Annotated in this window: 40 protein-coding genes, 1 tRNA gene and 1 pseudogene (1 of these 42 running past the window's edge); 28 read left to right on the top strand and 14 right to left on the bottom strand. The window is 32.0% G+C overall.

Translation table 11 applies throughout. The features are described from left to right. The 11 genes from KLA_RS10680 to KLA_RS10630 form a co-directional block, all read left to right on the top strand. Positions 1-2560 carry the 3' portion of a UvrD-helicase domain-containing protein gene (locus KLA_RS10680; RefSeq protein WP_034645762.1) on the top strand. It extends 560 nt beyond the left edge of the window, so only the last 2560 of its 3120 coding nucleotides appear in the window; the start codon falls outside the window, past its left edge; its stop codon occupies positions 2558-2560. A 4-nt stretch (positions 2561-2564) separates the two neighbouring features. Beyond that, a complete protein-coding gene (gene kbl / locus KLA_RS10675; protein ID WP_034645759.1) occupies positions 2565-3758 on the top strand; it encodes a glycine C-acetyltransferase in 1194 nt (397 codons plus the stop codon). Between the two features lie 114 nt (positions 3759-3872). Further along, on the top strand, positions 3873-5231 hold the full coding sequence (locus KLA_RS10670) for an OmpA family protein (protein WP_034645757.1): 1359 nt from the start codon (positions 3873-3875) through the stop codon (positions 5229-5231). A 68-nt stretch (positions 5232-5299) separates the two neighbouring features. Next, entirely contained in the window at positions 5300-8032 is a 2733-nt protein-coding gene (locus tag KLA_RS10665; RefSeq protein ID WP_034645755.1) for a PD-(D/E)XK nuclease family protein, read from the top strand. Between the two features lie 182 nt (positions 8033-8214). Further along, on the top strand, positions 8215-8616 hold the full coding sequence (locus KLA_RS10660; RefSeq protein ID WP_013620817.1) for a response regulator: 402 nt from the start codon (positions 8215-8217) through the stop codon (positions 8614-8616). A gap of 78 nt (positions 8617-8694) precedes the next feature. Then, the gene (locus KLA_RS10655) at positions 8695-9237 is read left to right on the top strand and encodes a heme NO-binding domain-containing protein (RefSeq protein WP_013620816.1); all 543 of its coding nucleotides are present in this window, start codon (positions 8695-8697) and stop codon (positions 9235-9237) included. Continuing rightward, on the top strand, positions 9215-11212 hold the full coding sequence (locus KLA_RS10650) for a PAS domain-containing sensor histidine kinase (RefSeq protein WP_235183544.1): 1998 nt from the start codon (positions 9215-9217) through the stop codon (positions 11210-11212). The genes KLA_RS10655 and KLA_RS10650 overlap by 23 nt, the downstream gene beginning before the upstream one ends. An 8-nt stretch (positions 11213-11220) precedes the next feature. Then, positions 11221-12354: an FIST signal transduction protein gene (locus KLA_RS10645; RefSeq protein WP_034645750.1), complete on the top strand. Its 1134-nt coding sequence runs from the start codon at positions 11221-11223 to the stop codon at positions 12352-12354. Beyond that, positions 12354-13415, top strand: a complete 1062-nt coding sequence (locus tag KLA_RS10640; protein ID WP_013620813.1) for a sensor histidine kinase — start codon at positions 12354-12356, stop codon at positions 13413-13415. Before KLA_RS10645 ends, KLA_RS10640 begins: the two co-directional genes overlap by 1 nt. A 1-nt stretch (position 13416) precedes the next feature. After that, on the top strand, positions 13417-13734 hold the full coding sequence (locus KLA_RS10635; protein ID WP_013620812.1) for a hypothetical protein: 318 nt from the start codon (positions 13417-13419) through the stop codon (positions 13732-13734). Between the two features lie 3 nt (positions 13735-13737). After that, positions 13738-14460, top strand: coding sequence for a LytR/AlgR family response regulator transcription factor (locus KLA_RS10630; protein ID WP_013620811.1), 723 nt, complete (start codon positions 13738-13740; stop codon positions 14458-14460). A 43-nt stretch (positions 14461-14503) separates the two neighbouring features. Here the strand turns inward: KLA_RS10630 and KLA_RS10625 are convergent, their stop codons facing one another. Further along, the gene (locus tag KLA_RS10625) at positions 14504-16576 is read right to left on the bottom strand and encodes a tetratricopeptide repeat protein (protein ID WP_034645748.1); all 2073 of its coding nucleotides are present in this window, start codon (positions 16574-16576) and stop codon (positions 14504-14506) included. Positions 16577-16802: 226 nt separating this feature from the next. Between KLA_RS10625 and KLA_RS10620 the strand changes: the two genes are divergently transcribed. The 3 genes from KLA_RS10620 to KLA_RS10610 all read left to right on the top strand — a co-directional run bounded on the left by KLA_RS10620 (position 16803) and on the right by KLA_RS10610 (position 19905). Next, entirely contained in the window at positions 16803-17105 is a 303-nt protein-coding gene (locus KLA_RS10620; RefSeq protein WP_013620809.1) for an STAS domain-containing protein, read from the top strand. After that, positions 17092-18327 carry an oligosaccharide flippase family protein gene (locus KLA_RS10615; RefSeq protein ID WP_013620808.1) on the top strand — a complete coding sequence of 412 codons (1236 nt, stop codon included), beginning with the start codon at positions 17092-17094 and terminating at the stop codon, positions 18325-18327. Before KLA_RS10620 ends, KLA_RS10615 begins: the two co-directional genes overlap by 14 nt. A gap of 306 nt (positions 18328-18633) precedes the next feature. Then, entirely contained in the window at positions 18634-19905 is a 1272-nt protein-coding gene (locus KLA_RS10610; protein WP_034645746.1) for a glycosyltransferase, read from the top strand. A 55-nt stretch (positions 19906-19960) separates the two neighbouring features. On the opposite strand, the gene KLA_RS10605 is transcribed toward KLA_RS10610, so the two are convergent. From KLA_RS10605 to KLA_RS10595, 3 genes are read right to left on the bottom strand one after another with little or no spacing between them, the layout of a single operon-like run. Further along, the gene (locus KLA_RS10605; RefSeq protein WP_034645744.1) at positions 19961-21484 is read right to left on the bottom strand and encodes a glycoside hydrolase family 2 TIM barrel-domain containing protein; all 1524 of its coding nucleotides are present in this window, start codon (positions 21482-21484) and stop codon (positions 19961-19963) included. After that, complete coding sequence (locus KLA_RS10600; RefSeq protein WP_034645742.1) at positions 21481-22710, bottom strand: Ig-like domain-containing protein; 1230 nt, start codon at positions 22708-22710, stop codon at positions 21481-21483. Before KLA_RS10600 ends, KLA_RS10605 begins: the two co-directional genes overlap by 4 nt. 3 nt (positions 22711-22713) lie before the next feature. Then, entirely contained in the window at positions 22714-25800 is a 3087-nt protein-coding gene (locus KLA_RS10595) for a membrane protein (RefSeq protein ID WP_034645740.1), read from the bottom strand. 215 nt (positions 25801-26015) lie between these two features. On the opposite strand from KLA_RS10595, the gene KLA_RS10590 reads away from it, so the two are divergent. Continuing rightward, a complete protein-coding gene (locus tag KLA_RS10590; RefSeq protein WP_013620803.1) occupies positions 26016-27167 on the top strand; it encodes a response regulator in 1152 nt (383 codons plus the stop codon). A 77-nt stretch (positions 27168-27244) separates the two neighbouring features. On the opposite strand, the gene KLA_RS10585 is transcribed toward KLA_RS10590, so the two are convergent. The 7 genes from KLA_RS10585 to KLA_RS10555 all read right to left on the bottom strand — a co-directional run bounded on the left by KLA_RS10585 (position 27245) and on the right by KLA_RS10555 (position 39446). Further along, a complete protein-coding gene (locus KLA_RS10585; protein ID WP_013620802.1) occupies positions 27245-28882 on the bottom strand; it encodes a sodium:solute symporter in 1638 nt (545 codons plus the stop codon). A 3-nt stretch (positions 28883-28885) separates the two neighbouring features. Next, entirely contained in the window at positions 28886-30430 is a 1545-nt protein-coding gene (locus tag KLA_RS10580) for a hypothetical protein (protein ID WP_034645818.1), read from the bottom strand. Next, positions 30423-31469 carry a glycosidase gene (locus KLA_RS10575; protein ID WP_034645738.1) on the bottom strand — a complete coding sequence of 349 codons (1047 nt, stop codon included), beginning with the start codon at positions 31467-31469 and terminating at the stop codon, positions 30423-30425. Before KLA_RS10575 ends, KLA_RS10580 begins: the two co-directional genes overlap by 8 nt. A gap of 62 nt (positions 31470-31531) precedes the next feature. Further along, on the bottom strand, positions 31532-33049 hold the full coding sequence (locus tag KLA_RS10570) for a hypothetical protein (protein ID WP_013620799.1): 1518 nt from the start codon (positions 33047-33049) through the stop codon (positions 31532-31534). A 56-nt stretch (positions 33050-33105) separates the two neighbouring features. Next, entirely contained in the window at positions 33106-34803 is a 1698-nt protein-coding gene (locus KLA_RS10565; protein WP_034645736.1) for a hypothetical protein, read from the bottom strand. Between the two features lie 11 nt (positions 34804-34814). After that, complete coding sequence (locus KLA_RS10560) at positions 34815-36350, bottom strand: RagB/SusD family nutrient uptake outer membrane protein (RefSeq protein ID WP_235183540.1); 1536 nt, start codon at positions 36348-36350, stop codon at positions 34815-34817. 12 nt (positions 36351-36362) lie between these two features. Next, positions 36363-39446 (bottom strand): SusC/RagA family TonB-linked outer membrane protein, encoded by a 3084-nt coding sequence (locus KLA_RS10555; protein WP_034645733.1) that lies wholly within the window; start codon positions 39444-39446, stop codon positions 36363-36365. 258 nt (positions 39447-39704) lie between these two features. Between KLA_RS10555 and KLA_RS10550 the strand changes: the two genes are divergently transcribed. Further along, positions 39705-40577, top strand: a complete 873-nt coding sequence (locus tag KLA_RS10550) for an AraC family transcriptional regulator (protein WP_034645732.1) — start codon at positions 39705-39707, stop codon at positions 40575-40577. On the opposite strand, the gene KLA_RS10545 is transcribed toward KLA_RS10550, so the two are convergent. After that, positions 40574-41095 (bottom strand): RNA polymerase sigma factor, encoded by a 522-nt coding sequence (locus tag KLA_RS10545; RefSeq protein ID WP_013620794.1) that lies wholly within the window; start codon positions 41093-41095, stop codon positions 40574-40576. The two genes, KLA_RS10550 and KLA_RS10545, sit on opposite strands and share 4 nt — an antisense overlap. A gap of 126 nt (positions 41096-41221) precedes the next feature. On the opposite strand from KLA_RS10545, the gene KLA_RS17615 reads away from it, so the two are divergent. The 4 genes from KLA_RS17615 (at position 41222) to KLA_RS10525 (ending at position 50242) form a co-directional block, all read left to right on the top strand. Further along, positions 41222-42340 (top strand): FecR family protein, encoded by a 1119-nt coding sequence (locus KLA_RS17615; protein WP_051456090.1) that lies wholly within the window; start codon positions 41222-41224, stop codon positions 42338-42340. Positions 42341-42495: 155 nt separating this feature from the next. After that, positions 42496-45921: a TonB-dependent receptor gene (locus KLA_RS10535; RefSeq protein WP_235183535.1), complete on the top strand. Its 3426-nt coding sequence runs from the start codon at positions 42496-42498 to the stop codon at positions 45919-45921. Positions 45922-45935: 14 nt separating this feature from the next. Further along, on the top strand, positions 45936-47279 hold the full coding sequence (locus KLA_RS10530; protein WP_013620791.1) for a RagB/SusD family nutrient uptake outer membrane protein: 1344 nt from the start codon (positions 45936-45938) through the stop codon (positions 47277-47279). 146 nt (positions 47280-47425) lie between these two features. Then, positions 47426-50242 carry a M16 family metallopeptidase gene (locus KLA_RS10525; protein WP_034645727.1) on the top strand — a complete coding sequence of 939 codons (2817 nt, stop codon included), beginning with the start codon at positions 47426-47428 and terminating at the stop codon, positions 50240-50242. Positions 50243-50310: 68 nt separating this feature from the next. Here the strand turns inward: KLA_RS10525 and KLA_RS10520 are convergent. Continuing rightward, a tRNA-Ala gene (locus KLA_RS10520) sits at positions 50311-50387 on the bottom strand. A gap of 11 nt (positions 50388-50398) precedes the next feature. Beyond that, positions 50399-51202: a universal stress protein gene (locus KLA_RS10515; RefSeq protein WP_013620789.1), complete on the bottom strand. Its 804-nt coding sequence runs from the start codon at positions 51200-51202 to the stop codon at positions 50399-50401. Positions 51203-51336: 134 nt separating this feature from the next. On the opposite strand from KLA_RS10515, the gene KLA_RS10510 reads away from it, so the two are divergent. The 8 genes and pseudogenes from KLA_RS10510 to KLA_RS10475 all read left to right on the top strand — a co-directional run. Then, positions 51337-51837, top strand: a complete 501-nt coding sequence (locus tag KLA_RS10510; protein ID WP_013620788.1) for a GNAT family N-acetyltransferase — start codon at positions 51337-51339, stop codon at positions 51835-51837. Positions 51838-51850: 13 nt separating this feature from the next. Next, complete coding sequence (locus tag KLA_RS10505) at positions 51851-53185, top strand: MATE family efflux transporter (RefSeq protein WP_013620787.1); 1335 nt, start codon at positions 51851-51853, stop codon at positions 53183-53185. Between the two features lie 30 nt (positions 53186-53215). Continuing rightward, complete coding sequence (locus tag KLA_RS10500) at positions 53216-53983, top strand: enoyl-CoA hydratase/isomerase family protein (RefSeq protein ID WP_013620786.1); 768 nt, start codon at positions 53216-53218, stop codon at positions 53981-53983. A gap of 6 nt (positions 53984-53989) precedes the next feature. Beyond that, positions 53990-54472, top strand: a complete 483-nt coding sequence (locus KLA_RS10495) for a DUF4199 domain-containing protein (RefSeq protein ID WP_013620785.1) — start codon at positions 53990-53992, stop codon at positions 54470-54472. A gap of 264 nt (positions 54473-54736) precedes the next feature. Beyond that, positions 54737-55021, top strand: a complete 285-nt coding sequence (locus KLA_RS10490) for a hypothetical protein (RefSeq protein WP_013620783.1) — start codon at positions 54737-54739, stop codon at positions 55019-55021. A gap of 96 nt (positions 55022-55117) precedes the next feature. Then, positions 55118-56710, top strand: coding sequence for a SulP family inorganic anion transporter (locus KLA_RS10485; protein ID WP_034645816.1), 1593 nt, complete (start codon positions 55118-55120; stop codon positions 56708-56710). A 5-nt stretch (positions 56711-56715) separates the two neighbouring features. Beyond that, complete coding sequence (locus KLA_RS10480; RefSeq protein WP_013620781.1) at positions 56716-57489, top strand: universal stress protein; 774 nt, start codon at positions 56716-56718, stop codon at positions 57487-57489. 36 nt (positions 57490-57525) lie between these two features. Further along, positions 57526-57671 (top strand): annotated as a pseudogene (locus KLA_RS10475) (carbonic anhydrase); the annotation flags it as partial.

Here is a 57671-nt window from a genome sequence, read left to right as displayed (position 1 = left end):
AAATAAAGTGGGTAAAATGTTGTTTAATGAAAACAACATAGAACACTTAAAAAGTTTTAAAACTAAAAGCATTACCAATTTTTTAGAACTTAAAAAAACGCTTTCGTCTACCATTAAAAATTTAGAAGATGCAGCTATACAAAAAGCAAAAACTGTAGATGTTTTAATACAAACAGAAAGTATAGATGTTGCAGATTTCCCTAGGCAAACATTGCCAAATCATTTTAAAAAAATAGTAGAAGGTGAGTTTAGTTTACTTAAATTATATAAAAATAAACTAGGTGAAAATTTAGAACAGGGTAAAATATTTAAAGCTACCGTAAAAAATGCACCAGACCACATAGCTCCTATGTTGTTAGAAATTTATAACAGTGTAAAAAATACCATTTACCAAAGGGCAATGTATAAAAATGTGTACGCTAATCTTGTGCCATTAACTGTTTTAAATGAAATACAAAAAGAAATTAATGCTATTTGCAAAGAAAGAGATCAGTTAACTTTAGCATCTTTTAATGCAATAATTTCTAAAGAAATAAAAAACCAGCCAGCACCATTTATTTATGAGAGGCTTGGTGAAAAATACAGACACTATTTTGTAGATGAGTTTCAAGATACCTCAGAGCTTCAGTGGCAAAACTTAATACCATTAATAGGTAATGCTCTAGAAAGTTTAGATGATTATGGTAAAAAAGGATCACTTTTATTGGTTGGTGATGCCAAACAGGCTATTTACAGATGGCGTGGTGGTAAGGCAGAACAATTTATAAAGTTAACTAATAAAGAAGAATTGCCTTATGTTTTAGAACCAAAAACCACAGAACTACCAAGAAACTACAGGAGTTATTCAGAAATTATTAATTTCAACAATAACTTTTTTACCATTACAAGTAACTTGCTAAACAATACTGCTTATGCAGATTTGTATGTGTCTGGAAATAAGCAAGAAATAAACACAAAAACGGGTGGTTTGGTAACGTTGTCTTTTATTCCTAATGAAAAAGAGGAGCAAGATAACGACTTGTACTGTGAGTCGGTTTTAGAAACAATAACAGCGCTAACATCAGAAAAAAAATACAATTATAAAGATATTTGCATTTTAGTACGCTCTAACAACCACAGTTATGTGTTGGCAGATTTTTTAACATCTAAAGAAATTCCTGTAATATCATCAGAATCTCTGTTGCTAAAGAGTAGTGAAAAAGTAAGTTTTTTATTAAACCTTTTAACTTATAGTACGCAGCCTAAAGACAAAGACACAGCTTATGAAATTTTATATTTTTTGGCAGAGAAAGGTGAAGATACGCACCAATTTATACAAAAGCATTTAAACAATTTAGAAGAGTTTTTATTACAGCAATATGGTTTTGCAATAGATAAATTAAAACAATTATCTGTTTTTGATGCTTTTGAAAAGGCTATTCATCAATTTAAACTAGCAGAAACATCAGATGCTTACCTTATTAGTTTAATGGATGAGGTTTTAGATGTAGAACAAAAAGACGGTGTTAGTGCCCAAACCTTTTTAACTTATTGGGACAAGAAAAAAGACAAATTATCATTAAAAGCACCAGACAATATTAATGCTGTGCAAATAATGACCGTGCATAAATCTAAAGGGTTAGAGTTTCCTATTGTAATTTTTCCGTTTGCCAATTCCTTTATATATGGTAAAGATGAAAAAATATGGCTGCCTGTAGATCCAGAGCAGTTTAATGGTTTTTCAGAAGTATTAGTTACCAAAAAGCAAGAAATGGAACAATATGGAGACTTAGCGGCAAAACTATTTTTAGACGAACATAGTAAACAAGAGCTAGATGCCTTTAATGTATTGTATGTGGCATTAACCAGAGCAGTAAAAGCACTATATATAATAAGCAAAAAAGAGCTAAATACTAAAGGAGAACCTAGTGTTAACAAATATTCTGGTTTATTTATTAAATATTTGCAGCAACTGGGCTTGTGGTCAGACACACAATTAACCTATAGCTTTGGTAATTTGCAAATAGCAGAAGAAAGCACTGCTAAAGTAGAAAAGTTAAACCACATAAATTATCAATACTCTACTAAAGATAGGCCTAGTTTTAAAATACTTACCAAATCTGGTATGTTGTGGGAAACTGGCAGAGACGTAGCGTTAGAAAAAGGAAACTTAATACACCTGCTATTAAGTTATGTAAAAACTAAAAAAGATGTAGATAAGGCCATATCAATAGTAATAAGAGACGGACATTTAACTCCTTTAGATGTAGCAGTAACAAAACAAAAAGTACTTACTATAATAGAACACCCAGATTTAGCTAAATATTATAAAGAAGGAAATATTGTTAAGAATGAAAAGGATATAATTACAGCAGAAGGATTACTTTTGCGCCCAGATAGAGTTGTAATTAACACAAATAATGAGTCAACTGTTATAGATTACAAAACAGGTACACCAAATAATAGTTACCATCAACAAGTAAATAGTTATGCTTATGCACTAGAGACTATGAATTATAAAGTAGTATCTAAGATAATAGTATATATAAATGATAATATAACTCCAGAATTTATAATTTAAAATTATGTACGGAAAAATTAAAGAACACTTACAAGAAGAACTAGACGCAATAAAAGAAGCAGGTCTATACAAAACAGAGCGTATTATAACGTCTCCACAAGATGCTGTTATAAAAATATCTACAGGAGAAGAAGTTATAAATTTTTGTGCAAACAACTATTTAGGGTTGTCTTCTCATCCAGATGTTGTGCAAGCAGCAAAAGATGCTATGGATACACACGGTTTTGGAATGTCATCTGTACGTTTTATTTGTGGTACACAAGATATACATAAAGAGTTAGAGCAAAAAGTAGCTAATTTTTATGGTACAGAAGATACCATATTATATGCAGCAGCTTTTGATGCTAATGGAGGTGTTTTTGAACCTTTATTAACTGCAGAAGACGCTATAATATCAGATTCATTAAATCATGCTTCAATTATAGATGGTGTACGTTTATGTAAAGCAAAGCGATATAGATATGCTAATAATGATATGGCAGATTTAGAAAAGCAACTTAAACAAGCTAATGAAGACGGATCTAGATTTAAAATAATAGTTACAGATGGAGTTTTCTCTATGGATGGTTTATTGGCGCCATTAGATAAAATATGTGATTTAGCAGATAAGTATGATGCATTGGTAATGATTGATGAATGCCATTCTGCCGGATTTATAGGAGAAACAGGTCGCGGAACACTAGAAGAAAAAGGAGTTTTAGACCGTATAGATATTATTACAGGTACTTTAGGAAAAGCACTAGGTGGTGCAATGGGGGGCTATACTACGGGTAAAAAAGAAATTATAGAAATTTTAAGACAACGCTCTAGACCATATTTATTTTCTAATTCCTTAGCTCCTGCAATTGTAGGTGCATCTATTAAGGTTTTTGATATGCTAGATAAAGACACCACCTTAAGAGATAAGTTGGCAGAAAATACGGCATATTTTAAAAAAGGAATGAAAGCAGCTGGATTAGATATTATAGACGGAGATTCTGCCATAGTGCCAGTAATGCTGTATGATGCCAAGCTTTCTCAAAAAATGGCTGATATGCTTTTGGATAGAGGTATTTACGTAATAGGATTTTTCTTTCCTGTAGTGCCAAAAGGTAAAGCAAGAATAAGAGTTCAGTTATCTGCAGCGCATAAAAAAGAGCATTTAGACCAAGCAATTGCAGCTTTCACCGAGGTTGGAAAAGAACTTGGAATCATTTAATTAAGTTAATTTTTTTACTAATTGTGTTAAAAAAAAGGGTTGTTTGATTTTGTTAATAAATCCTAACAACTTACATTTGCAGCTTACAAACACTTAAAACTTAAATTTTAAAGCATGAAAAATCTTAGCAAATTAATGCTTGTTGCCTTACTACTAGTAGGGGTAAACAACATACAAGCGCAAGACGAAAATAATCCTTGGCAGATTAGCTTTGGTGTAAACGCAGTTGATATGTGGCCAACTAATGATGAGGATGCCGTTTACCCTACAGGAGAATTGTTTGATGAGTACTTTAACGCTACTGATCACTGGAACATTCTTCCTTCTATCTCTTATATTGGAGTTTCTAGATCTGTAGGTAATGGTTTCTCTGTAGGAGTTAGAGGTTCTTTAAATAGAATTGAAAACTTAGGAGACTGGTCAGCTGATGATCTATCTTACTACGGTTTAGATGGTGCAATTAAATATGCATTCTTAAAAAATACAACAATTGATCCTTTCGTTGAAATCGGTGGTGGTTACACGTGGGTTGATGAAATTGGATCTGGTACTGTAAATGGTGGTATTGGTGTTAACGTATGGTTCTCTGAGAACATAGGTTTAACATTACAAACTGGTTACAAGCACGGATTTGAAGATTACAGCGTTAAACATTTCCAACACTTAGCTGGTCTTGCTATCAAATTTGGTGGTGCTGATACAGATGGTGACGGTGTTTATGACAAAGATGATGCTTGTCCAGAAGTTGCTGGTTTAGAAGCTTTCAACGGTTGTCCTGATGCTGATGGTGATGGTATCGAAGACAGCAAAGATGCTTGTCCTAACGAAGCTGGATCTAAAGAAATGAACGGTTGTCCTGATGCTGACGGTGATGGTATTGCTGATAAAGATGATGCTTGTCCTAATGAAGCAGGTACTGCTGCATTAAACGGTTGTCCTGATGCTGATGGTGACGGTGTTGCTGATAAAGATGACAAATGTCCTTCTGAAGCTGGTCCTGCTGCAAACAACGGATGTCCTTGGGAAGATAAAGATAAAGATGGTGTTTTAGATAAGGATGATAAATGTCCAGAGGTTGCTGGTACTGTTGCTAACAACGGTTGTCCTGAAGTAACTGAAGAAGTTCAGAAAAAATTAAATGATTACGCTAGAACTATCTTATTTGATACAGGTAAATCTTCTATCAAAGCTGAGTCTACTGCTGTTATGGTAGATATCATTACTATCTTAAAAGAGTACCCTAACGCTAAGTTTACTGTTGAAGGTCATACTGATAGTGTAGGTTCTGCTACTTTAAACCAGAAGTTATCTGAGTCTAGAGCTCTTTCTGTAAAAGAATTTTTAGTAGAAAAAGGAATTGGAGAATTTAGATTATCTGCTGTAGGTTACGGTGAAGATAAGCCAATTGCTACTAACAAAACTAGAGCTGGTAGAAAGCAAAACAGAAGAGTTGAAATCAACTTAGTAAAATAATAAGAGTTTAAAACTCTAATTTTATAGAAAAGGCTCCGCAATTGCGGAGCTTTTTTTATTTTTAACCCATGCAAAGCTTTTTAGAAGAAACACTACTTACAATTATTAAAAAAGAAGGTTCATTAGAGAACCTTATTTTTGTTTTACCAAGTAAACGTGCAGGTACGTTTCTTAAAAATGCAATTTCTAAACATACCAGCAGCACAATATTTGCTCCAGAAATACAGAGTATTGAAGATTTTGTAGAAAACATTTCTGGCTTAGCTTATGCGTCTAGTACACAGCAACTTTTTGAGCTTTATAAAGCTTACACAACTACAGTAAAAGGAGAACAAGACACTTTTTATGCGTTTTCTAAATGGGGAACTACGCTACTACAAGATTTTAATGAAATTGATAGGTATTTGGTAGATACCAAAAAAATATTTTCACACTTAAATGCAGTACAAGAAATTAACCACTGGACTGTAGAAAAGGATAAGAGTACCATTATTACCAATTATATGGCTTTTTGGAACTCATTAGAGGAGCTCTATACAGCTTTTAATACATCATTAAAGCAAGATGGTCTGGGCCACCAAGGATTAGTATACAGAGAGGCTTGTGCTAATTTAAATGCTTATATGCAAAGCACCAGTAAACAAAAACATCTTTTTATTGGTTTTAATGCTCTAAATACTGCTGAAGAATTAATTATACAAACCATACTAGAAAATACAAACGCAGAAATTTATTGGGATTTAGACGAGTATTTTTATAGTGACCCTGTACATGATGCTGGCTTTTTTATTCGTCAGTTTAGCAAACAATGGCACTACTTTAAAGACAAGCCCTTACAAGTTACTAATGGCAATTATTTAACACCAAAAAATATAACTATTACAGGTGTTCCTAAAAATGTATCTCAGGCAAAATATATAGGTAGTGTTTTGGATAAATTGTACAATGATAAAAAAAGTATGTTAACCAATACAGCAGTTGTATTAGGAGATGAAACACTTTTAAATCCATTAATTAATGCCATACCAGAAGAAATAAATGGCATTAACATAACAATGGGTTTTCCGTTACATAAATCGCCTTTAGAGAGTTTATTTTCACAGTTGTTTGACCTTTATATACGTAAAGATGAAAAAGGTTGGTACTACCAGCATGTAACAACTGTACTAAACCACCCATATATACAATTATTGTTTGCAACAGAAGACAATACAATAAATGCTGCAGATGCAATATGCAACCAAATTAAGAGTAGAAACTGGATTTATGTAGACGTAGCCAAACTGCAATTAATTAGTAGTACAAGTAATTTAGACTTACTTTTTTATAAGTCAAACTTAACTGTTCCTGTTTTTATTAAAAAATGCTTAGCACTTATTTTAGCTGTAAAAGAAAAAATAAACGCAGAGGGTAACGGATTAGAGTTAGAGAATTTATACAGATTTCATCAATTGTTTAACCAACTAAATAATTTAGTGGTTAAATACCCTTTTTTAAATGATTTGCAGTCGCTCTTTGGTTTATATAAAGAGTTATTATCTAGTGAAACTTTAGACTTTAAAGGAGAGCCTTTAAAAGGTTTGCAAATTATGGGAATGCTAGAAAGTAGAAATCTAGATTTTGAAACCGTATTATTAACATCTGTAAATGAGGGCATTTTGCCTTCAGGTAAATCTAACAATTCTTTTATTCCTTTTGATATTAAAAAGATGTATGGTTTACCTACCTATAAAGAAAAAGATGCCGTTTATACGTATCATTTCTACAGACTTCTTCAACGTGCCAAAAACATACATTTGGTGTACAATACAGAACCAGATGTTTTAGAGGGAGGCGAGGTTAGTAGGCTTATTAGGCAATTGTTAGCTGATAGTAAAATATCAAACTATATTACAGAAACTATTGCTTTTCCTGAAATAAAATCACCCAAAAAGAAAGTTGTTTCTATACAAAAAGATGCTCATTTAATGGAACTAATTAAAGGCATTGCTGCTTATGGTTTTTCTCCAACATCACTATCAAACTATATTAGAAATCCTTTAGATTTTTATAAAAAAAACATTTTAAAAATTAATGAGCTAGAAGAGGTTGAAGAAACAGTTGCTGCTAATACCTTTGGTACAATTGTACATGAAACTTTAGACGAGCTATACCAGCCGTTTGTAAATACTTTTTTAGAAGCTGAACAATTAAAAGCGTTACTGCCAAAAATAAATAGCACAGTACGTAAACATTTTGCTATACATTATAAAAATGTAAGTTTAGAAGAAGGTAAAAATTTAATAGCCTTTAACGTAGTTTTAAAATATGTAGAAAACTTTATTAAATTAGAAATTGAAAGTGCTAAAAAACATAAAATTAAAATTATAGGCTTAGAACTGTCTTTAAAAACAGCTATTAATGTACCTGGAGTAAATTTTCCTGTTCATATAAAAGGTAAATTAGACAGAATTGATGAGATAGATGGTGTTTTGCGTGTTATAGATTATAAAACAGGTAAAGTAGAGCAAAGAAACCTTAATTTAAGCAACTGGGAAGACATTGTAGAAGAGTATGATAAAAGCAAAGCTTTTCAATTATTGTGTTATGCTTATATGTATAATCATTTGGTTCCTGTAGATAAAGTAGAAGCAGGAATTTTTTCTTTTAAAAATATTAAGGCAGGTATATTAAAGTTTTCAGAGAATAAAAATTCTATAATTACACAGGACACTTTACTTAAATTTACAAAAGAATTGCATAAATTAGTAGGTGCAATTTGTGATCCAGACCAGCCATTTGTAGCTAAAGAGATAAAATAAACTAACAGTGCATTTCGTCGGATTTACCTGCATTTTAAAGGGGTTTTAAGACGTTGGTTAAATGTGCAAATTTATCCATCTACAGTAAACTACCATTCGTCTACACTAATTTACTGTTCAACTTTATAGTAAAAATTAATTAGAAATGGGATATTACATTTGCAGATATAAAAATTAGAGCTATGAATATTTTATTTATTGAAGACGACATGATCGAGACAATGAAGCTGAAGAGAACGATCTCTAAACTTCAATTAAAACACAACATTACCGAAGCAAAAAACGGTGAGGAAGCTCTAGATATACTACAATCTGGAAATACATTACCAGATATAATTTTGTTAGATTTAAATATGCCAAGAATGAGTGGCACTGAGTTTTTAAGTGTTTTAAAGGCAGATGAAAAGCTTAAATTTTTACCAACAATAGTATTAACTACATCAGAAAATAGAGCAGATTTATTAGAATGTTATAGAATAGGAATTGCAGGTTATGTAATAAAGCCTCTAAAATATGAGGATTATGAAACCAAATTACAAAGTGTTTTAAACTACTGGGACAACAATGAACTAGTAAAAGGCTAGTAATTTTAACACCTTTCACAACAAAAATTACACCCTAGGTATCCTTTTTCTTACTTTTACAGCTCTAAATGTCTAATTATGAAGGGAGTTGTATTTACAGAGTTTTTAGAAATGGTAGAATCTAAGTTTGGATTAGAAACTGTAGACACCATAATAGAAAACTCTAATTTGCCATCAGAAGGAATTTACACATCTGTTGGAACGTATAATTTTAATGAAATGGTAAGTCTTATTACCAGTTTAAGCTCTGAGGTAAAAACACCAGTAGGAGATTTAATTTATGCTTTTGGTTTATTTTTGTTTGACGGTTTGGCTAAAGCACACCCAGATGTTATTAAAAGCTATAACTCACCGTTAAGCCTCATCTATTCTATTGAAGACCACATACACGTACACGTTAAAAAATTATATCCAGACGCAGAATTACCTACGTTTAAAATTTTAGAAAAGACAGACACATCTATTTCTATGGTATACTCATCTAGCAGAGGATTGTACCAATTAGCGCACGGCTTAATAGAAAAATCTTTTGAGCATTTTAACAGCAGTGCAACTGTAACGTACAAACTTTTAAATGAAAACGGTACCGAAGTAAAATTTGACATTACCCAGAATGGATAGTAACAAAGAAATTTTATTACTTAAAAAGGCGTTAGAAAGACAGAAAAAAGCAAGGCTACAAGCAGAAAAAATTTTAGAAGTAAAATCTAAAGAGCTTTTTGATACTACCTTACACCTTAAACAAGCTAATAATAAATTAGAGAATTTATTAACCGAAACTACCTCTAAATTAGATGGTGGTTTTGTTAATATTATAGACCCATACGTAGTAATGGATCTTAGCTTTAATGTTGTTAATATGAACAGTTCTGCTAGAGAATTTTTAGGGTATGACAACACTAAAGAAACTATTAACCTGCCAAAATTAGTGCACAAAGATTTTATGCAATACACCATAGAATCTTTTAAAACTCTAATGCAAATAGGTACGTTAAAAAACTACAGATCTAAAATTATCACAAAAAATGGCACACATAAATGGGTGCAAATAAATACTAGTGTAATTTATGATAAAGAACAAAAACCAATAGGTGCACAAGGTATTATAAGAGACATTAGTAAAGAAACTGAAATTAAGGAAATGCTAAGCGAGCAAAAAAGACAATTAGACATAATTGTAGAAAACTCTCCGCTTGGTATTGTACTAACAGTTAATGATGAAATAATAAAGAGCAACGCTACATTTGCGGCGCTTTTAGGATACCCAGAAAATGTTGCCAGAAAATTAAAATTATCAGACATATCTGAATCCGAGGATGAAGAAATGACAAAAAAATTAGAGTCTGACTTAAATGCTGGTTTAATAGATAATTTTTCTATTGTAAAAAGATTTTTTAAAAAAAATGGAGCTCAGATTTTAGCAAAAGCTAGTATTAGTGCCGTTAAAAATAACGAAGGCAAAGTAGAGTACCAGGTTTGCGTAATAGAAGACATCACAAAAGAGCGCCAAGCAGAAGAAAAAATAAAAGCAGAAAAAGAAAAGTACAGGGGTATTATTGCTAATATGAATTTAGGTATGGTAGAAGTTACCATGGATAATGAAGTACAGCTTGTTAACCAGAGTTTTTGTAAAATGAGCGGATACTCTAAAGATGAACTTTTAGGGGAAGATGCTGTAAAAATATTGAAGATAGAGAACTCTGAAAGAATAGAGAAAAAGTCTGAAAATAGATTAAAAGGAATCTCTGACTCTTATGAAATAAAAATAAAAAATAAAAAAGGAGAAACAAGACACTGGCTAGTAAGTGGTGCTCCAAATTATAATGAAGAAGGCAAGGTTGTAGGTTCTATAGGTATACATTTAGATATTACAGAGCAAAAAGAATTAGAGTTACAAAAGGAGCAATTATTAAAAGAGCTTAAAATTAGTAATGATGGTTTACAAGAATATGCCCATATAGTTTCTCATGACCTTAAATCTCCATTACGTAGTATTAGTGCTTTAGCTACTTGGACTTATGAAGATTATAAAGACGTTTTAGATGAAGCAGGTGTGCAAAACCTAACGTTAATGCAAGAGAAAGTTGCATTCATGGACAAGCTAATTCACGGAATTTTAGAGTATTCTACAGCTGGTAGCGCACAAATGTCTACCAGTAAAGTAGATTTAAATACTGTAATAACAGACATTACAGAGAGTATTTATATTCCAGATCATGTACAGGTAGTTGTTCCAAAAAAACTACCGCTTTTAAACGCAGATAGTACAAAAATGCATCAACTTTTCCAAAATATTATTGGAAATGCAGTTGTTCATATTGAAGCAGAAAAAGGATTAGTACAAGTACTTTATAAAGAAGAACCACAGCATTGGCAATTTTGTATAGAAGATAATGGTGTTGGTATCCCAGAAAAGTTTCATAAAAAGATATTCGAAATTTTTCAATCAATAGGAGATAATGAGCGCTCTACAGGTATAGGTCTATCAATAGTTAAAAAAATTGTAGACCGTTATGAAGGTAATGTATGGGTAGAGAGTGAGTTAGGTAAAGGGACAAAATTCTTTTTTACTTTAAAAAAAGATCTTAATAATTAATTTTAGTTATGAAAATAGTACAAGCAAAAAAAGAAAAAGGAGCTAATTTTATTTTTATAACAGATAAAATTACTTTAAAAGACCCTTTGGTTTTAGTTTTTGGTAATAGATTTTTATTAGAAGAAGAAAATCTATATCAAGAAATTAAAGAGATGTTTCCTAACGGAAATGTTGTTTTTGGGAGTACTTCAGGAGAAATAATTGGAGATAAAGTATCAGAAAATGCAATTGTTTTAACTGCTATAGAGTTTGAAAAATCTACCTATATAGTAAAAAGTAAAAATGTAAAAGAGTTTGGTTATAACGATTTGGATTTAGGAGCTAAGTTAATTGAAGAGTTTCCTAAAAAAGATCTGAAACACATTTATATAATTTCTGAAGGAAGCACGGTAAATGGTAGTGCTTTAATAGAAGGAATTGAAAAAGAAAAACACATATCTATTGGGTTGTCTGGCGGTTTATGTGGAGATGATGCTAGGTTTGAAAAAACACTAGTGTCTAATAATGCTACACCTAAAGAAGGAGAAATTGTAGCTATAGGTTTTTATGGCAAAACATTAGAAATTACAAGTGCAAATTATGGTGGTTGGACCGGCTTTGGGCCAGAACGTATTATAACAAAGTCTAAAGGTAATGTTTTGTATGAGTTAGATGGGAAACCTGCATTAGACTTGTATAAAAAATACTTGGGAGATAAGGCAAAAGAATTACCAAAGTCAGCATTACTGTACCCACTAAATGTAAAAATTACTGAAGATTCACAACCAATTGTGCGCACCATTATAAATATTGACGAAGATACAAATACGATGACATTAGCCGGTGATGTTCCGCAAGGATCTACTGTACAATTAATGATGTCTACTGTAGATGACATAGCTGAAGGTGCAAGTGTAGCTGCTAAATATGCTATTAAAAACAGAGAAAACCTTCCGCAATTAGCATTACTTGTTAGTTGTGTTGGCCGTAAGTTAGTTATGGATCAAAGAACAGAAGAAGAGGTAGAAGAAGTTTTAGATGTAATTGGCAACCAGTCTAAAATTATGGGGTATTATTCTTACGGAGAAATGGCTCCTTTTGAAGGTAACAATGCGTGTATGTTGCACAACCAAACAATGACATTAACTTTAATAAGCGAGTAATGCATTCACTTTTAAGAAGACAAATACGCAAAAATTTGCCAGAGGAGCTAAAAGGTAATCCAGATTTAGACAAATTTTTTAATGCAATAGAAAAATCTTATGAAGATTACGATGATAAAATTGCAATGATACAACGTGCAACTACTATTAGTGCACAAGAATTAAAAGCAGCAAATATAGAGTTAGCACAAGAGGCGCAAGAACAGAAGAAGACACTGCAAGCCTTAGAGCAAGCAGTTAATAGTCTTAATTTAAATTTAGATAATACAGAAGATATAGTGCACTCTAAACAAAATATAGTTAGTGCGCAAAAACTAGCCAAACATATTAGTAAGCAAGCAGAACATATTGCTTTGGTTACTAAAGAAAAAGATAACTTAGTTAAAGATTTAGAGGAGCAAAATAAATCTTTAAACAACTACGCCCACGTAGTATCTCATGATCTAAAATCTCCTATGCGTAATATTAATACGCTAATGAGTTGGATTGTTGAAGAAGAAAAACACAAGTTTACACAAGATAGTATTAATAATTGCGATTTAATATCTCAAAACTTGGTAAAAATGGACAAGCTAGTTAGTGGTATTTTAAAACACGCTACTATAGGCAATAATGAAGAAGCTAAAAGCAATGTAAATATTTCATTACTTTTAAAAGACATAAAAAGTACTATTTACATACCTAAAAACGTTACAATAAAAGTAGCAGACAATTTACCAACCTTATTTTTAGACAAATATAGGTTAGAGCAACTTTTTATGAACTTATTAACTAATGCTGTAAAAGCAACAGAGCATTTAGAAAATGGTATTGTAAATGTAGATGTTTTAGAAAAGCCTAACTATTGGCAATTTAGTATTAAAGACAATGGCAAGGGAATACCACAAAAATATTTGAATAAAATATTTGAAATGTTTAAAAAGCTAGATAATGATGTAGAATCTAATGGAATAGGGCTAGCATTAGTAGAAAAAATTGTAACTTTCTATGGAGGTAAAATTTGGGTAGATTCTAAGGAAGATGAAGGAACGGTATTTTATTTTACCATTAAAAAAAATTAGTATGGAACAGCCCAACCTAAATTACGTACACAAACTAGCAGATGGTAATACAGAGTTTCTAAATCAATTTATAAGTATTATTAAAAGCGAGTTTCCTGAAGAAAACGAAACATATATTAATGCTGTTAACGCTAAGGATAATAAAGCCTCTGCAGAAATAGTACATAAGCTAAAACACAAATTTAATATTCTAGGGTTAGAAAAAGCATATGGTTTGGCAGTAACGTATGAAGAACAACTGTTAAAGGGAACATATGACTTACATACAGAATTTAAATTAATTTTAGAAAAAATAACAACCTACCTAAAAACCATTTAAACTATGAATTGTATTATAGTAGACGACGAGGCAACAGCTAGGTTAATAGTTGCACAACTTTGCTCTAACGTTGAAGAGTTAGAGGTTATAGATGCCTTTGGAAGCGCAATGGAGGCTATAAAGTTTTTAAATCAGAATACAGTAGATGTTATTTTTTTAGATATACATATGCCTGGTTTTAGTGGTTTTGACTTTGTACAAACATTAAAAAATCCGCCAAAAATTGTTTTAACAACCTCAGATACCAACTTCGCTATTGAGGCTTATGAGTATGAGTCAATTGTAGATTATTTAGTAAAACCAGTTACACAAGATCGTTTTAATAAATCTATACAAAAAGTAAAAGCAGCACTTGCTAAGGCTCCAGAACCAGAAACTGTTTCTGAGGACACTACAAAAAGCAACACAGCATTGGGCCAAGAACTATATATTAATATAGATAGACGTCTTATAAAAATTAACTTTAATGATATACAACTTATTGAAGCTAAAGGAGATTATATAGAGGTTAAAACAACAAAAGAAAACTACAGAGTACGCAATACTCTGAAAAAAATTAAAGACAAGTTACCAGAAAAGTTGTTTTTGCAAATACATAGGTCTTATATAATTAATTTCACAAAAATTATAGATATAGAAGACAATAGTGTACTTATTGAGAAAAATGTAGTGCCTATTAGTAGGTCTAACAGGCCAGAATTAATGAGAAGGTTAAACCTATTATAATTTTTATATCAGTTAAAAAAAGCCCCAAATTGTATTGGGGTTTTTATTTTATTTGATATTTTTTCTTCAGCTTATCTAAAAATAATGGTTTTTTTGTTAAGTAGTATTTTAGTTTAATACCAACTTCTGTAAACTCAAAACCAGCAGCAGTTGCAGAGGCAATGTTACTATATTTGCCATACACATCACCAATAAGTCTTTCAGAAAACTGGTGTGTTAAGCCAGCTTCGGCTCTAAAGAGTGAACTAGCATCTTGCTCCTCTACATATTGTAAGCCTGTAGCTGCACTAGCAAAATAATTTGTTTTTTCGTTTATTTTACCTCTTACATCACCAAAAAGTTCAAAGGCTTTATAGGTTTCTGGACTAAAGTAAATTACTGGTAATTGGTCCTTAAAAGTTATGTATTGGTAGTTTAGTCCAAATTTTAAAGCTGGTTTTCTTAACACATTGTAATACAAAGAGGTAAAAAGTAAATTTCTCTCGTTATCATCTGTCTGTTTAGTATGTATAAGTTGTGTGTACCAACCTAAGTTAAAATTAGTGCTTAAATTGTAAATTAAGCTATAGTGGTTCATTACTATTTCTCTTTCTATAAGTTCTGCATTAAAACTTTGTACTTCTCTTTGGTAGCCTAAATCTAAGTTTAAAAAAGACAAAGGTTTAGTTTGTAACTTGGCTTGTAGTATAGGTTGTGTGTATGACGTGTTAGAAAACCTAGAGTTGTTAAAACCTGCAGAAGCTAATAAATTAGTTTGTGGCATTAACTTATACTCAACATCTGCTTGTACTAAATGTGCTGTTGCTTTATTGTTTGTTGTAGTGTTTTCTGTGGTTCTGTATTGGTATGTTACAGTTGTTTTAAATTTGGTAGATAAAGGTACCATAGCTGCTGTTTTTAAAGAAAGAGCAGTGTTGTCTCCATTATCAAACGTGTAGCTAACTTGTTGTTCTGCAAACGGAGTGTAGTTTTTATTTAATTTTTTTATAAGCCCAGTAGCATCTTTCTGTTTCGGAAAAATTTCTAATGTTTTATATGTTGTAACGTATGCAGGTACAATTTTATCTGAAGCAAATAAAGCATTTGCTTTACCTAAATTACCGTCAAAAGACAAACTATCATTAGCCAATATAGTATTGTAATTACTAATACTGGTTTTAAATTTAGAAGTATACATACCTAAAGTTGCTTTTAAAGACATCACCCAATTACGGTTTGGATATTTTTCTTCTAATACCTCTATTTCTTTTTTTGCAGAAACAAATTTGCGGTTCCAAATTAAAGCCTGTACGTAACGTTCGTTACTTTTTTCAATAAGTTCAAAATCTTCAATTTTTTCTGCCTTTTGTTTGGCATTAATGGCTGTTTCTAAGGCTATTTTGTCTTTTTCTCCAATATGCTCTGCTAGTGCAATTCCAATTAATGCGGTTACAGTATCTTTAGGTGTTTTAGCATATTGGTAATATGTATTTTTAGCTTTGTTTACATCTTTGGTAATTAAATAAATATTGGCCAAATTTAGGAGTGCATCTTTATCGTCCTTAAAATCTTCAAGTATTTCTTTTAATAAACTTTCTCCTTTTTTATAGTTTTGGTTATTAACGTAATAATTAGCGTAACCAAGCTTAATATATTTTTTAGATACTTTGGCACTATTATTATCAGGATCTACCTCTATAGCTTTGTTAACCCACTTTAAAGCCTCTTTATACTCTTTTAAGTTACTTAATGTGTTGGCATAACCTAATATGGCAGCAAAGTTTTTAGGGTTGTTTGCAACTAGGTCTGCGTATAATGGTTTGGCTTCTTTAAATTGATTGGCCCATAAAAAGGACTCGTAATAGTTTATTTGAACCTCAAAATCATTTGGGTGCTTTTCTAATAAACCTTTAAATATGGTATTAGCAATTTTAGGTTCTCCACTTAAGCCTACTGCTCTACCGTAACATATTAATATTGTTTTATTGGTAGGGTAAGCTTGTGCCAATGGTTTAAAAAAAGTTTTAGCCTCTTTAAAATTGCCTTTTTCTAGCATTTTAAAACCAGGAGTTAAATCTTCCTGTGCATAAACTGTTACAGTTGCAATAAGTAATAAATAGAATACAATTTTCTTCATTATAAAAACGGTAGGGTTAGTACTACAGTACTATAACGTACACATTCTGTATTTATTAGGCTTTTATGATTTAATTATGAGTTAGTTAAATTTTTAATTTAAAGATTAAAACTTACCATTCGTCTACAGTAAACGGCCAATCATCTACAGGCGGCAATTTTTCCTTTATTAAAAAAAGATATTTGCTGTAACAAATAATACAAACTTAACCTAAAACACAATTATTATGGCATTACGTATAGATCACATTAACAATTTTATGGAAGTTAAAGGAAACCTTAACTCTCAGAATATGAAAGCACTTAAAAGCCATATAGACTATTACTTAAAAGGTAATGAAAAGCTAATTTTATCTTTAGACAATGTAAATAACATAATGTATTCTAGCGCAAAGCAGTTAGAGCAACTATACATTAAAGTAGCAAAAAACAATAAGGTTTTAGCTATTGTTGGTCAGGAGAATAAACAAATTGCTTCTATTATGGAAATGTCTAACACTTCTTATATCTTTAGCAATGACCGCGTTTAGTTTTGTAAATAAAAAAATAACTCCAGAACAAATATTTATGACAAGTGTACTTGTTGTAAATGGAGGCAACTACCTGTATAACTTAATACTAGGGCGTATGTTAGGGCCTGCTGCCTTTGCAGATGCAGCTTTACTAATAACATTATTGTTGGTGCTTTCTTTTGTAGGAATGACTTTTCAGTTGGTAACCACCAAGTTTAATATTTTGTTTTCTGGTAACCAATGGAAAGCTTTTGAAAACTATATGCACAAATACGCCATTATTTTTGGTGTTGCTATAGGGGCTTTATTATTTTTATTTGCAAACAATTTACAACAGTTATTTAATACAGAATCTGTAACAATGTTTAGAGTCTTTGCTGTAGGTATTCCGCTTTACTTTATAATGTCTATTAAAAGAGGAAAATACCAAGGCAAACAAAATTATACTAACTTATCTGTAACCTACCAATCAGAAATGTGGAGCAGATTGTTAGTAACACTAGCTTTATTGTTATTAGTACCAATGAACTCTGCTTTTTTAGTAGCTGTAGGTATAGTAATATCTTTTGTTTTTGGATTAATGCCAATAAAATTTAAGAAAATATCTTTTGCTGCATCTAATATTTTAACTGTAGAAAATAAAAAGAAAGTTACCACATTTATACTATTAACAGCCGGTTATGAGCTTACGCAAATTATTATAAACAATAGCGATGTACTTTTAGTAAAACATTATTTTAATTCTTTAGATGCCGGGCTTTATGCTTCTTTAGCATTAATAGGTAGAGTAGTTTATTTTGTAGCTTGGATGTTTGTAATGTTATTATTACCAGCAGTAATAGAAAAAAGAAAAGAAGGTAAACGTACAGCACCAATTTTATTTAAGTATGTTGGTTATATAAGTTTACTATCTGTAACTATAGTTGCTGGTTGCTACCTTTTTCCAGAAACAATTATATCATTAATGTTTGGTGATGCTTATTTAGAAATGTCATCTTTATTATGGCAATATGCTTTAGCAACATCGCTTTTTGCTATATCTAACATATTTGCATATTATTTTTTATCTCTAGACTATTATGTTCCGGTAATATTATCTGGTATACTAGGATTATCACAAATAGGATTAATCGTATTTTTTCATAGCAGTTTAGCTATGGTTGTACAACTACAAATTATAGTAATGTTGGCATTACTTTTTGCACAACTACTTTACTTTTCATCAAAACGAAACATATAAACCTACTTTTAATTTGGTTAGCATTCCCCCCAATTAATTGCCTAAAGCTTTTTAAGTTTTAGGCTTTTTTACTTTTATACGTACCTGTAATATTATGTAAGATTTTAACTTCTTTTTTAAACTCATTTTATAACTACTTCTTCATTAAAATTCTGTTTGAGTTTTGTTAAAAAAACGTTAACCGCAGGGTGCTTTCCATTCGTCTACAGTAAATGGTATTTGGTCTCTTAACCCCTATTAAATAAGGCTTTAAGATGGATATTTGTATAACAATTTATCCCAAATAAATTATTAAAACTTAACCTTATGAAATTAGCAATTGTAACAGCGTACCCACCAAGTAAAGTAACTTTAACAGAATACGGATACCACTTGGTAAAACATTTTAGACTACAAAAAGAAGTAACTGAAATAGTCTTAATTACAGACAAAACCAAAGAAGCAAAAGACCTTTCTTTTACAGAAGAAGGCTGTAAAATTACGGTAAAAGAATGCTGGAGTTTTAATAGCTATAAAAACGTTTTTGGTATTATGGGCGCAATTGCAGACACTAAACCAGACGCAGTTTTATTTAACCTTCAGTTTTTAAAATTTGGAGACAAAAAAGTACCTGCTGCGTTAGGTTTAATGTTGCCTTTAATATGTAAATTAAAAGGAATACCAACAATATCTTTACTGCACAATATATTAGAGCAGGTAGATTTAGAAAATGCTGGTATAACTAAAAGTAGTTTTCTTAAAAAAGCATACAATTTTATTGGAGCTTCATTAACTAAAGTAATTTTATCTTCAGATATTTTAGCCGTAACAATAAGCAAATACAAAGGTATTTTAGAAAGCAAATACAAGTCTAGAAACGTTGCTTTAATTCCTCATGGTGCTTTTGAAACTCCGCCAGAACCAACTTATCAATTACCAAAAGGTCCTAAGCAAGTAATGGCTTTTGGAAAGTTTGGAACATACAAAAAAGTAGAAATTTTAATTGATGCTGTAGAAATTATTCGTCAGCGTACAAAACAAGATATAGAAATAGTAATAGCAGGTACAGATAGCCCAAACACACCAGGTTATTTAAATGAAGTGAGCAAAAAGTATAAGCACGTAGACCAACTTAGGTTTACTGGTTATGTTGCAGAAGAGGATGTGCCTGTTATTTTTAATGATAGTGCAGTGGTAGTTTTTCCTTACACATCTACAACAGGTAGCTCTGGAGTTTTACACCAAGCAGGTAGCTACGGAAAAGCAGTTGCGTTACCAGATTTAGGAGATTTAAGCATATTAGTTAAGGAAGAAGGTTATAAAGGTGAATTTTTTGAGCCAGAAAGTGCAGAATCTTTAGCAGATGCAATAGAAAACATTATTACATATGATGATTACCGCGAAGAATTAAGTAAAATAAATTATAAAGCAGCGTGCTCTTTACCAATGTCTGATATTACACAGATGTATGTAGATTATTTTGCAGCAATACAAATGGCTAAAGCCGGAAACATAAGTATTGATACTATTATAGCAGAAAGAGAAAAAGAAAGAGAGATGGAGAAAGAAAGAGAAGCAGTAGAGCTTTTAGTAAAATAAATTATGGTGAGGTTAAGCCACAAAAAGGGAAACAGTATGGTTAGCTGTTTCCCTTTTACTTTTTAGGTTTAATATATTGTAATGCATCCTTTGGCTGTCCGTCTACAGTAAATAAGCCAAAATACTTTTGCTGATTTTTACGCCAAGGTAACCTACCAACAACGGCTGTTGGTATTGTTTCAAAATCATACAATGTCCATAATACAAAAGGAATATTCTCTTGTTCTATATACAATTGCATTTCTTTGTAATAAGCAGCTTGGTCATCTATAGAACCTGTGAATAGGTTCCAAAAGCCACTGTAAGACGAGTAGCCGTACTCTTGTAAAACCAAATCTTTACCCTTTGCTTTGTTTTTTAATACAGCAAAGGATTTTAAAAAATCTTTAGGCTCTTTGTAATAATGAAAAGATACAATATCTACTTCTTCAACTAGGTTTTCTGCAGCTTCTGTACTAGACCATCCAATAGTAATATTGGTTTTAGAATCCCACTTTCTTATATTTTTAATCATTTCTTTAAGCCAAGCAATTACTTTTAGTTTTCCTCTAGACTCAAAGTCTAAATCGGGTTCATTTTTAATATCCCAAGCAACCAAAGCAGGATGATTTTTAAGAGCATTTACAATTTGCTCTGCGTGTCTGTGGTTTAATGTCCAGTCTTGTACATCATAATTACCATAAAAGTCAAAAAGAGTAACTATTACATTAAGTTTGTGCCTTTCTGCAATATCTAAAGTTTGCTTTAATTGCATTAACTTTTTAGGGTCTACATTAGCTTTTCCAAAAGCTTCATAAGGAACAAAAATACGAATTGTATTTAGCTGTAACTCTTGTATTAATGCAAAGTCTTTTTCTATTACACTACTGTTGTATGTTTTGCCAAACATATTCCAAGGAGTGTTTTTTGGGTAATAGTTTATACCAGATGTTATGGTTTTGCTTTGCTGTTTTTTTTGTGGTATTAATGTATTGGCAGTGTTTTTTTTATTTATTTCTACCAGGTGTCTAATACGCCAAAAACCATCTTCTAAAAGCATCATTACCTTATAACTGGGTGTGCTGTAAAAATTGCTTACCAAAGTATTATTGCTGTAAACCTCATTGTATTGTTCTGCATTATTATCTGTAAACACTACAAGTTTACCATCTGCACTGTAAAAGTCTACAGTTGGGTTATGTTGTATAGATGTGGTAACTAACGTAATTCCGTTTTTAGCATTTAGTTTAATAATGCTATCTAATTTAGCTCTGGCACTAGTTGTAAAAAAATCATCTACACCATACATATTGTTACTTGCTAAAGCAATGTTGCGCACATTCCAAGCATTTTTATAATCTTCTTCTATAGATTGTAAAGTTTGATCTTCAATTTCTCTGCCTTCATTAGTAGTGTTATGCCAAACTATTTTAGGAGAATATGTTTCTTCAAAATTTTGCTCAATATGTAAAATAGAAGTTCTTTCTGCTCCCGTATTTAAGTAAGATAGCATAGCACTTATGCCAATTAACACCAAACCATTTAAGGCTACAAAAGACAGTAGTAAAAGTGCACGATATATAATTTTATTTATCTTCATTTTAGCATTATTACTTTGTTTTTAATAATTCCGGCAGCTTCAATTTTAATAGTATAACTTCCTTTTTTATAAAAGTTTTCATCAAAATTAAACCTAGCAACACCTTTTAAAGTTGTAGTTTTAATGGTGTTTAATAAAGCACCTTCTTTAGTGTAAATAAATACAGTTACGGTTAATCCGTCTGGTACAAATTGCTGCATAAAACTTTCTATTGGCCCAATAGTAATTGTTCTGTTGTTTGCAGATAAGTGCACTTTATAATCTTTTACTGCAGAGCTAAAATCTACCTTAATAGAGTCGCTTTTTGCCGCTCCTGTAACATAGGCAGTAACAGTCCAAGATTCTTTTTTAGATGGGTGCAATAGTTTTGCTATAGCTACACCGTTTATGGTTGTACCATTTGTTTGTAGCAAGTTGCCTTGGTTATCTTTTACAGTAAAAAGTACCAAAGTACCATCACTAACTACATTACCGTGGTTGTCTTTTATTGTAGATGTTGTAAATGTTATAATTTGGTTGCCATCTGCGTACTTATGGTTTCTGCTGTAATTTATTGTAAAGTTAGATGCGTTATCTGGCAATATTACCGAGGTTAATTCTTTAGATTTTGTACTGTCTACCAAAGATGTAATTAATATGCGTCCCGTTTTTTGTGGAGAAAAAATATTGGTCCAAGCCACCAAATTTTTAACCTTTAAAGTGTCTGTTGTAACCTCTTTTTTAAATTGATGTTTTATAGCCACTTTAGTGCCTGCTGCCAAAGGATTATCAAACCTATCTGTAGGCGCATTTACAAGCATAGAAAAGTCGTTACCGCCAGCAACAATACTTCTTGGTCCTAAATAGGTTTCTAGTTTTGGGTAGTTGTTAGCTTCAGGCATTATCACAACGGTATCTTGCAATTTTATATGGTTGTTTAAAACCAGTAGCCAATGTAAATTACCAACAATTTTAGTGAAATTTTCTGGTACTTTATAGGTTAACTTGTTGTTGCTTTTTATTGGTTTAATTGCGGTTATACCATAAGCATTTTTTAAAACCAAAACCGCATTACTTTGTTTGCTGGCAGTAAACTCTAAAGTAATAGAATCTGCAACGGTATAATTTTTTTTAGCTGTTAATGTAGTAAAAGTTACGTTACTGGTATTTTGTTTTTTGGGTGTTTCTTTTTTGCTGCAGCTAGTGCAGAAAAGAAATAATAATATTATGTATAAGTAATTTTTCAAGCTTTATTTTGGATTACCAATGTAACTATTAACCTCTAGTCTTATAAAATTAAAACCATCTCCTTTTTGTTCTTGTAGCTGCTCTAACATATGGTTGTGGTTCCTGTCCGGAAACATTTTTTTAGCTATTTCTATGTTAGGAGAGCCATTTACAAAACAATTTGTCATATCATCACTAATAACTTTTAAATTGCTAAGGTTTAATAGGTTGTAGTTAAAATGTTGTTTTCTTTGTATACGTACACCTTCAGATAAAAAATTATGATCTACCCAAACTAGTTTTTTATCATTGTCATAATAAGAAATTAATAGCTGAGGTATAGTAACCTCCTGTACGCCAGAGTTAAAAAGGGAGCCGCTCATTGTATTGTTAGTAAAGTTTAACTCTTGCAAAGACAATTTTTTATACAAATCTGTATTGGCAACATTGCCAGCGCACTGTAAATTAAATTTGGTTGGTATTTCTTCTAAATTAATTGGTGTAAACTCATCCGGATTAAATGTTGGCGGCAAAGTATCTTTGGTAGAAGACCAAGCAATACCCTCAAAATTAATTTTAAATGCGGTAATCTCCTTAGGCATTAGCTTGTGTTTTATGTTGTCTTTAGCATTATAGTTAGCCAACTCTTTATTTTTATCATTGTAAAGGGTGCCTTTAATAACAACATCAGACGGTACGTTGTCTACATTTTGTATTTGCCCAATTATACTATACCTGCCATTGTACTTTATTAATTTTGCAGTTAAAATTTCTAAAACGGGTTGTTTTAAAACATCTTCATGGTGTGTTTGCTCTGTGGTTATTTTTCTTCTCCCATGGTTAAAAAATGTAGTAGAATTATCTGTAAACAACTGGTCTGGTGGTAAGTCATTATCTAACTTAGAAACGCTTAAGTACCATTTATTTTTTTTCTTTTTTACAGTGTGATAAAACGTTTTTTCTACTGCATCTAAAGGTGTAATCCACCTTGTGTCTACTTTAACCTTTGCACTGTTTTTTGTTTTGTTTACAAATGAAATGCCAATGGAGTCTAACTTTGCGTATGAACTTAAAATACCATCTGTAACAGAAATTTCTAACATGTACTGAGAAAGGCTAACACCGTCATCTGGATTAATGTATGAAAAAGCCCTTTCAAACTCTTTAAAATCTACAGCATCATAATAAGCAGTTACTACATTTTTAGCAGACAGTTGTGTGCTGTTTTCTACATAAAATAAATATCCGCCGTAGGCTAAACAAACCATAACAATTCCTGCCCAAATATGATTAACGGTTACTAAGCCTCTAGAAAATTTTGTGTACTCTATTCTGTATTTTAAGTAAGATGGTAACGTTAGTTTTTTAGATTTTAGCGTTCTGTACCACACCATTTGAATATTAATAATAAAGGCCAGTAAAATGGTTAAAACAGGAATAGTACTCCACATTATTTTTAAAAATGTAGGTACGTCTTCTTTTGGTATAATTGCAGGTATTGGAGGTACATTTAGTTTCTCCCAAACCATTATGCCGTTTTCTAACTGTTGTAAACGTTGCCAGCCAGAGAAATACAATATGGGATCATAAAACTTATCGTTAGAAAAAATATACTTTAAATTGTATTTTTCTGGTACCGTTAAAAATTGTTGTAAGGATCCAATACCTTCTACGCCTCTAAACTTTGAATTTTCTAAGCGTTCTATAGCTCTAGTGGTAAGCTCTGGTAACCTTCGAGCAGAATGGTAATTGCCATCTACAGTCATTGCTTTTGTTTGCGCAGATAGCCAAGCCATTTGGTCTCCAAAACCAAGAGTTAAGTAACGCCAATGATCATGCTGATCCTGATTTAAAAAGTTTACAATAGGCAGCATTTTAATTTTTGCTGGCTGTGATGGTCTAAAATAGCCCAAGCTCATTGTAAAAATTACCATAAATAATATGCCAACCATAAAAAAACCACCCACAATTCTGTGATATACAGCTCCAAACCTTTTTTGAATGTTGTTTTTTAAATCGCCTTCTATCATCCTATATGCAAACTCACCAAATATTGGTAAGGCCATAATTGTAGCCCAAAGAGTAAAACGGTCTAAGGTTAAAATATTAAAAGCGGTTTCTCCTAATAGTTTTAAAGGAATAGGTGTTGTGCCACCTGTTCCTAAAATAGTTAGCATAGAAAAAGATAGTCCAAAAAATAAGTAGCGCTTGCTGTAAAACCTATAAAAAATATAAGGTAGTATAAATAGTAATATTCCCCACGGAATCATAAAAAAGACCAAGCCAGAAGATAAAACCTCTAAAAAGTTGTCTCTAGAACCATGCGGAATAGGAACCTGAGTTATTGGATTTTTTTTAGAGTTTACCCAGTACGGAAGAATACAAAATATAATGAGCAGTAATGATGAAAAACCAAAAGTTACAATACGCCAAAATAGCTTTTTAAATGCCCAAATAAATGTTTTTAAATGTATTGCTTTAGTGTCTTTTACTTTGTCTTTAGCTGTATCCATTATCACCATACCAATTAACGGAAATATAAAGAATACCATACCAAAAATTGGTGTAACATGATGAGACGTTACTGTTACAGCAATTAAAGATAAGCTTGTAACCAAGTACCTAATTTTACCTTCTTTTATCCACAAATATATTTCTGGTATACTATGCAGTAATATAGATAAGCCCATAATGCTGGGCAGTTGCCCAAATATGTGTAGTGTTTCTATAAATGTTGAAGAAAAAACAGCTAGTAATGCAGTATAACCAGCAACGCGCCTATTAGCGGTTATAAGCAACCCAAATCTATACGCACCAGTTATAAATAATACTATAGCTAAAAGAGCAACGGTAAACATACCAAATTTTAAACCGCCTATGTAAGATAAAAGACCTATTAGTTGGTGTACTAAAGGCGGGTACGCTTGTACTGTAAAACCAGTATACCACCTATAATCCCAAGGCTCAAACCAACTATTAGCGTAATGGTCTGCAAAAAACAGGTGAATTAATGCATCATAAGTATTCTCTAACGTAAAGAAAATACTAGACCCATGGAAAGCAATACCAACAATAAGAGCTAATATTAATAAAATATTGGTTCTCTTCATAAATTTTAACCTGTAAGAATATAAAACAAGATAAAGATAAACATATTGTGGTATTATAAATAATGTATGTTAACTTGCTTACAAAACCACTCGTCTACAGAAAACGGTTATTGACCTTGCTGCTAACTTTTTAGTTATATAACCGTAGTACCTTTGTACCAGAAAGTTATGGTAAAAACTATAACCTTTTCCCCAAAACAAAAAAACCTTAACCTATGAAAATTTTAGCTATTGATGATCAGCAATTAATTTTACTCTCCGTAGAAAAAAAATTAACTGATTTAGGATACCAAGTACAAACAGCTAGTTCTGGAGCAACCGGAATAGAAACTTTTAACTCTTTTAAGCCAGATCTTGTAATAGTAGATATTAATATGCCAGATATGAGCGGTTTAGATGTGGTAAAGCACATTAAAAACAATTCTAGTACGGCAATAATGGTAATGTCTGGTAATACAGATGAAGATATAATTTTAGACGGATTTAATCTTGGTATAGATGACTATATGAAGAAGCCTGTAAGTTTAGAAGAAGTAGCAGCACGTGTTAAGCGTATTGTTGGTGCTCCTACAGAGGCTAAAACCGCTACAAAGGTTGATGGTGCACAAATGCTACAAAAAAATTGTGTAGGTGTTGTTATACCTTGTTATAATGAAGCAGATAGGCTATCTAGTGCAGAGTTTAAAGATTTTGCCCAAAAAAACCTGGGCTACCACTTGTGTTTTGTAAATGATGGTAGTACAGATAATACTTTAGAAGTTTTAGAAGAATTAAGAAAAGAAAGTGAAAATACCATTAGTGTTTATAATTGTAAAAAAAATGGAGGTAAAGCAGAAGCGGTTCGTCAAGGAGTATTGCATTTAGCAAAAGATTCTCAGTTTGACTATATAGGCTATTTAGATGCAGATTTATCTACAGATTTTAGAGATTTTGATGAATTAGTTAAAACCATAGAAAACTCTGAGTATAAAATTGTAAGTGGTTCTAGAATTAGCAGAATGGGAGCAGATATTACTAAAGAATCTGCTCGAAAAATAATAAGTAAAACCATAAACCTTATTATACAAAATATATTAAAAATGCCATTTAAAGATACCCAATGTGGAGCTAAAATAATGGACAGAGAAATAGCAACTACAATGTTTAATAAAAAGTTTATTACACGTTGGTTGTTTGATGTAGAGATCTTTATGCGTATGAAAAAGAAATACGGAAAAGATAATGTGCAGCAGTTAATTTGCGAGCAACCATTAAAAAGGTGGATACACGCAGATGGCTCTAAATTATCTATGAAAGATTCTATTAAAATTGTTGGTCAGTTAGCGCAGATTAAAATGCACTACGGAAATAAAAGTTATGAAGTTTAGGTTAAGGTTCTCTTCTAACTAAAAAAATCCCACATTGTAATGATGTGGGATTTTTAATTAACTAAACTTAGACTTTTTTAATAAAATAAGCCATACATAACAAAGCAAGCTATAACTAACAAAATAGCTTGTACTCTAAAGTTTTTATACCAAACAATACCTTTAAGTTCTTTAGTTTCATCTATCCAAATTTGTTTGGTCCAAGTGTTTTCTGCAACCTTATCTGCTGGTGGTGGTGCAGTAGCTAAACTCACAATTATAGATACTACCAAGCTTATAATTAGCAGAACAGGTGCTAATAGTAAAAAGTGAATATTTATTTCTACGTTTAGCACATACTTTAATGTCATAATTAAGGCAGCAACAGCTAAACCTGCCATTAAGCCGCTAAAAGCGCCCTTAGCATTGGCTCTTTTCCAAAATAAACCTATAAAAAATGTACCTACAATTGGTGGTGCCAAATAAGAAACTATTTCTTGGTAATAGGCTATAAGCGAATCAAAAGTCTGAATATAAGGAGCCCAAATAACAGCAATTACTAATGTTACAACAGCTGTAATTTTACCAACTTTTACCTTTTTAGCGCTACTGGCATTTTTATCTATTTTACTATAAAAATCCATAGTAAATAAAGTAGATACAGAGCTTAATGTGGCACTTAAGGTAGATGTTAAAGCAGATATCATTGCAGATAAAATAATACCAATAAGGCCAACAGGTAATAACTTAACAATAAGCCTTGGATATACTTGGTCTGTATTTATACCGTATTTTTCTTTTAAATCAATTCCACTTATTAATTCATGCGGCAAATTTTCTACTCCAAAAAGGTTTATGCCACGTGCAATTAATCCGGGAACAATAAAAATAAATAATGTAAATAGGTATAAAAAACCTACTAGTAAAACACCTTTTCTTCCATGGTCTATAGATTTTGCAGATAATACACGTTGTACCATAACTTGGTTGTTAGCCCAAAAGTAAAACCCAAGAATAGGAATACCAATCCACATTCCTAACCAGGGTACTGTAGGGTCATCTAAAGGTCTGGTTAATTTTAACCAAACACCATCGTTAAATTTATCTATAAAAGATTCCCAACCACCAATACTACTAATAGCGTAGAACGATAAAATTGAAGAACCAATAATTAACACAGCAGCTTGTATCATATCTGCATTAATTGCAGAAGACAAACCACCAATAATGGTATAACTACCTGCAACAGCTGCCATACCTATAATAATCCAGAAAATTTCTACTTCCGGAAAAATCATTTTTATAATTAAGGCGCCTGTGTATAGGGTAGCAGAGGCATCTAAAAAAACGTTACCAATAATTGTAATAAAAGAAAAGTAAGATCTAGACTTACCATCAAACCTGCGTTCTAAAAATTCCGGCATTGTAAAAATTCCAGATTTTATGTAGAAAGGCAAAAAGAACATGGCAAAAAATACCATTATTAAAACCGATATCCAGTTGTAATTAAACACTGCAATACCGCTAATAAAGCCTTCTCCAGAATGCCCCATTAATGTAGAACTAGATACACTTGCGGCAAATAAAGATAACCCAACCATTGGCCAAGTTAGGTTTCTGCCAGCTAAAAAATAGGCGTCAGAATCTTTACTTTTTCCATTTTTTAAGGCCCACCATACTATAAAAACAATGTACAGTACTAGTACAGTAAGGTCTATATAACTTAAGTTACTCATAATTTAATAATTGTAGGTTGTGTAAAGTAATACGCTTTTTGCAGGAATAGTTATTTGCTTTGAGTCTGATGAAAAACTTAAATTAGTTTGTACTGCTTTAGGAAAGTTATTGCCGTCTACAGGTCTGTTTTTTTCACTGTATATAAACTTTTTAAAGTTTTTATTTTGTAAATTTTTAGTGTCTAGTGTAAAAGTTGCGTTTTTACTACTATTATTTACAATAGAAAACGTAACGTGGTTGTTTGTAGACCAGCCAGATACCATACGTACTTTGTTTAGCTTTAAACCAGTAGTTTTTACAATTTTCATATCTTCTGTAAAGTATCTGGTTATAATAGACCACGTATAAAACCAAGGTCTAATATCTTCTTCTTTAGCATCACCAGTTAGTTCTTTGCCAAGAATATTCCACATTCCCCATTTTTTAAGCTGATTTTTATCTCCGGTGTCACCGTTGGTATGCATAGCATCATCTAACCCCCAAGCAATAACGGCATCAAAACCGCTATTCATAGATTGTATTAGCACATCTGCCATATCTACACCATAGTCATAATCATAAACAGACAATTGACTATCTGGGCTAGCAAACGGGTCTGCCTCATACCTTTTTATGTTTTCATCTACATATTTTTCAAACCCAATTTCGCCTAAAATAAAAGGTTTTTTTGCAACGCTATCAGCAAAAGAAATCATTGCAGAGTATTTTTTTTCAAACTCACCAGAACGTACAAACTCTTTTGTAGGGTAATCATGTACATCATAAGCAGCTAAAACATTGCTTAATTGTAAAACAGACTCCTTTGCCCATTCTGTTCCTGTATATTTAGATTTGTCATTATTAAAAGGTGTAGCATCTGGTCCTATAACGTGTACAGGTGTTTTCAGTTTTTTAGACACTAATGCACTATCTAATTTTTTAACACCAAGTTTCCACTCGTCCCAATTACCATCTATAGAAGACCAATAGCCGTTTGGCTCATTTACTAAGTTGTAATACTTAATACAGCTGTATCCTTTAGTATTTACAAGGTAGTTTAGGTGCTCTGCAATGCTATTTAACCATTTAGGGTCTGTAGCACCAGTAAAGGTATTTTGCATTTTTAAATGTGTGTCATGCACCTTGTACGGTTGTCCCCATTCTCCAAGTATAACTTTAATGTCATTTTTTTGGCAGTAGTCTAGCAGCTTGTATAAAGCGTGCATTTCTTGGTTTTCAAAATTAAGAATTGGGTTGCCATCTTTGTCTATACCCTCTAGGTACCTCCAATTTGCTTGGTCTAGTACACGTACTATTTTGGGTTTCATATAATCTAACCTTTTAAAAACAGTTTCCCATTTTTTATTGGTCATTAATAAGCCCCATTCTGCGTCATCTGCATCTGCGTGTGGATACGCAGACCACTCTACTCCATTGCCAATAAATTCCGAAGAGATAATAGTATTGGCATCAATTGTAACTAACTCTTCCTTTTTTACCGTTTGGCAAAATGCTAACGGCAAAAAAAGGAGAAGTAATAGGTAATTAAATACTTGCTTTTTAAGCATTTTTAAGTTCATTTAATAATTCATCAATATTACATGTTGCAAGACCAACATACCTGTCTGCAGCACCATAATATACGTATAAAGTATCATCAATAATCATATTTCCTGTTGGAAAAACACAACCTTTGTAAAAGCCATCAATTTCATAATCGTGCTCTGGCTCCATGATCCAATTGGTTAGTCTAGATTTTACAATTGTAGGGTCTTCTATATCTAAAAGAGCCGCACCAACACGGTAATAACCTAAGCCGCCATTTTCTACACCATGATATATAATTAACCAGCCATCTTTAGTTTTTAAAGGAGGTGTGCTACCGCCAATTTTTTCTTCCCAGCTATTATTAATACCTGCAAGTAGCAATGTACTTGGCTCTTCCCAAACCATTAAATCGTTAGAAAAACGAATCCATATAGAAGGTTTATCACAGCCATACTCTTCACCAATCCATTCTTTTGGTCTGTGTAACATTGCATATTTCCCGTTTATTTTTTCTGGAAAAATAATAACATCTCTATCGTCTAAATTACTTTGTGTAATTCTTCCTAAGCGTCTGTAATTTTTAAAATCTTTGGTTAAAAGTAAGCCTGAGTTTGCAATGTTGTTTTTTAAAACCAACGGAGCATCAGCATCACAATCTGGTAATAAAATTTGATCATGATCAAAATTCCAATACTGTCCTGGAGGATGAGGTCTGTAGGCATATGTTACATAAAACTCATCTCCAAATTTTACAATTCTAGGATCTTCTACAGCGCCCATATCTGGCCCATCTGTACTTGGACTAAAAACAGGTTGGTTAGAGGTACGAGTAAAGTTTACACCATCTGTACTTGTGGCTAAACCAAAACGTATTTGATGCTCTTTGTCATTACCAGCGGCTCTGTACAGCATAAAAAATGTACCGTTTTCATACCAAACTCCTGGGTTGCAAACAACTAAACTTTCCCAATCGTTTTCTGGATTTGGACTTAAAACTGGGTTGTTTTGGTGTTTTTTAAGACGTAATAATCCTGTTTTTTTTTGTTCTACAGTATTCATACTAATTTTTATTTCCTTATTTGTAAATTATATTGATTGATTTTTTAATTCTACTTTATAGATTACTCCATATTTGTAAATAGTATAAAAGACTCCCCTTCTAGGGTCATATTTACACCATTTGTAAAGTTTAATTCTTTGTTATTTTCTATTGGAGTAGCAAAGCCATTTTCATCTACTTTACCAACAAAAGAGCCATCTGCGTTAGACTTGTAGCTGTATTTATTTGCAGTAATGTTGCCTAAAAAGTCCGATTTTAAATTAAGCTCATACGTACTGTAATGAGAGTTTACAATAGCAATTGTTTGTTTACCATTGTATGTACCTACTACGGCACGTAATCCTTTTTTATTAGGTAGTTCTACGTTATAAATATCACTACCAGCAGGAAAAAAGCGAGTTAATAATGAAACAGGATAAAAGTATGGTCTAATGTCTTCATCACTAACATTGCCAGTGTGTTCTTCGCCTAAAATGTTCCAAAAACCCCAACGTTTTAATTTATCAGACTGGTAATCTCCGTTGTCTGGACTATTGTACATGGCGTCATCCATATTCCAAACTAAAGAGCCAGAGAAGCCTTCTCTCATTGCTTGTATTAAGGCATCTGCCATATCTATGCCGTAAAAAGCTTTGTAAATCATCATATTAGAATCTTCACCAGCATATGGGTCGTTAGCAATAGCTTCTTCGTTTTCTAATTTTAGCTGCGCATCTACCTCTGTGTATTTAAATCCTATTTCTCCTAAAACAATACGCTTGTCTGCCGGAGTTATTTTTTTATATGCGCTAAGCATTTGTGCAAACTCACCATTACGAATTAGTTGTTGTTGTGGGTACACGTGAATGTCATACAAACCTACATTGTCTCCTAAATCTGCCTCAGTTTTTGTTAACCATTCTGTTTGGCTAGCGGTGTTAAAAACGGCTATATCTGGCCCCATTACTTTAATGTCTGCCAAGCTGTAGTTTTTCATTTCTTCTAAATAAGCTAGCTGTACATTTTTCCAAATGTTGTAATCTCCTTTAGTACTAGACCAATCGCCATTAGGCTCATTAATAATATTTATTGTTTTAATGTTGGTATAGCCTTTTTCGTTTACCAAATGATTTAAGAATTTCACAGATTTTTCAATCCAATCCATATCTATAGTGCTAATGTCACCTGTAGAGCTGTGGCCCCATTCACCATACGTAATTTCTATATTGCGTTCTTTGGCATAGTCTAACATTTTAAAAAGCGATAACGTTTTTGTAGTCTCATCATACACACCATCATTATCATAAGACCAACCAGAATTGGTTACAATTCTTAAAAACGGAGGCCTCATAAAATCTATACGCTTAAATAGGGTGTTCCAATCTGCATCACTAAGTGTTTCTGTTCCTAACCAGGTTGGCACCATATCATAACCACCCCATTGTGCACCATTACCAACAAAATTGGTAGAAACAAGTTCTTCTGTAATTAGTACCTCTCTGTTTTTTTCTATAGAAGTAAATGCAGGCTCATCATCATTACAACTTGCGGCAACAAGTAGCATTGGTAATACAGCAGTGAAAATATTTTTTAGTGTCATATTCTATTTCTTTAGTATTGTTGTAGCACCTTAATTTATAGTTAAGGTGATGATCTTTATTTGCTTAAGTTGTACCACATTTTTTTAGACATATGTGCTGTCTCTTCGTAATTGTAGTTTGTGTCTGTCCAATTGTATAATTCAGATAAATACTCTACTTCTGAGGTTATAGCAATTTCAGTTTCAGAATTAATTTCTAGTGTTAAAACAAATACAGTGCCTGCACTATCTGTAATAGTTACTGTGTCTCCTACAAGTTCCCAAGTTCCTGTACCTGTAGGCACTTTTCTAAATCTTGCATTAAATTCTGTTTCTGGCCAAGTAGTGTCATCAGAAACAAAATCTCCGTGCTCGCCATCTGCACCAGCATTGTTTTCAAATGTGCCGTAAGGGTTGTCTCCGTTTTTACCTTCTACAACAAATGAAATTGTATTATCTAGTTCTTTACCTGCACTAGGTAGGTAATTATTTAAAAGTTCAGTTTTTTCCCAGCCCCAGCTTTCCCAGGTAAACATATCACAGTAAACGCCTATTTCGGAAATGTTCCAAGTTCCTGCAATAGACACGTTACTTAAATCAACATCTATTTTTAGTTTAACTGTCCATAAAGTGCTTTCACCAGTTTGTGAAGTAACATTTATTGTAGTGCTATTGTCTGTAGAAAAATTTAAAGTATTACCAACACTTGTGTCTGCTGTAGCTGCATAAGAAATGTTTAGTCCTGTAAGTTCTATAGCAGAAATGTCTGCTCCGTTATCTGCAACAGTAACTGTAATTTCTTTAGCATCTGCATCTATTTGTGTGCCTCCTACTTGGTCTTTAACAGTTAAGCCAGTAATGCTATTACCTGTTTGTAATACACGTTCTTTGGTTAATGTATACCAGGTTAGTTTAGACATATGAGCTAATTCTTCATAACTCCAGTCAGTATCTGTCCAGTTAAAGTTTTCGGCTAAGTAAGGAACTTCAGTTTTTAAATTTACTTCGTTAGTTGCGGTTAGTAACTCTAAATCTAGCTCATGTTCTACTTTGTTTGCATCGGTAATAATTACTTTGTTTCGTTCAAAATCGCGCAGCCAAGTACCTTTACCTGTTGGTATTTTACGAAATCGTGTATTAAAGTTCCATCCTTTGCTAGCATCAGTATAACTACCAAAAGCACCATCATTACCTGCGTTATGCTCATAATTACCAAAAGGGTTTCCTTTAGCATCTGCGCCTTCTACAGTAAAAATAATTTCGTTGTCTAACTCTGGGTTTAATTCTGCTAAGTAACTAAACATACTTTCATTCTTTTCCCAGCCCCAGCTCTCCCAGGTAAACATATCACAATACATACGTACATCACCAATGTACCAAGTGCCTTCTAGGTCAGACTTAAATGGTAGTAATGTAACTTCCCAATTTAGGGTTTCGCCAGCCCCAGCTGTTACAGTAATTGTAGCTGTACCAGAACTTAAATCTAATGTTGTGCCCTTTTCATTTTCAGAAGTTGCACCATATGAAAGCTCAATATTTTTAATTTCTACCTTAGATAAATCTGCTATATTTTCTGTTTTTGCATAAATTTTAATTTTAGCATCATCAAAATTACGTTCTATAATAGCTGTACCTATTTGACCTTCAACTAAAATAGAAACCACGTTGCGTTCTTTTTGCCAATCTGTGCCCTCTACATCTTCTAGAGGATTTTCTGTACAGGCCACAAAAAATAGTGCCAGCACTATAAAATATATGTTATTTAATTTTTTCATTGCGCTTTAGTTTAGTTGATGTTAGGGTTTAAGTCTATTTCACGTTGTGGAATAGGATAAAAAGCAACTGCTTCTGGAGATAAACCAGCGGCATTGGTTACATTGCTTTGTACTGTGTTTGTACGTCTAAGATCCCATAGGCGGTCTCCTTCGTAAGCAAGTTCTCTTTGGCGTTCTTCTACAACTAGTTTTCTAAAGTCTGCCTTAGATAAACCACCAATACTAGCTAGCTCTGTAGCGTTTGCTCTGCTTCTAATTTGATTGTATTGTGCTAAACCATCTGCATTAGCAGTAGCTTCTGCATAAACCAATTGTATGTCTGAGTAACGAATTAAGTATGGTCTTGTACTTGTTTTATCGCCTTCAAATAAAGGATCTACGTATTTTCTTGTAAACGGATAAATTACAGTACCATCTGCAACAGAACCTACAGCAACACCATCTTGGTTGTATATTTCAGAAACAAACAAATCTGTTTTACGTTTGTCTTCAGCTTCATAAGAAGTAAATAATTTATCTGTAGTCTGAAAAACGCTCCACCCGTCATGTGTTGGAGAAAAAGTGCCATTTGTATTTTTTAGATAAACTGTTGCACCATCTATATAAGGAATAAAGTATTTAGATAATTTAGAGTAATCTCCTTCTTCTGTGCCAGACCTATCTAACGATAATATAAAAATATGTTCAGGTCCGTTAGGAGAGTCAACATTATAAATATTTTGTAGATCAGTATCGTGACTATATTCTCCTTGGTTGTTTAGAACCATACCTGCATACTCTGCGGCTTTAGCATATAAATTGTCTACACTTTCTGTAATAGTATTGTACTTAGGAACACCACTTTCTTTAGCAGAAGCAGCAAATAAGTACACTTTAGAAAGCAGTGCTTGTGCAGCAACTTTATCTGCACGACCAGTAACTCTGTTTACCTCTAAATTGTCTATTGCTCTAGTTAAATCGTCTATTAAAAAGGTGTAAACTTCTTGCATATCTGCAGGCAGTGTAGCTGTGGTTTCATCTAACTTATCTATTAGAGATTTTTGTAAAGGGGCCAAACCAAAGGCTTTTACAGCGTTAAAGTGGTTGTAAGCTCTTAAAAACAAAGCTTCTCCTAAAATGCGTTTTTCATCTTCTGGGTTAAAGCCTTTGCCTTCTATATTTTCTATAACCGCATTGGCACGGTTTACAGCAATATATATAGATCTGTAATACTGTGTTAGTAATTGGTTTTGAGCTGTTACCTCCCAATTTACAAATGCCTGTGCATCTGCACCTTCATCTGCTTTAACAATGCAGTTGTCTGACGCTAATTCTGTAAAGTAATACGTAACAGGAGCGTAACTCACTAATGTTAGTGCATCATAAGCATATAAAATAGACGCCTCTGCATCTTCAATAGTCTTGTAAAAGTTTTCATCAGAATAAAAACCAGTAGGCTCTACGTCTAAACCTTCGCAAGAAGTACCACCTACTACAAGAGTAAGTGCCACTATTAATTTTTTAAATTGCTTCATTTTCAATTCGTTTATTATTGTAAATGTTTTCATTTTTAACTGAATTTAAAAGGTTAACTCTACACCTAAAGTCCAGTTTCTTAACTTAGGGTAACCACCCCAATAAATACCGTCTCCACCTAATTCTGGGTCATAACCATTAAAATCTGTTATGGTGAATAGGTTGGTTCCGTTCATAAAAATTCTACCTTTTTTAAACCAAGCAGTGTTTAAGTTTTTTATGTTATAGCCAATAGAAACGTTTTGTAAGCGTACAAAGCTTCCTTTTTCTATAAACCAGTCAGACATATAAAGTGTGCGTCCGTCTCTTAAGCTTGGGTAGTTGTTTGTAGTGTTGTCTTGCGTCCAGCGTAATGGTATGTTTCCTGGCTCACTAAATGCTTTTGTGTTAAAAATATCTTGACCAAAACTACCGTTAAAGAATAAAGAAAAATCAAAGTTTTTGTAACGGCCATTAAGGTTTAAACTAGCTGTAAAATCTGGATTAGGATTACCAATTATAGTACGGTCATTTTCATCTATAACACCATCTTCATTTAAGTCTACATATTTAAACTCTCCTGGTTGCGCTAAGTTGCCTTGTAAACCTGCTGCTAAGCCTTCGGCCTCAGACTGTATAATGCCATCTACTTTATAACCATAAAATACATTTATTGGTTGCCCAACAGCTAGTATGTTTGGTATAGCACGGAAAGCTTCTACTTGGCTGCCTGAAAACTCATATTTAATACCAGTTAAAGCATCAGTATTTAAACCAGAAGAAACAGCATTACCAAGACTAACAACTTTGTTTTTGTTTCTAGAGAAAATAAACATACCGTTTAAGCCCCAGTCTTCTTTGTTAACCATAGTACCATCTAATGTAACCTCTACACCTTGGTTTTCTATTTCGCCATCATTAACCCACATTTTATCATAAGAAGAAGAAGGGGAAAGCAAACGCTCGCGTAATAAGTCTGACGTATGTTTTTTGTAGTAATCTGCAGTAACTTTTAATCTGTTATTAAAAAAGGCAAAATCTGCACCAATGTTAAATTGCTCTGTAGTTTCCCATTTTAAATCTGGATTAGGAATACCTCCCCACGTTTTTTTACCACTTTGACTATCTTGCCCAACTACATAACCAGGGCCAATTGTTGTTTGCCAACGGCCATTAACATAGTATTGGTCTTGTCCGTACCTACTATTAATTAAGTAAGGAGAAATACCTTGGTTACCAGATATACCATAACTAGCACGTAGTTTAAGTTCATCAAAAACATTTAAATTACGTATAAAATCTTCTTTATGCATTTTCCAACCTAAGGCTCCAGAGGGGAACATAGCCCATTGGTTGTTTTCTCCAAATTTAGATGAGCCGTCTGTACGCATCGTAAAAGTTACCAAATACTTGTCGTCATAAGAATAATTTAAACGCCCAAGACCAGAGTACATAACGGTTTCAGAAAGGCTATTGGCAACAGATTGCTTTTCTGGGTTACCAGCAGCAAGGTTACCATTGCCTAAAGATTCATTTAAAAAATCATACGCTTTTAGGTCAGATGTTCTGGCCTCATACCCTTGGTAAGAGAAACCACCCATTGCAGTAAAGTTGTGTATGTTATTAAATGTATTGTTGTAGGTTAAAAAAGTTTCTGCAACGGTTTCACTACTTTCCCAATTGTTAATACCACCAGAACCATTATTAAAGGTGCCGTCTTCTGTATAAATTTTTGGGTTGTAGTAATCTGTAATAGAACGCCCAAATTTATGGTTTACTTGGGTTTTAAGTTTTAAATTTTTAGTAAAATCTACCTCAATAAAAGCAGAGCCAATAAAGTCTAAAAATTTGTTTTTATTGGTTCTGTTTTCTGTTAATGCAATAGGGTGAGAGTAGTCTTGAGAACCTGCTAAAAAGTAATCGTTAATAGGATTGCCATCTTCATAAATAGGAAAAATAGGGTTACGCCAGTAGGCTAAATCACCATTGTTATTTTGGTTTCCTTTAGAGTAAATAATGTTACCACCAATGGTAACCTTATCATCATAAATTTTATGAATTACATTTAAGTTAATGTTTAGTTTTTCATAATCATCATTAATATAAACACCCTCATTGGTATAATATGTTGTACTTAGGCTAAACTGTGTACGGTCTGTTTGGCTACGTACAGCAACATTTGTGTTGTTAGATACGGGGTCACGAAAAACAATATCATCCCAACGTGTATTGTAAGCCCAATTGCCATTTTTAAGTTCATTAACAGAAGGGTAGTAAACGCCATTTGCATCTTTAGCACCAATGTAAATAGGGGTAAAACCACCATTAATTCTGCTTTCGTTACTTAATTCTGCCATTAAAACAGGATCTCTCCACAGGTTTAAATCAGACGTAAAACTAGCATATGTATTTTGCTGAGACACGGTAACCTCTGTGGTATGTTTGGCACCTTTTTTAGTTGTAATCATAATTACACCATTTGCACCTCTAGAGCCATAAATTGCAGCAGCAGAAGCATCTTTAAGTACTTCCATAGAGGCAATATCTTGTGGCGATATTTGTTTTAAATCTCCGGCATATCCAATAGGGAAACCGTCTACAACCACAAGCGGGTCATTACCACCACGTAAAGAGCTACCACCTCTAATTCTTATAACTGCGCCAGCACCAGGGTTGTCTGATGGTGTAGTTACTTGCACACCGGCAACTTGCCCTTGTAATAAACCGTCTATAGAGTTGGCAGGTTTAGATGGTATGTTGTCCATTTCTACAGAAGTAACAGACCCGGTAAGGTCGCTCTTTTTTACAGAGCCATAACCAACAACTACCACCTCAGATAATTGTTCTAAATCTTCAACTAACTGTACGTTTACAATGTTGTTTTCTGGTATCGAAATCGTTTTAGTAATAAAGCCAATGTAAGATATTACAAGTACATCTTTAGGACTATCAACTTCAATAGCAAAGTTTCCGTCAAAATCTGTAGTGGTTCCGTTTGTGCTAGAACCCTGCTCCATAATGGTAACACCAAGTAGAGGAACACCGTCGTTAGATTTTACTGTTCCGGTTACCTTAATTTGTGCAGCTCCAGTAAAGCCTATAATTAAGAAAACAATAAAAATCATACTTTTTTGAAACTCATATTTCATTAGTTCATGAATTTTTTAGTTAGTAATTAAGTTGTTTACAAAAGAATAACATATCATTAACATTAATTTTGTAAATGATGTTAAATAGTGATACTTATATGAATTTTGGATTGTATTATTGATATTTTAATTCATATTTTTTGTGTTTAACAGTTATTTTTTAAGTTATTTTTATTTAATTTGATAAAAATGTAGTCGTTTATTTACATTTTTATATAATTGACACCTTGTTTTTTATAAATTTGATTTGATACTATTATGAATAAAGAAGCGCGTATTTTAAGAGAATTAGTGCCTATTTCTGAAGATGATTTTTTCATTGTCCTTAATCATCATTCTGCTAAGTTTGATTTTCCTGTGCATTTTCATCCAGAATTAGAACTTAATTTAGTGCTAAACTCGTCAGGCAAAAGAATTATTGGAGACTCTATACAAGAGTATGTAGCTAATGATTTGGTTTTGGTTGGCTCTAACACACCACATGCATGGACGGGTGAAGACCAAAACACAAATGCTCATGTGGTAACCGTACAGTTTCATGAAAAGTTTTTATCAGAATTAGCATTAAACAGAAAGTTAATGTTGCCTATAAGAGATTTAATAGAAAAATCTAAAAGAGGTATTTTATTTTCTAAAGAAACAATAGCAGTTTTAAAACCAAAAATATTACGTTTATCAGAATCTCAGGATTTTGATTCCTTGCTTAATTTTTTATCTATTTTGTATGATTTGTCTATTGCACGCAATACAAAAATGTTGGCATCTCACTCTTATGTAGACCATTATACAATACATAAAAGCAGAAGAATAGAAAAAGTGAACAATTATATTAAAGAAAATCTGCATCAAAAAATACCTTTAAAAGATGTGGCAAGTTTGGTAAATATGTCTGAGTCTGCATTTAGCCATTTTTTTAAAAAAAGTACAAATTCATCATTCTCTGACTATGTTAGTGATTTGCGCTTGGGGCACGCAGCAAGGTTACTTATAGAGACAGAACGCTCTATAAACGAAATTTGTTTTGATAGTGGGTTTAACAACATATCTAACTTTAATAGAACCTTTAAGCGTAAAATGGGGTATACACCAAGCTATTTTAGAGACCAACAGAAGTTAATAACTAAGCATTAGTTTTTAAATCCCTCTCTTATTTTTTTATAAGCAATTTGTAATTGAGCATCTACCGTTTTTAGAGAAATTTGTAAGTGCTCTGCAATTTCTTTATATTTTAAATTCTCTTGTTTGCTGAGCTTTAAAATCTCCTGACATCTAGGGGGTAATGAATTTACAAGAGACATAAGTTTTTTTGTTCTAAAGTCATCATCCTTTTCGGTTAAACATTCTTGTAAGGCTAATACCTTAAACTCATTTATAAAAGTGTTGTGTTTTTTCTTTTTTCTATATTGGCTTATATAATTATTATAGGCTATTTTGTATAAATAACTTTTAGAAGATACGTTTTTTTTAAGTTTTTTTCTTTCTTCCCATAATGTTATAAAAGCCTGTTGCACGATATCTTCCGCATCCTTACTATCATTGGTGAAAGTTGTAATATATGCTAACAAGGGTTTGTGGTAACGCTTAAAAAATATTTTAAAAGCATTACTATCACCATTGTAGATTGCATTTGCTAGCGATATATCATTCATAAATTATTGTAGAAATAGTATATTTTCAGTGAATATAAACTAAAGATGAAAAAAAAAATAAATTTTTGTTAGGGGATTATTAAGTTTTTCCCGTATTGCCAATATAAAGCTAATATTTAAAGCGTTTTGATAGAACTAGTACAAAAATTTATAGATAACACAATTTCTGAAGAAGAACTAATTACACTTAAAGATTGGTTAGTTGTCCCAGAAAATAAGACTTTAATGGAAGAGTACATTAAAGACGACTATAATTTAAACTACTCTTTTCTTGAACCAGATACAGCTGCGTCATTTGTTAAAATTCAACAACAGATAAATAACAATAAGCCAGCAAAACGTATTTGGCCAGTTGTTTTTAAATATGCAGCGGTTATTATCTTATTAGTTGGTTTTGTATATGGAATATACATGTCAGGATTTTTAAACATAGATAATAAATTAGAAAACCAAATAACATTAGAACTCCCTGATGGAACCATAAAGCCTATAAATGTAGGTAAGAAAGTTTTTTTTAAGATTAATGAAAGTAATACGCAAGTAAAACAAGAGTATACCAAATTGGTATACGACCAGAAAGAAGATGAAAACAAAAAGCTTGTTTATAATAAGCTAGTGGTTCCCTATGGTGAGCGTTTTCAAATACAATTGTCAGACGGTACAATAGTATTTTTAAATGCCGGTAGTTCTTTAAGATATCCAGTAGCTTTTAATAAGCCAAATAACCGAAAAGTATATTTACAAGGGGAGGCTTATTTTGATGTAGCTAAAAATAAAAAAAAACCATTTTTTGTTGAAACAGAAAAAGTTAATGTGACTGTATTAGGGACAAAGTTTAATGTTTCTACTTATGCTAATGAAAATAATAATTCTGTTGTATTGCAAGAAGGTAGTGTTAGGGTTATAAGTAATAATGTAGTAGATAATGATTCTCTAACAATAGTGCCAGGAGAACGAGTTAAACTCGTTAATAATAAGTTTATAGCAGAAAAAGTAAATGTTAATAAGCATATAGCTTGGATAGACGGTAGCTTACTTTTTATAAATGATGAGTTTAAAAATATTATTCTAGAATTAGAAAGACACTATAATGTTAAGATTAATAATACTAATGATGCGCTAAATAATATTAGGTATACGGCTTCTTTTAAAAAAGGGGAAACTTTAGAGAGTATATTAGAATTATTTACAGAGAATACAAATTTTGAATTTAAAATAGAAAATAAAGTAGTAACTCTAAAATAAAATAGAAATGAAATAGAAAATGAAAGAAAAACGGGAAATGCGCCAACATTCCCCGAATTTTTAAAAATGTTGATTAAATAAGCTGAATCACCAACCTAAAATCACGTAAAAATATGAAAAAAAACAATGAAAGAGCACTCAAAATTTGGGTGTTTATGAAGTTAGATTTAAAGATGAAACTCTCCTTTTTACTTTTTATTACTGTAATGTTTCAAATGCTTGCTAGTGAAGGCTACTCGCAAAAGACTAAAGTGACACTAGAATTATATAATGTTAACCTTTTTGAGGTGTTACAGGATATAGAGTCAAAAACAGATTTAAGTTTCTTTTTCAAGAACACAGATGTTAACTTAAACAGTAAGGTTTCTATAAACGTAAAAGATAAAAGAATAGAGTCAACCTTAGAGGATTTATTTAAAGGAACGGGAACTACTTTTAAAATAAAGAAAAATCAAATAATCTTAAAACACAATTCTAGAAAGTCAAATTTAGAAAAAGAAAAGTTAGAAATTGTATCACAGCAGTTTGAAGTAAAAGGTAAGATTGTTGATGAAAATGGCATCCCCTTGTTAGGAGCTACGGTAGTAGTTAAGGGAACCGGTAGAGGTGTTTCTGCAAATAAAGATGGTAAGTATACTATTGTAGCAAACAATGGTAATGATGTACTGGTTTTCTCTTACATTGGTTTTCAGAATTCTGAGATATTAATAAATAACAAATCCATAATAAATGTAACATTAAAGGAGTCTATTGAAAAAATGGAAGAAGTGGTTCTTGTGGGCTATGGAAAAGTAAAAAAGGAAAATTTAACAGGCTCCGTATCTACTATAGATGTAAAAGATATAGCAAACCAAGCACCTACTGTAAATATAGACAATGCTTTACAAGGGCAAGTTGCTGGTGTTTATGTGTCTAGTTCTACAGGGCAACCAGGAGCAGCTGCAAGAATTAGAATTAGAGGTACTACTTCGTTATTGGGTTCTAATCAGCCTTTATTTGTAATAGATGGTATCCCTGTTGTGCCAAATAGCAATATACCAATAGGAGGCACAGAAGGAGGTAATTTGGGTAATGAGTTAGCACAAGAGGGGTTAAGTACACCTATAGGAAATATAAATACATCAGATATAGAATCTATTAGTATTTTGAAAGATGCATCTGCAGCTGCAATTTATGGCTCTAGAGCTGCAAATGGAGTAATCATTATAAATACAAAACAAGGTGTATACTCTGGTAAAACAAAATTTGATGCTAGTGTGTCTTTTAGTAGTCAAAATGCACAAACATTAGATGTTTTAAACGCTGCTCAATTTAAGGATGTTTGGACACAGGCAGTTACAAATGGTTCTAGAAATGATGCTTTTGCTCGTAGTGTTTTAGATGGCTCATACTTTGGGGATGCAGATACAGATTGGGAAAAAGAAGTTGGTCCAGGAATACCTTTAGCAACTGCATATAACTTAAATGTGTATGGAGGATCCAAAACTACTAGGTATAGTGCATCCTTAGGTGTAAATACTCAAGAAGGTGTTTATGATAATACTGGATTTGATAAGTACACCTTTAACACAAATTTAGATACAAAAATAAATGATCGTTGGTCATTTGGCACTAAGTTAAATGTGTCCTCAACAGATCAAGAATCTGTAGATGGAGGTCTAACTCAATTAATATACAATTTTAGACCAGATTTAACTGTTTTTGATGAGGGTGGTAACTACTCCTTTTCTAGTCAGTTTAATTCAGAGAATCCGGTAGCACGGTCTAACGGTACTAACAGTAATGTAACACTACTCGTGTTAGGTTCAATTTATACACAAATAAAGTTGGCGAAAGGATTAAAATTAAAATCTCTTTTTTCTTTAAACTACAATAACGGAAACCAAAAAAGTTTCTATCCTGCGTACACATTTACTGGTGGTTGGGGAAGATTAACTGGAGATGGAGACGGTTATGCTCAAGAGAGTAGGAGTAGGTTTACTAATACACTTTGGCAAAATACATTAACCTATGAAGGTTTTTTTGGTAAACATAATATAAACTCCGTTGTAGGAGTATCTTTTGAGAAAAATAAGTCCTCTAATACTAAAGGTTGGGGGGAAGGCTTTTTTAATGATGTACTAACTAATATTAATAGCGCAACGGTATTTACAGACGCTTCATCTTTTGAATCTGGTTCTGGCTTAGAATCTTATTTTGGAAGAGTAAATTATGATTATGATAATAAGTATTTATTAACGTTGTCTGCCAGGGTAGATGGTTCATCTAAGTTTGCAAAAGATAACCAATATGCATTTTTCCCAGCAGCAGCATTAGCATGGAGAATATCAGGAGAACCTTTCTTGAGAAATAATAAGTTTATCGATGAATTAAAAATTAGAGCCAGTTTAGGTAAAACTGGTCAGCAAGATTTTGGAGATTATGCTTGGAGAACATTGTATGAAACTGAAGATTATGGACCAGACCCATCAATAATATTAACACAGTTAGGTAATGATAAATTGAAATGGGAAACAACAGATCAATTTGATTTAGGATTAGATTTTTCTTTATTCAATTCTCGTTTATCAGGTACATTAGGTTACTATACAAAAGAAACTAAAGATGCCTTGTTTACAGCTATTACACCCGGTAATACAGGAGTAAATAGAGTAATTGCAAATATTGGTAACACTAAAAATGAAGGCTATGAATTAGAGTTAAAAGCAAGTATAATTAGAAAAAAAGATTTTGCTTGGAATGTGTCATTTAACATCAGTAAAAACGATAATACTTTAACTAAGATATCTGATGATTTTAAAGATGATGATGGATTTTTAACAGGCTTTCCAGGAGGAGGTAGACTTAGAGAAGGGAGTCCAATTGGACTTATTTATGGCTATGTAGCAGATGGTCTTTTTCAAGAACAATCAGAAATTGATAATCTAAATGAAGGGTCAGAAACAGGCGTCTATCAAAATTCATTAACGGCTCCAGGAGATATAAAGTTTTTAGACATAAATGGGCCTGATGGTGTTCCAGATGGTAGAATAACAAATCTAGATCAACGTGTAATTGGAGATACACAACCAGATTTCTTTGGGGGTATAAATAATACTTTTACATATAAAGGTTTTTCTTTGTCTACATTTTTTACCTACTCTATTGGAAATGATTTAGATGCATTTGGTTTAGCAAGAGGAACAAACTTCGCCAGCACATTTATTGGAGAAAATAAAATTAACACTGTGCTAAACGCTTGGTCTCCAGAAAATACAGATACAGATATTCCTAGGGCAGTATATTTTGATCCAAACAATAATGATAGAGTCTCTACCCATTATGTTTATGATGCATCTTATTTAAGATTAAAAACAGTTAATCTAAGTTATAATTTCTCTAAACAACTAATAAACCAATTAAAAGGAATAGACCGCGTATCAGTTTATGTAACAGGGCAGAATTTGTTTACAGTTACAGATTACCCTGGAGCAGATCCAGAGGCTTCAAACTTGTATAATAATGACATTAGTGCAGGTAGAGACAACAATCGTTTTCCTATATCTAAAGTATTTACTACAGGTATTAAAATTGGATTTTAAAAAAAAATACAGCTATGAAAAAAATAATAATATATATATCAATTATATCTTTAATAACATCTTGTGAATTAACAGAAGTGTTAGACAATGATCCCCCAAATAATTTGGTCTCAGAAAATGTGGTAAAGAATGAAACAGATGCTAAAGCATTATTAAATGGTGCATATACTACTATTACATCTCGTACTAATGCTCTGTATTATATGTATTCAGAGTTAATACCAAGTGCAATGGTAGGTTCTATGAGTCAAACTGGAGGAGGCTCAATAAATGGTCAGTTTTCTGTTAATGATGTTTTGTTTGATAATTTTTACGTTAGAGATTTTTGGCTGATTTATTATAAAGTTATAGATGCTGCTAATAATTCAATTAAACTAACTTCTCAACTCACAGACAGCCAAATTACAAGAGCTGCTAAAGAAGAAATTATAGGTGAGGCTCACTTTTTAAGAGCAATGGCAACATTTGATGCCTTGAGATATTTTGGTCAGTTTTTTGATTCTAGTAGCAACTTAGGTGTAATTTTACGTACAGAACCTTCAAATTTTGTAACAAGAAATAAAGCCAGAAGTACTGTAGCAGAAACATATGATCAGATTTTATCGGATATTGAAATTGCCTTAGAAAAAGCACCAGAGTATTCGGTATCTTACAGAGGTTCAAAAACAGCAGCAAAAGCATTAAAAGCTAAAGTTCTCTTATTTCAGGGTAAATATGAAGAAGCAGCAGCAACAGCAAATGAGGTTATTAATGAGGGTTTTGTAACCTTAGAACCTACTTTTGAAGAAGCTTTTGCAAAAGGATTGAATTCTTCTGAAATGATATTAATGACCTATAGAGATGAAAACTCAGATAGTGAGGATAATAACCGTAAACGTTTTTATTTTGGAAGAGTTGGAAGCAGTTGGTTTACAGATTTAATGGAAGGAGATCCAAGGCAACAATTTACTTATTCTGGATCTACGGTTTTAAAGACAAATAATGTAGAGACCTATAGACCTACATACTTTATGCGTTTGGCAGAAATGTACTTATTAAAAGCAGAAGGTTTAGCTTTTAGTGGTGCAAGTTTAGAAGAAAGTAGTAAGCCATTAAATATCATAAGGAATAGAGCTGGAATTGGCGATTCACAGGCAACCACTATAGATGAGTTAAAAAACGACATCTTTGATGAGATAGCTCGTGAGCTAGCCTTTGAGAATGGAAGTGAATGGTTTGCAGCTATACGTTTTAATAAAGTTATGGAATTAAAATCTACCATAATAAGCTCTAATCAATTTATATTGCCTATTCCTGAGGAAGAAATTAATAGTAATGGAGCCATTACATTAGCAGACCAAAATCCTGGTTACGAATAATAAAATTTGAGTTGGTTTTTAGTTTAATAATAGGGTTACTTTTTCTGTAGCCCTGTTTTAATATACCTTAAACTTTAAGAGTAGTTATACTACTATGGCTTGGTTATAAGTCAAGTAGAAATCCAAAATTTTTAACCTTATATAAAATGAAAAAAACAGTAAGCACAATTTTTACTTTTTTATTTTTAAGTTTTTGTGCGCTTAGTGCTCAACAAAAAATTAATTTAAAAGAGCCAATACCTACAGATCCATCAGTTAGAATTGGGGTATTAAAAAACGGACTTAAATACTATATTAAGCATAATACTAAACCAGAAAATAAAGCAGATTTACGCTTGGTGTTAAATGCAGGTTCTATTTTAGAAGATGAAGATCAATTAGGCCTTGCTCACTTTATAGAGCATATGGCATTTAATGGAACTAAAAACTTCGAAAAGAATAAATTGATAGATCATTTGCAAAATTTAGGAATAGAGTTTGGAGCGGATCTTAATGCACATACAAGTTTTGATGAAACAGTTTATAAATTAGCGGTACCCACAGATAATAAAGAAGCTTTTGATGTTAGTATACAAATACTTAGAGACTGGGCAGATGGTATAACGTTTTCTAACGAAGAAATAGATAATGAAAGAGGTGTTGTAGCAGAAGAATTAAGGTCTAGAAGCGGAGCTGGATCTAGAATGTATTACAAATCTTTACCTGTATTAACAAATAACTCTAGGTACGCAAATAGGTCGCCAATTGGTACTTTAGATGTAATTATGAATTCTGACTATGATGCACTTAAGCGTTTTTATAGGGACTGGTATAGACCCAGCTTAATGGCAATTATAATAGTTGGTGATTTTAATGTGGATGAAGTAGAGGATAAAATTAAATCTACATTTAAATCTCTTAAAGCCCCAATAAATGGCAGAGAGCGTATTTATTATAAAATCCCAAGTAATAAAGGAGTAAAAATATCTATACAAAAAGATAAAGAAGCAAGAGGAGCAAGTGTGGCGATTTATTATAAAAGAAAAAAGGATAACGAGGTTACGCTTGCAGATTTAAAAGAAGATTTAATTCAAAAGTTGTATTCTGGTATGCTTCGCCAAAGATTATCTGAAGTACCATTATCCGGTAATGCTCCTTTTTTATCAGCAACAGCCGGTATAGGTAAGTTTTTAGGAGATGTAGATAGTTATTATTTAAAAGCAAATTTAAAAGAAAAACAGATACAAGAAGGCTTAGAACACTTACTATTAGAAAGTCAAAGAGTCAATAAACACGGTTTTACTGTAACAGAGTTAAAAAGATATAAAATTAAATTGCTTAGTAATATTTCTACTATTGTAAAGGAAAGAGGAAAAATATCTTCTAAGTTTTATTTAGAACAATACATAGATAATTTTACAGATAATGTTTCTATACCAAGTGAAGCTTTTTTGTATAAATTTTACAAGGATGCTTTTTTAGATATAACAGTTGATGATGTAAATAAAATTTCAGATAAATGGATTACAGAAGATAATATATCGATAGTAATAAATGCTCCTGAAAAAGAAGGTTTAGTTCTACCTAATGAAGACGAGGTTTTGTCAATTTTTAAAAATAGCAAAGAGCAAAGTGTGGCTCCTTATGTAGACACGTTAGAAGATGTGGTTCTGTTTAATAAAACACCAAAAAAAGGGCAAATTGTTAAAACAGAGTACAATAAGGATTTAAATGTTACTATTTGGAAACTATCTAACGGTGTTACGGTTTATGCGAAACCTACTAAACTTCAGAATGATATGATTACTATGAATGGTTTTAGACCAGGAGGTAGTTCTACATCATCTGCAGAAGATTATATTTCAGCAAGAAATTCTGCTGATATTATTGCTTCCAGTGGCGTAAATGGGATATCAGAAATTAATTTAAATAAATTAAATATAGGTAAAACAGTAACTGTTCGTCCCCGGATAAATTTTTATGATGAGTTGTTTTCAGGTAAAAGCTCCTCTTCAGATTTAGAAACTATGTTACAATTAACTTATTTATACTTTACAAGTCCTAATAAGGATAATAACGTTTTCAAATCTAAAAAAGATAGAATGCTTGCTTTGTATAAAGACCAAGATGTAAACCCTGATGCCTATTTTGAAAAGAAAAAGGCTCAAATTATGTCCCAAAATCACTTAAGAGGAACCCCTTTTACAGAAGAGCAACTACAAAAAGGTCTTTCACTGGATAAGGTTTACAATTTTTATAATGATCGATTTAAAAATGCAAATGAATTTAACTTTGTTTTTGTTGGTAGTTTTAATCTTGATAAATTAAAAGATTTTGTAACACAGTACCTCGGTAGCTTACCTTCTAATATAAATAAATCAAGTGATTGGGTAGATTTTGGCTTAAGAAGACCAAAAGGGATTATTAAAAAAACTTTTTACAAAGGATTAGAGCAAAAGGCTAAAGTTGATATAAACTTTACAGGAACATTAGACTTTTCAATAGATAAACAAAAAAGAATAATGTTATTAGGAAAGTTGTTGAAAATTAAGCTTACGCAAGAATTAAGAGAGAAAATGTCGGGAGTTTATGGTGTTCAAGTTTCTGGTTTTGCTACTGATAAACCGTACAGTTGGTACAGGCTTAGTGTCAGGTTTACATGTGCTCCAGAAAATGTAGATAAATTAAAGGCTAAAGTCTATGAAGAAATAAATAAAATAAAGAAAAATGGCGCTTCTGAATTAGATTTAAATAAGATTAAAGAAGCAGAAATAGCTAATAATACCTCTAATATTAAGTATAACTCCTACTGGGCTTATAAAATTAAAAGCGCAGTTGAAAATAATTTAGATATGAGTGATATTTTAAATTTTAATGAAGAGATAAATAAGTTAAAATCAAATGAATTTAAAAATATGGCAAATACTTATTTTAATGAGTCTAACCTAGTAGAGCTTATTTTAATGCCTCAAAAAGAAAAATAAAACCACCTTTTTCCCTTACAAAAAACCCCTTTACGCACTGTAAAGGGGTTTTTGTTTGTAAAGCAATATGGTGGAGAATACCGGAGTCGAACCGGTGACCTCTTGCCTGCCAGGCAAGCGCTCTAGCCAGCTGAGCTAATCCCCCAGGTAAAAAACTTAGTCTTTTTTAACGCTTAATACTAAAACTGGTACAGGAGCAAAAAATTCAGATTTTGCAATGGTATTTTTCTCCCATAATTTTTTAAAAAAGCCTCTTTTTCTTCTAAACACACACAGCATATCTGGTTGTTTAGTTAAAAAGTGCTCTAACACTCCAAGGTAGGTAGTAGCATTTTCAGAAAGTGTCATTTTAGAGCTAATATCTAAAAGTGCAGTATCTACTTTTAAGTCGTCATCTGTGTAGCCAGGAGTTTTTACCAATAGTAAATTTACGGTACAATTAAATTGCTTTTTAATGGTAATTAAAGGGTTTAGTATTCTTTTTCGTTTTAAAATACCAGATTTAAAAGCTGTAAGTATAGAAGTTACAGGTTTAAACACATATCCTTTAGGTACAATAAGTGTAGGAATATCTGTTTGTTTAATAATTTTTCCTGATGTGTTGCCAAGGTAATTACTCTCATTAATATCATTACTTCTTGGAGCCATAACAATTAGGTCTATTCCTAAAAATTGTTTGTCTATTTTTTTTAATCCTTCAATAATGTCACCTTGGTAGGTTGCTATTTTTATTTCAGTTCCTTTTTTATCAACCTTACTAACAACATCTAACAATTGTTCTCTGCTATTTTTTTCAATTTTATCTGTAGCATTTGCTAAGCTACCGGCACCAGCAGATTTTACATTAAAAATTTCCATTACATAAATAGTGGCGTCAAAATTTTTAGCAAAATCTACGGCATATTGTAATGTTTCATGGCTTTCTGTAGATGTTCCTATAGGAACCAATATGTTCTTCATTTTTCTCTTTTTTCAGTTTAATTAGGTTACTAGATATGCACATTATTGGCTTGGTTAATGGCCAATTAAAAATACTAGTACATTTTATCAGTTGTATTTTATACTCTAAATTTACAATTTAATTTATACCTCGTATGATTCGTTTAGCAAAAAAATCAGAAATTGATAAAATTATTACCGTTACAAAAGCTTGTGCAGCTTTTATGATTAAAAATGGTATTTACCAATGGAACGAGCACTACCCAAGTAAACAGGCTTTTTTACATGATATTGCTCAAGAAGAATTATATGTTTTAGAAGTTGATAAAAAAATAATAGGAACCATTGTACTGTCTACACATATGGATGATGAGTACATACCTATTACCTGGCTAACAAGTAATGAAGCTAACTTGTACATACACAGGCTATCTGTACACCCAGAATACCAAGGCCAAGGTTATGCACAAAAATTGATGAATTTTGCAGAGGAATATGCTAAAAATAATGACTTTAAATCTGTACGTTTAGATACTTTTAGTGTAAACAAACGAAATGTAAATTTTTACCAAACCAGAGGTTACAAACAATTAGGAGATATATTTTTTCCTAAGCAAAGTGAACATCCTTTTCATTGTTTTGAACTAGTTTTATAAAACCACTTTTTTTTTGAATAAAATTGTAAATCTTAAAAACATAAACAAGCTAGCTATACCGGCTACAATTGCTGGCATATCAGAGCCATTATTATCTATTACAGATGCAGCTATTGTTGGCAATATTCCTAAGTTTGGGCTAGAGTCTTTGGCAGCAGCAGGTATTGTTGGTTCTTTTTTATCTATGCTTATTTGGATTCTTGGGCAAACCAGAAGTGCTATTTCTGCTATAATTTCTCAGTATTTAGGAGCTGGCCGTTTAAACGAGGTTAAAACATTACCTGTACAAGCTATTTTTTTTAATATACTACTTAGCATTATTATACTGCTTTCTACAGTTTTTGTAATAGAAGAAATATTTGTGTTTTTAAAGGCAAAAGGTAAAATTTTAGAGTTTTGCGTGTCTTATTACGGTATTAGGGTTTGGGGTTTTCCTTTAACCTTATTTACGTTTGCAGTAATGGGTATTTTTAGAGGCTTGCAAAATACAAGTTGGCCAATGGTAATAGCCCTAATTGGGGCTGTATTAAATATATTTTTAGATTACATTTTTGTGTATGGCATACAAGGCGTTTTAGAACCAATGTATTTAGATGGTGCTGCTTGGGCAAGTTTACTGTCACAAGCAATTATGGCAATAATAGCATTTTTCTTATTGGTTTTAAAAACAGATATTAGTTTAAGGCTACGTTTTCCTATACACCCAGAGCTGGGACGTTTGGTAATTATGAGTTTAAACTTATTTGTACGTGCTTTATCTTTAAATATAGCATTGGTTTTAGCGGTAAGGGAGGCTACAGACTTGGGAGATAGGTTTATTGGCGCACATACAATAGCTATAAATGTGTGGTTGTTTTCTGCCTTTTTTATAGACGGTTATGGCGCTGCAGGTAATATTTTAGGAGGTAAATTATTAGGTGCTAAAGATTATAATAGCCTTTGGCTGTTGGCTAAAAAAATTCTTCAATATGGAATAACAGTTAGTTTGGTTTTGGCAGTTTTAGGCTTTGTTTTTTATTACCCTATAGGTAAAATTTTTTCTAATGAACAAGTTGCTTTAGATACTTTTTACGCTGTTTTTTATATTATAATTTTAAGTTTACCAATTAATGCTGTAGCTTTTGTTTTTGATGGATTATTTAAAGGCTTAGGTGAAATGAAATATTTAAGAGATACACTTTTAGATGCTACTTTTTTAGGTTTTGTACCTATGCTATACCTAAGTAAAGAGTTAGGTTGGGGCTTTACAGGAATTTGGTTGTCTTTTGTGGTTTGGATGCTAATAAGAGGTGGTGCATTGGTGGTTAAATTTAACACAAAGTTTCGTCCGCTCTTGCAAAAAACGTAATTTTGAATTTTACACAATAAAAAGGTTTTTATGGGTACAACAAGAGCAAACGGTAGTTTATATACCAATATAGATAATAAAATAGCAACAGTAGAATTTGGTCATCCGGCAAGTAATTCATTTGTTGCAGAATTGCTAGATAGGTTAACCAAAGAAATTTTAAAATTATCAGAAGACCAAACGGTAAATGTTATTGTTTTAAAGTCTGAAGGTGAAAAAGCTTTTTGTGCAGGAGCTTCTTTTGATGAGTTAATGGAGGTTACAAACTTAGATGAAGGGCAACAATTTTTTAGTGGTTTTGCAAACGTTATTAACGCCATGCGCAAATGCAAAAAACTAATTGTTGGCCGTGTACAAGGTAAAACTGTTGGTGGCGGTGTTGGTTTAGCTGCAGCTTGTGATTATGCTTTTGCTACTGAGGCGGCATCCATAAAATTATCAGAACTATCTATTGGTATTGGCCCATTTGTAATTGCTCCGGCAGTAGAACGCAAAGTTGGTAAAAGTGGTTTAGCAGAACTATCTTTAGCTGCTACAGATTGGCAAAGTGCATATTGGGCAAAAGACAAAGGTTTGTTTGCAAAAGTATTTGGCTCTATTAAAGAAATGGATAAAGAAATTGAAATTTTTACAGAAAAACTGGCATCATACAATCCAGAAGCCTTGCAAGAAATGAAAACAATATTGTGGCAAGGAACAGAAAATTGGGATGCATTGTTAAAAGAAAGAGCAATAATTTCTGGTAAGTTAGTATTGTCAGATTTTACTAAAAATGCATTATCAAAATATAGAAAATAAGCTTTTATGAATAAGTTTAAAACAGAGATAAAATGGGGTTTTATCTTTACTGGTTTTGCACTTTTATGGGCATACATAGAAAAACAATTGGGATGGCATACAGACCAAGTTAGTGAACATTTAATATATACCAACTTGTTTGGTGTAGTTGCTATTGCTATATATGTTTTTGCTTTAAAAGATAAAAAACAAACAGATTATAAAGGTGTAATTACTTGGAAGGAAGGTTTTATTAGCGGTATTGTTTTAAGTGCAGTAATAGCTATATTAAGTCCGGCTACGCAATACATTACGTACGTTTACATATCTCCTGAGTATTTTTCTAATATTACAGAGTACATTGTAGGAGCAGGAAAAATGACTCAAGAAAACGCAGAAGAATATTTTAACATTAATAATTATATACGACAAGGCATATTTACATCGTTATCTATGGGAGTGGTAACGGCAGCAATTGTGTCTTTTATCATTAAAAATAAAAAGAAATAAAAAAATAAAATTATGGGAGGTGATATTGTATTTCCATTACTAGCACTATTTGTAGTAGGAGTTTATGTGTTTAACAGAGTTAGAAATAGCAAAAAGTATAAAAGAAAGTAAATAGTATACAGGTTTAAAGACCTGTATACTATATAAAGAATAAATATGGTTAATTACTTAAAAATGTTTTTGTTAACATTTTTTTAAGGATTAGCTATTTTATATAAAGCGTTTTGGTTTTATATTTGTAAACTTCTGATTATTAAAAAAGAAATGTATAAAAAGATTATTTCTATATTTTTTACCGTATTATTCTTGGCGTTTTTATCTGCGCCAACCATAATTACTATGGTGAATGATTCTGTAGATATTTCTGCTTTTTATTCCATTTCTGAAGAAGAAGATAATTGCGCTAAAAAATATTTAAGCGTAGACAGTTTTTCTGAAACAAACGTTTCTTACGTTTTAAAAAGAGAAAAGCAAGGGTATTCAGATAAAAAATACCCTAGACCTCTTATTAACCTTGTTTCGCCCCCTCCCGAGTACCACATAGTATAATTAGGCTTTAACTACGCACTGTAGTGTAGTTATTATTAATTTATTTTAATACCCTCTTGATAAAAATATGCTCAAGAGGCAAAATTTACTATGTTTATGTTTAAAAATTTAAAAAGCGACTTACCAGCGAGTATTGTCGTATTCTTTGTTGCATTACCATTATGTTTAGGTATTGCATTGGCTAGTGGAGCACCACTTTTTTCAGGTTTAATTGCCGGTATAATTGGTGGTGTTATAGTAGGAGGCTTAAGTGGCTCTAGAGTTGGGGTTAGTGGACCTGCAGCAGGTTTAGCAGCTATTGTACTAACTGCAATTGGCTCATTAGGAGGTTATGAAAACTTTTTAGTAGCCGTTGTTTTAGGAGGTATAATACAATTGGTTTTTGGGTTTTTAAAAGCTGGTATTATTGGGTATTACTTTCCTTCTTCAGTAATTAAAGGGATGCTAACAGGTATTGGTATCATTATTATTTTAAAACAAATTCCACACTTTTTTGGGTATGATGCAGAACCAGAAGGAGCAGATAGTTTTATAGAAGCTTCTGGTGAAAATACCTTTTCTGCTATCTTTAATATTTTTGATAATATAGCAATTGGTCCTACAGTAGTAGGTCTTATAAGTTTAGGTATATTATTACTTTGGAGCAATGTTCTTGTTAAAAAAGGAAAGTTTTTTGAAGTAATACAAGGTCCTTTAGTAGCTGTTGCTGTTGGTATTATATTTTACGTAGTAACACAAACTAATGATGCTTTGGCAATTTCACCTGCGCATTTAGTAAGTGTGCCTGTGCCAGATAGTTTTGACTCTTTTCTTGGTCAGTTTAGTTTTCCTAATTTTTCAGCAATTACTAATCCTGCAATTTGGGTTACAGCTTTTACTATAGCTTTAGTAGCAAGTTTAGAAACTTTATTGTGTGTAGAAGCTACAGATAAACTAGACCCAGAAAAAAGCGTAACTCCTACAAATAGAGAGTTATTAGCGCAAGGAACAGGTAATATTATTTCTGGTTTAATTGGTGGTTTGCCAATTACACAGGTTATTGTAAGAAGTTCTGCAAACATACAGTCTAACGCAAAAACAAAAATGTCTGCAATTTTACATGGATTTTTGTTATTAATTTCTGTAATACTTATACCAACGTTACTTAATAAAATTCCGTTATCTGTATTAGCTGCAATTTTATTAATTGTAGGTTATAAGTTGGCTAAACCAGCATTATTTGCTAAAATGTACAAACTAGGCTGGAAACAGTCTATCCCATTTTTTGTTACAGTAGCTGGTATTGTTTTTACAGATTTACTAGTAGGTATAGGTTTAGGTTTAGCTGTTGGTATAGTTGTAATTTTACTTAAAAGTTACCAAAATTCTCACTTTTTACACATAGAGGATAAGAGTAATGGTAAACACAAAATTAAAATGTCTCTTGCAGAAGAAGTTACTTTCTTTAACAAAGGAGCTATTTTAAAAGAATTAGATAGTTTGCCAAGAGATACATACTTAGAATTTGATGTTACTAAAACTAGATACTTAGACTATGATATTATTGAAATATTAGAAGATTTTGCCTTTAAAGCAAAAGAACGTAATATTGATATTAAGCTAATTTCTAAAAGAGGTATAGTAGAGAACCCAGATAGTTTTATAGAATTTTTTAAACTAAGACCAAAATCTAAAATTAGTTTAAGCTAATTACTATGTTAAAAAAGAAATATAAAATTCTTGTATTATCAGATTTAAAAAAGACAACAGTATCTACTGTAAAAAGTACTGTTAACCTTGCAAAAATGATAAACGGAGATGTATCTTTTTTTCATGTAAAAAAAGCATCTGATGTAGTTGTTAGAGACAACCAACTGTCTGCTATGCGTGCTATTAATGAGCAGTACAATAGTACAGACCGTATAATTAGTGCTATAATTAAACCAATTTCTAAAGTACAAAACATAAAAATTAAATACAGTTTTTCTTTTGGAAACGTTAAAAACGAAATAGCTAAACAAATAGAAGAACAGCAACCAGATATTATTGTTCTAGGAAAAAGAAAACCTAAGATGATAAATGTAATTGGTGATCATGTTACAGACTTTGTGCTTAAAAATTACAAAGGAGTAATTATGATAGCTGCTAATGATGGCGCTGTTAAACCCATAGATACATTAGCATTGGGAGTTTTAAATAAAAATGAAGAACCACTAAATTTAAAATTTACGCAAGATTTAATTAAGCACAGTCAGCAGCCATTAACTTCTTTTTCTGTAGTAGAAAAAGGAAGCAATTTAACTGATATGCAAAACTCTAAAAATGCAGTAACATATGTTTTTGAGCAAGGAGACAATGCCATACAAAACATAGCTAATTACTTAACAAAAAGTAACATTAACCTACTGTGTGTAAATAGGGCTACTAGAGGTATAAATAGTGTAATAGATAAAACAAATGTTTCTTTACTCTTATATGCTAACGCGTAGTAAACATTAAAAAAATAATAACTAAAAATATAATATATGAAAGCACATACAAAAGAAACACAAGCTACAATGACACCAGAAAAGTCATTGCAATTTTTAAAAGAAGGAAACCAAAGATTTCAAAGCAACTTAAAAGCAAATCGTAACTTACTAGAGCAAGTTAATGACACTAGTGAAGGCCA

Source organism: Cellulophaga geojensis KL-A (genome assembly GCF_000568425.1).
In the GTDB taxonomy this organism is placed as follows: Bacteria; Bacteroidota; Bacteroidia; order Flavobacteriales; family Flavobacteriaceae; genus Cellulophaga; species Cellulophaga lytica.
This window is presented reverse-complemented; position numbering and strand designations above follow the sequence as displayed.

Bases quoted from the DNA above. Each gene is read 5' to 3' on its own strand.
- kbl (WP_034645759.1), top strand. From the start codon at position 2,565: ATGTACGGAAAAATTAAAGAACACTTACAAGAAGAACTAGACGCAATA.
- KLA_RS10670 (WP_034645757.1), top strand. From the start codon at position 3,873: ATGAAAAATCTTAGCAAATTAATGCTTGTTGCCTTACTACTAGTAGGG.
- KLA_RS10665 (WP_034645755.1), top strand. From the start codon at position 5,300: ATGCAAAGCTTTTTAGAAGAAACACTACTTACAATTATTAAAAAAGAA.
- KLA_RS10660 (WP_013620817.1), top strand. From the start codon at position 8,215: ATGAATATTTTATTTATTGAAGACGACATGATCGAGACAATGAAGCTG.
- KLA_RS10655 (WP_013620816.1), top strand. From the start codon at position 8,695: ATGAAGGGAGTTGTATTTACAGAGTTTTTAGAAATGGTAGAATCTAAG.
- KLA_RS10645 (WP_034645750.1), top strand. From the start codon at position 11,221: ATGAAAATAGTACAAGCAAAAAAAGAAAAAGGAGCTAATTTTATTTTT.
- KLA_RS10640 (WP_013620813.1), top strand. From the start codon at position 12,354: ATGCATTCACTTTTAAGAAGACAAATACGCAAAAATTTGCCAGAGGAG.
- KLA_RS10635 (WP_013620812.1), top strand. From the start codon at position 13,417: ATGGAACAGCCCAACCTAAATTACGTACACAAACTAGCAGATGGTAAT.
- KLA_RS10630 (WP_013620811.1), top strand. From the start codon at position 13,738: ATGAATTGTATTATAGTAGACGACGAGGCAACAGCTAGGTTAATAGTT.
- KLA_RS10625 (WP_034645748.1), bottom strand. From the start codon at position 16,576: ATGAAGAAAATTGTATTCTATTTATTACTTATTGCAACTGTAACAGTT.
- KLA_RS10620 (WP_013620809.1), top strand. From the start codon at position 16,803: ATGGCATTACGTATAGATCACATTAACAATTTTATGGAAGTTAAAGGA.
- KLA_RS10615 (WP_013620808.1), top strand. From the start codon at position 17,092: ATGACCGCGTTTAGTTTTGTAAATAAAAAAATAACTCCAGAACAAATA.
- KLA_RS10610 (WP_034645746.1), top strand. From the start codon at position 18,634: ATGAAATTAGCAATTGTAACAGCGTACCCACCAAGTAAAGTAACTTTA.
- KLA_RS10605 (WP_034645744.1), bottom strand. From the start codon at position 21,484: ATGAAGATAAATAAAATTATATATCGTGCACTTTTACTACTGTCTTTT.
- KLA_RS10595 (WP_034645740.1), bottom strand. From the start codon at position 25,800: ATGAAGAGAACCAATATTTTATTAATATTAGCTCTTATTGTTGGTATT.
- KLA_RS10590 (WP_013620803.1), top strand. From the start codon at position 26,016: ATGAAAATTTTAGCTATTGATGATCAGCAATTAATTTTACTCTCCGTA.
- KLA_RS10585 (WP_013620802.1), bottom strand. From the start codon at position 28,882: ATGAGTAACTTAAGTTATATAGACCTTACTGTACTAGTACTGTACATT.
- KLA_RS10580 (WP_034645818.1), bottom strand. From the start codon at position 30,430: ATGCTTAAAAAGCAAGTATTTAATTACCTATTACTTCTCCTTTTTTTG.
- KLA_RS10575 (WP_034645738.1), bottom strand. From the start codon at position 31,469: ATGAATACTGTAGAACAAAAAAAAACAGGATTATTACGTCTTAAAAAA.
- KLA_RS10570 (WP_013620799.1), bottom strand. From the start codon at position 33,049: ATGACACTAAAAAATATTTTCACTGCTGTATTACCAATGCTACTTGTT.
- KLA_RS10565 (WP_034645736.1), bottom strand. From the start codon at position 34,803: ATGAAAAAATTAAATAACATATATTTTATAGTGCTGGCACTATTTTTT.
- KLA_RS10560 (WP_235183540.1), bottom strand. From the start codon at position 36,350: ATGAAAACATTTACAATAATAAACGAATTGAAAATGAAGCAATTTAAA.
- KLA_RS10555 (WP_034645733.1), bottom strand. From the start codon at position 39,446: ATGAAATATGAGTTTCAAAAAAGTATGATTTTTATTGTTTTCTTAATT.
- KLA_RS10550 (WP_034645732.1), top strand. From the start codon at position 39,705: ATGAATAAAGAAGCGCGTATTTTAAGAGAATTAGTGCCTATTTCTGAA.
- KLA_RS10545 (WP_013620794.1), bottom strand. From the start codon at position 41,095: ATGAATGATATATCGCTAGCAAATGCAATCTACAATGGTGATAGTAAT.
- KLA_RS10535 (WP_235183535.1), top strand. From the start codon at position 42,496: ATGAAGTTAGATTTAAAGATGAAACTCTCCTTTTTACTTTTTATTACT.
- KLA_RS10530 (WP_013620791.1), top strand. From the start codon at position 45,936: ATGAAAAAAATAATAATATATATATCAATTATATCTTTAATAACATCT.
- KLA_RS10525 (WP_034645727.1), top strand. From the start codon at position 47,426: ATGAAAAAAACAGTAAGCACAATTTTTACTTTTTTATTTTTAAGTTTT.
- KLA_RS10515 (WP_013620789.1), bottom strand. From the start codon at position 51,202: ATGAAGAACATATTGGTTCCTATAGGAACATCTACAGAAAGCCATGAA.
- KLA_RS10510 (WP_013620788.1), top strand. From the start codon at position 51,337: ATGATTCGTTTAGCAAAAAAATCAGAAATTGATAAAATTATTACCGTT.
- KLA_RS10500 (WP_013620786.1), top strand. From the start codon at position 53,216: ATGGGTACAACAAGAGCAAACGGTAGTTTATATACCAATATAGATAAT.
- KLA_RS10495 (WP_013620785.1), top strand. From the start codon at position 53,990: ATGAATAAGTTTAAAACAGAGATAAAATGGGGTTTTATCTTTACTGGT.
- KLA_RS10490 (WP_013620783.1), top strand. From the start codon at position 54,737: ATGTATAAAAAGATTATTTCTATATTTTTTACCGTATTATTCTTGGCG.
- KLA_RS10485 (WP_034645816.1), top strand. From the start codon at position 55,118: ATGTTTAAAAATTTAAAAAGCGACTTACCAGCGAGTATTGTCGTATTC.
- KLA_RS10480 (WP_013620781.1), top strand. From the start codon at position 56,716: ATGTTAAAAAAGAAATATAAAATTCTTGTATTATCAGATTTAAAAAAG.